Source organism: Cytobacillus sp., from assembly GCF_032154635.1.
GTDB lineage: Bacteria > Bacillota > Bacilli > Bacillales > Cytobacillaceae > Cytobacillus.
Genome location: NZ_JALDXW010000029.1, coordinates 1 through 57,671, shown reverse-complemented (window position 1 = coordinate 57,671; position 57,671 = coordinate 1). Strand labels below are relative to the sequence as shown.

60 protein-coding genes (1 of these 60 running past the window's edge) are annotated in these 57,671 nt (G+C 37.9%); 51 read left to right on the top strand and 9 right to left on the bottom strand.

All coding sequences use genetic code 11. From position 1 onward, the window contains the following. The 12 genes from RUH74_RS17925 to RUH74_RS17870 form a co-directional block, all read left to right on the top strand. Window positions 1-945, top strand: the 3' portion of a protein-coding gene (locus RUH74_RS17925; protein WP_313802449.1) for a glycosyltransferase family 4 protein. 180 nt of this gene lie to the left of the window's left edge; only the last 945 of its 1,125 coding nucleotides appear in the window; its start codon lies beyond the left edge, outside the window; its stop codon occupies window positions 943-945. Between the two features lie 155 nt (window positions 946-1,100). Further along, window positions 1,101-2,135, top strand: coding sequence for a mannose-1-phosphate guanylyltransferase (locus RUH74_RS17920; RefSeq protein ID WP_313802447.1), 1,035 nt, complete (start codon window positions 1,101-1,103; stop codon window positions 2,133-2,135). Window positions 2,136-2,192: 57 nt separating this feature from the next. Next, the gene (gene gmd / locus RUH74_RS17915; RefSeq protein WP_313802445.1) at window positions 2,193-3,158 is read left to right on the top strand and encodes a GDP-mannose 4,6-dehydratase; all 966 of its coding nucleotides are present in this window, start codon (window positions 2,193-2,195) and stop codon (window positions 3,156-3,158) included. A gap of 168 nt (window positions 3,159-3,326) precedes the next feature. After that, a complete protein-coding gene (locus tag RUH74_RS17910) occupies window positions 3,327-3,833 on the top strand; it encodes a CmcI family methyltransferase (RefSeq protein WP_313802443.1) in 507 nt (168 codons plus the stop codon). A gap of 186 nt (window positions 3,834-4,019) precedes the next feature. Further along, a complete protein-coding gene (locus tag RUH74_RS17905) occupies window positions 4,020-4,643 on the top strand; it encodes a LamG-like jellyroll fold domain-containing protein (RefSeq protein ID WP_313802441.1) in 624 nt (207 codons plus the stop codon). A 124-nt stretch (window positions 4,644-4,767) separates the two neighbouring features. Then, the gene (locus tag RUH74_RS17900) at window positions 4,768-5,424 is read left to right on the top strand and encodes a glycosyltransferase family 2 protein (protein WP_313802439.1); all 657 of its coding nucleotides are present in this window, start codon (window positions 4,768-4,770) and stop codon (window positions 5,422-5,424) included. A gap of 135 nt (window positions 5,425-5,559) precedes the next feature. Next, window positions 5,560-6,561, top strand: a complete 1,002-nt coding sequence (locus RUH74_RS17895) for a glycosyltransferase (RefSeq protein ID WP_313802437.1) — start codon at window positions 5,560-5,562, stop codon at window positions 6,559-6,561. A gap of 74 nt (window positions 6,562-6,635) precedes the next feature. After that, window positions 6,636-7,778 carry a glycosyltransferase family 4 protein gene (locus RUH74_RS17890; RefSeq protein WP_313802435.1) on the top strand — a complete coding sequence of 381 codons (1,143 nt, stop codon included), beginning with the start codon at window positions 6,636-6,638 and terminating at the stop codon, window positions 7,776-7,778. 988 nt (window positions 7,779-8,766) lie between these two features. After that, on the top strand, window positions 8,767-9,885 hold the full coding sequence (locus tag RUH74_RS17885; protein WP_313802433.1) for a glycosyltransferase family 4 protein: 1,119 nt from the start codon (window positions 8,767-8,769) through the stop codon (window positions 9,883-9,885). Window positions 9,886-9,914: 29 nt separating this feature from the next. Then, on the top strand, window positions 9,915-11,504 hold the full coding sequence (locus tag RUH74_RS17880; protein WP_313802431.1) for a DUF4214 domain-containing protein: 1,590 nt from the start codon (window positions 9,915-9,917) through the stop codon (window positions 11,502-11,504). A 90-nt stretch (window positions 11,505-11,594) separates the two neighbouring features. Further along, on the top strand, window positions 11,595-12,812 hold the full coding sequence (locus RUH74_RS17875) for a glycosyltransferase (protein ID WP_313802429.1): 1,218 nt from the start codon (window positions 11,595-11,597) through the stop codon (window positions 12,810-12,812). 13 nt (window positions 12,813-12,825) lie between these two features. Further along, window positions 12,826-13,821 (top strand): glycosyltransferase family 4 protein, encoded by a 996-nt coding sequence (locus tag RUH74_RS17870; protein ID WP_313802427.1) that lies wholly within the window; start codon window positions 12,826-12,828, stop codon window positions 13,819-13,821. A gap of 10 nt (window positions 13,822-13,831) precedes the next feature. Here RUH74_RS17870 and RUH74_RS17865 read toward each other — a convergent pair whose 3' ends face one another. Continuing rightward, window positions 13,832-14,752 (bottom strand): glycosyltransferase family 2 protein, encoded by a 921-nt coding sequence (locus RUH74_RS17865; protein WP_313802457.1) that lies wholly within the window; start codon window positions 14,750-14,752, stop codon window positions 13,832-13,834. A gap of 132 nt (window positions 14,753-14,884) precedes the next feature. Between RUH74_RS17865 and RUH74_RS17860 the strand changes: the two genes are divergently transcribed. Both RUH74_RS17860 and RUH74_RS17855 read left to right on the top strand, forming a co-directional pair. Further along, complete coding sequence (locus tag RUH74_RS17860; protein ID WP_313802425.1) at window positions 14,885-15,550, top strand: glycosyltransferase family protein; 666 nt, start codon at window positions 14,885-14,887, stop codon at window positions 15,548-15,550. 102 nt (window positions 15,551-15,652) lie between these two features. After that, window positions 15,653-15,796 (top strand): hypothetical protein, encoded by a 144-nt coding sequence (locus RUH74_RS17855; protein WP_313802423.1) that lies wholly within the window; start codon window positions 15,653-15,655, stop codon window positions 15,794-15,796. Window positions 15,797-15,873: 77 nt separating this feature from the next. On the opposite strand, the gene RUH74_RS17850 is transcribed toward RUH74_RS17855, so the two are convergent. The 3 genes from RUH74_RS17850 to RUH74_RS17840 all read right to left on the bottom strand — a co-directional run bounded on the left by RUH74_RS17850 (window position 15,874) and on the right by RUH74_RS17840 (window position 18,247). After that, complete coding sequence (locus tag RUH74_RS17850) at window positions 15,874-16,845, bottom strand: CgeB family protein (RefSeq protein WP_313802421.1); 972 nt, start codon at window positions 16,843-16,845, stop codon at window positions 15,874-15,876. Window positions 16,846-16,854: 9 nt separating this feature from the next. After that, the gene (locus tag RUH74_RS17845) at window positions 16,855-17,349 is read right to left on the bottom strand and encodes a hypothetical protein (protein WP_313802419.1); all 495 of its coding nucleotides are present in this window, start codon (window positions 17,347-17,349) and stop codon (window positions 16,855-16,857) included. A gap of 139 nt (window positions 17,350-17,488) precedes the next feature. Beyond that, the gene (locus tag RUH74_RS17840; protein ID WP_313802417.1) at window positions 17,489-18,247 is read right to left on the bottom strand and encodes a BMQ_0737 family morphogenetic spore coat protein; all 759 of its coding nucleotides are present in this window, start codon (window positions 18,245-18,247) and stop codon (window positions 17,489-17,491) included. Between the two features lie 351 nt (window positions 18,248-18,598). Here RUH74_RS17840 and RUH74_RS17835 point away from each other — a divergent pair, with 351 nt between their 5' ends. The 7 genes from RUH74_RS17835 (at window position 18,599) to RUH74_RS17805 (ending at window position 24,477) form a co-directional block, all read left to right on the top strand. Continuing rightward, window positions 18,599-20,689: a hypothetical protein gene (locus RUH74_RS17835; RefSeq protein WP_313802415.1), complete on the top strand. Its 2,091-nt coding sequence runs from the start codon at window positions 18,599-18,601 to the stop codon at window positions 20,687-20,689. After that, window positions 20,610-21,119, top strand: coding sequence for a M67 family metallopeptidase (locus RUH74_RS17830; RefSeq protein WP_313802413.1), 510 nt, complete (start codon window positions 20,610-20,612; stop codon window positions 21,117-21,119). Before RUH74_RS17835 ends, RUH74_RS17830 begins: the two co-directional genes overlap by 80 nt. A gap of 154 nt (window positions 21,120-21,273) precedes the next feature. Continuing rightward, window positions 21,274-21,456 (top strand): hypothetical protein, encoded by a 183-nt coding sequence (locus RUH74_RS17825; protein WP_313802411.1) that lies wholly within the window; start codon window positions 21,274-21,276, stop codon window positions 21,454-21,456. A gap of 283 nt (window positions 21,457-21,739) precedes the next feature. Continuing rightward, window positions 21,740-21,973, top strand: coding sequence for a hypothetical protein (locus tag RUH74_RS17820; RefSeq protein ID WP_313802409.1), 234 nt, complete (start codon window positions 21,740-21,742; stop codon window positions 21,971-21,973). Window positions 21,974-22,244: 271 nt separating this feature from the next. Next, the gene (gene fmdA, locus RUH74_RS17815; protein WP_313802407.1) at window positions 22,245-23,423 is read left to right on the top strand and encodes a formamidase; all 1,179 of its coding nucleotides are present in this window, start codon (window positions 22,245-22,247) and stop codon (window positions 23,421-23,423) included. Between the two features lie 21 nt (window positions 23,424-23,444). Then, on the top strand, window positions 23,445-23,717 hold the full coding sequence (locus RUH74_RS17810; RefSeq protein WP_313802405.1) for a zinc ribbon domain-containing protein: 273 nt from the start codon (window positions 23,445-23,447) through the stop codon (window positions 23,715-23,717). A gap of 232 nt (window positions 23,718-23,949) precedes the next feature. Next, window positions 23,950-24,477 carry an undecaprenyl-diphosphatase gene (locus RUH74_RS17805; protein ID WP_313802403.1) on the top strand — a complete coding sequence of 176 codons (528 nt, stop codon included), beginning with the start codon at window positions 23,950-23,952 and terminating at the stop codon, window positions 24,475-24,477. A gap of 250 nt (window positions 24,478-24,727) precedes the next feature. Here the strand turns inward: RUH74_RS17805 and RUH74_RS17800 are convergent, their stop codons facing one another. From RUH74_RS17800 to RUH74_RS17790, 3 genes are all read right to left on the bottom strand, one after another. Continuing rightward, window positions 24,728-25,081, bottom strand: a complete 354-nt coding sequence (locus RUH74_RS17800; RefSeq protein ID WP_313802401.1) for a DoxX family protein — start codon at window positions 25,079-25,081, stop codon at window positions 24,728-24,730. 20 nt (window positions 25,082-25,101) lie between these two features. Then, complete coding sequence (locus tag RUH74_RS17795) at window positions 25,102-25,689, bottom strand: TetR/AcrR family transcriptional regulator (RefSeq protein WP_313802400.1); 588 nt, start codon at window positions 25,687-25,689, stop codon at window positions 25,102-25,104. Between the two features lie 434 nt (window positions 25,690-26,123). After that, window positions 26,124-26,279 carry a hypothetical protein gene (locus RUH74_RS17790; RefSeq protein WP_313802398.1) on the bottom strand — a complete coding sequence of 52 codons (156 nt, stop codon included), beginning with the start codon at window positions 26,277-26,279 and terminating at the stop codon, window positions 26,124-26,126. A gap of 351 nt (window positions 26,280-26,630) precedes the next feature. Here RUH74_RS17790 and RUH74_RS17785 point away from each other — a divergent pair, with 351 nt between their 5' ends. The 30 genes from RUH74_RS17785 to RUH74_RS17640 all read left to right on the top strand — a co-directional run bounded on the left by RUH74_RS17785 (window position 26,631) and on the right by RUH74_RS17640 (window position 54,531). Next, window positions 26,631-27,314, top strand: a complete 684-nt coding sequence (locus RUH74_RS17785; protein ID WP_313802396.1) for a helix-turn-helix transcriptional regulator — start codon at window positions 26,631-26,633, stop codon at window positions 27,312-27,314. A 38-nt stretch (window positions 27,315-27,352) separates the two neighbouring features. Continuing rightward, window positions 27,353-28,015 carry an L-serine ammonia-lyase, iron-sulfur-dependent subunit beta gene (sdaAB, locus tag RUH74_RS17780; RefSeq protein WP_313802394.1) on the top strand — a complete coding sequence of 221 codons (663 nt, stop codon included), beginning with the start codon at window positions 27,353-27,355 and terminating at the stop codon, window positions 28,013-28,015. Between the two features lie 146 nt (window positions 28,016-28,161). Beyond that, window positions 28,162-29,040: an L-serine ammonia-lyase, iron-sulfur-dependent, subunit alpha gene (gene sdaAA, locus RUH74_RS17775; RefSeq protein WP_313802392.1), complete on the top strand. Its 879-nt coding sequence runs from the start codon at window positions 28,162-28,164 to the stop codon at window positions 29,038-29,040. 171 nt (window positions 29,041-29,211) lie between these two features. Next, window positions 29,212-29,709 (top strand): hypothetical protein, encoded by a 498-nt coding sequence (locus RUH74_RS17770; protein WP_313802390.1) that lies wholly within the window; start codon window positions 29,212-29,214, stop codon window positions 29,707-29,709. A 279-nt stretch (window positions 29,710-29,988) separates the two neighbouring features. Then, window positions 29,989-30,360 carry a hypothetical protein gene (locus RUH74_RS17765; protein ID WP_313802388.1) on the top strand — a complete coding sequence of 124 codons (372 nt, stop codon included), beginning with the start codon at window positions 29,989-29,991 and terminating at the stop codon, window positions 30,358-30,360. A 252-nt stretch (window positions 30,361-30,612) separates the two neighbouring features. Then, window positions 30,613-31,572, top strand: a complete 960-nt coding sequence (gene paaA, locus RUH74_RS17760; protein WP_313802386.1) for a 1,2-phenylacetyl-CoA epoxidase subunit PaaA — start codon at window positions 30,613-30,615, stop codon at window positions 31,570-31,572. A 26-nt stretch (window positions 31,573-31,598) separates the two neighbouring features. After that, complete coding sequence (gene paaB / locus RUH74_RS17755) at window positions 31,599-31,955, top strand: 1,2-phenylacetyl-CoA epoxidase subunit PaaB (RefSeq protein WP_313802384.1); 357 nt, start codon at window positions 31,599-31,601, stop codon at window positions 31,953-31,955. Continuing rightward, window positions 31,948-32,757, top strand: coding sequence for a 1,2-phenylacetyl-CoA epoxidase subunit PaaC (gene paaC / locus RUH74_RS17750; protein WP_313802455.1), 810 nt, complete (start codon window positions 31,948-31,950; stop codon window positions 32,755-32,757). Before paaB ends, paaC begins: the two co-directional genes overlap by 8 nt. Before the next feature lie 51 nt (window positions 32,758-32,808). Next, on the top strand, window positions 32,809-33,300 hold the full coding sequence (paaD, locus tag RUH74_RS17745; RefSeq protein WP_313802382.1) for a 1,2-phenylacetyl-CoA epoxidase subunit PaaD: 492 nt from the start codon (window positions 32,809-32,811) through the stop codon (window positions 33,298-33,300). Window positions 33,301-33,446: 146 nt separating this feature from the next. Further along, entirely contained in the window at window positions 33,447-33,755 is a 309-nt protein-coding gene (locus RUH74_RS17740) for an EthD family reductase (RefSeq protein ID WP_313802380.1), read from the top strand. Then, window positions 33,748-34,527: an enoyl-CoA hydratase-related protein gene (locus RUH74_RS17735; RefSeq protein WP_313802378.1), complete on the top strand. Its 780-nt coding sequence runs from the start codon at window positions 33,748-33,750 to the stop codon at window positions 34,525-34,527. The genes RUH74_RS17740 and RUH74_RS17735 overlap by 8 nt, the downstream gene beginning before the upstream one ends. Before the next feature lie 20 nt (window positions 34,528-34,547). Next, window positions 34,548-35,321: an enoyl-CoA hydratase-related protein gene (locus tag RUH74_RS17730; protein WP_313802376.1), complete on the top strand. Its 774-nt coding sequence runs from the start codon at window positions 34,548-34,550 to the stop codon at window positions 35,319-35,321. Between the two features lie 256 nt (window positions 35,322-35,577). Next, complete coding sequence (locus RUH74_RS17725) at window positions 35,578-36,402, top strand: 3-hydroxyacyl-CoA dehydrogenase (protein ID WP_396230095.1); 825 nt, start codon at window positions 35,578-35,580, stop codon at window positions 36,400-36,402. A gap of 2 nt (window positions 36,403-36,404) precedes the next feature. Further along, on the top strand, window positions 36,405-37,607 hold the full coding sequence (locus RUH74_RS17720) for an acetyl-CoA C-acyltransferase (protein WP_313802374.1): 1,203 nt from the start codon (window positions 36,405-36,407) through the stop codon (window positions 37,605-37,607). Between the two features lie 147 nt (window positions 37,608-37,754). Beyond that, the gene (paaX, locus tag RUH74_RS17715) at window positions 37,755-38,630 is read left to right on the top strand and encodes a phenylacetic acid degradation operon negative regulatory protein PaaX (protein ID WP_313802372.1); all 876 of its coding nucleotides are present in this window, start codon (window positions 37,755-37,757) and stop codon (window positions 38,628-38,630) included. Between the two features lie 93 nt (window positions 38,631-38,723). Then, the gene (locus RUH74_RS17710) at window positions 38,724-39,674 is read left to right on the top strand and encodes an NAD(P)H-dependent flavin oxidoreductase (protein WP_313802370.1); all 951 of its coding nucleotides are present in this window, start codon (window positions 38,724-38,726) and stop codon (window positions 39,672-39,674) included. 278 nt (window positions 39,675-39,952) lie between these two features. Continuing rightward, entirely contained in the window at window positions 39,953-40,978 is a 1,026-nt protein-coding gene (locus RUH74_RS17705; RefSeq protein ID WP_313802368.1) for an ABC transporter substrate-binding protein, read from the top strand. An 18-nt stretch (window positions 40,979-40,996) separates the two neighbouring features. Further along, window positions 40,997-42,010 (top strand): ABC transporter permease, encoded by a 1,014-nt coding sequence (locus tag RUH74_RS17700; protein WP_313802366.1) that lies wholly within the window; start codon window positions 40,997-40,999, stop codon window positions 42,008-42,010. Further along, a complete protein-coding gene (locus tag RUH74_RS17695; RefSeq protein WP_313802364.1) occupies window positions 42,003-42,797 on the top strand; it encodes an ABC transporter ATP-binding protein in 795 nt (264 codons plus the stop codon). The genes RUH74_RS17700 and RUH74_RS17695 overlap by 8 nt, the downstream gene beginning before the upstream one ends. A gap of 216 nt (window positions 42,798-43,013) precedes the next feature. Then, the gene (locus RUH74_RS17690; RefSeq protein WP_313802362.1) at window positions 43,014-43,400 is read left to right on the top strand and encodes a thioesterase family protein; all 387 of its coding nucleotides are present in this window, start codon (window positions 43,014-43,016) and stop codon (window positions 43,398-43,400) included. A gap of 79 nt (window positions 43,401-43,479) precedes the next feature. Continuing rightward, entirely contained in the window at window positions 43,480-44,586 is a 1,107-nt protein-coding gene (locus RUH74_RS17685; protein WP_313802360.1) for a Leu/Phe/Val dehydrogenase, read from the top strand. A gap of 78 nt (window positions 44,587-44,664) precedes the next feature. Further along, window positions 44,665-45,735 (top strand): pyruvate dehydrogenase (acetyl-transferring) E1 component subunit alpha, encoded by a 1,071-nt coding sequence (pdhA, locus tag RUH74_RS17680; protein WP_313802358.1) that lies wholly within the window; start codon window positions 44,665-44,667, stop codon window positions 45,733-45,735. 23 nt (window positions 45,736-45,758) lie between these two features. Next, a complete protein-coding gene (locus RUH74_RS17675) occupies window positions 45,759-46,727 on the top strand; it encodes an alpha-ketoacid dehydrogenase subunit beta (RefSeq protein ID WP_396230094.1) in 969 nt (322 codons plus the stop codon). A 12-nt stretch (window positions 46,728-46,739) separates the two neighbouring features. Then, window positions 46,740-47,951 carry a dihydrolipoamide acetyltransferase family protein gene (locus RUH74_RS17670; RefSeq protein WP_313802354.1) on the top strand — a complete coding sequence of 404 codons (1,212 nt, stop codon included), beginning with the start codon at window positions 46,740-46,742 and terminating at the stop codon, window positions 47,949-47,951. Further along, window positions 47,952-49,364, top strand: coding sequence for a dihydrolipoyl dehydrogenase (lpdA, locus tag RUH74_RS17665; RefSeq protein WP_313802352.1), 1,413 nt, complete (start codon window positions 47,952-47,954; stop codon window positions 49,362-49,364). It abuts the gene before it with no gap. Between the two features lie 141 nt (window positions 49,365-49,505). Then, window positions 49,506-50,621, top strand: a complete 1,116-nt coding sequence (hppD, locus tag RUH74_RS17660; protein WP_396230090.1) for a 4-hydroxyphenylpyruvate dioxygenase — start codon at window positions 49,506-49,508, stop codon at window positions 50,619-50,621. 98 nt (window positions 50,622-50,719) lie between these two features. Continuing rightward, a complete protein-coding gene (gene hisC, locus RUH74_RS17655; RefSeq protein ID WP_313802348.1) occupies window positions 50,720-51,817 on the top strand; it encodes a histidinol-phosphate transaminase in 1,098 nt (365 codons plus the stop codon). Between the two features lie 4 nt (window positions 51,818-51,821). Further along, window positions 51,822-52,442, top strand: a complete 621-nt coding sequence (locus tag RUH74_RS17650) for a flavin reductase family protein (protein ID WP_313802346.1) — start codon at window positions 51,822-51,824, stop codon at window positions 52,440-52,442. A 4-nt stretch (window positions 52,443-52,446) separates the two neighbouring features. Further along, window positions 52,447-53,370 carry a fumarylacetoacetate hydrolase family protein gene (locus RUH74_RS17645; protein WP_313802344.1) on the top strand — a complete coding sequence of 308 codons (924 nt, stop codon included), beginning with the start codon at window positions 52,447-52,449 and terminating at the stop codon, window positions 53,368-53,370. A 9-nt stretch (window positions 53,371-53,379) separates the two neighbouring features. Next, window positions 53,380-54,531: a homogentisate 1,2-dioxygenase gene (locus RUH74_RS17640; protein WP_313802342.1), complete on the top strand. Its 1,152-nt coding sequence runs from the start codon at window positions 53,380-53,382 to the stop codon at window positions 54,529-54,531. A gap of 153 nt (window positions 54,532-54,684) precedes the next feature. On the opposite strand, the gene RUH74_RS17635 is transcribed toward RUH74_RS17640, so the two are convergent. Next, window positions 54,685-55,536 (bottom strand): DegV family protein, encoded by an 852-nt coding sequence (locus RUH74_RS17635; protein WP_313802340.1) that lies wholly within the window; start codon window positions 55,534-55,536, stop codon window positions 54,685-54,687. A gap of 226 nt (window positions 55,537-55,762) precedes the next feature. Further along, window positions 55,763-57,319: an ABC-F family ATP-binding cassette domain-containing protein gene (locus tag RUH74_RS17630; protein WP_313802338.1), complete on the bottom strand. Its 1,557-nt coding sequence runs from the start codon at window positions 57,317-57,319 to the stop codon at window positions 55,763-55,765. Between the last annotated feature and the right edge of the window lie 352 nt (window positions 57,320-57,671).

Here is a 57,671-nt window from a genome sequence, read left to right as displayed (position 1 = left end):
GAAGTAAAAGTACCGATATATAATACAAATATTTTTTTTATTAATGCTGACCAAATGCTTTACCATTACAATCATAAAACCTTAAAAAGATCTTGGTTTCATAATCGATATAATATTGGCTATTGGCATTGGGAGCTGCCTAATTTCCCCGTTTACTGGAATGGAAGCTTTAACTTAGTAAATGAAATTTGGGTTCCATCTCATTTTACCTTTCATTCAATCTCTAAAAACACCTCAAAACCTGTTGTTATAATGCCACACGGAGTCTCAGTAGAATTTCCTGCCAACTTGAATCGAAAGTACTTTGGAATACCAGAAAATCGTTTTTTATTCTTAACCATGTATGATACACACAGTACATCAGCAAGAAAAAATCCGGAAGGGGTAATCAAGGCGTTCAAAGAAGCTTTTAAGAAGAATGATAGTCAAGTAGGATTGATTCTTAAGATTAATAATTCTAACCATTATCTAAAGGAATTAGCTCAGCTTAAACAAGTAATTGCAGATTATGAAAATATTAGTATTATGAATAAAGTTTTAAACCGACAAGAGTTGAATGGATTGATGAATGAAATGAACAGTTATGTTTCCCTTCACCGTGCTGAGGGGTTTGGTTTGCCAATTGCAGAGGCAATGTCTCTAGGGAAGCCGGTCATTGCGACGAATTGGTCAGGGAATATTGATTTTATGAATGAGAATAATGCATGTCCAGTTGATTTCACCTTGGAAAAAATACGGGATAATTTTGGCCCGTATCATGTAAATCACGAATGGGCCGAGCCTAATATTTTTCAGGCAGCTAATTATATGAGAATGCTTGTCCAAGATAGAAGTTATGCTTATACAATTGGATTAAATGCTCAAAAAAAGATGTTTTCAGACTTTTCGCCAACAAGCATTGGCTTAAAATACACATCCCGACTTACTGAATTGGGATTAATCTAACTAGCCTAAGTGATAAATCGAGTAAAAATGGATATATACCAAGTTCCCCACTACCTAGTTGATTCATATAATGAGGATTAATGTGTTCGTCAAGAAAACGATGATGCATTCAAAAACCTTCAGAAAATTAAAATATTAAAAAGGTGTGGAAAAATATGAAAGCAATTATTTTGGCAGGAGGGCAGGGAACTCGGTTTTGGCCATTAAGTTCTGAAGAAAAACCTAAACAGTTTCTGAACCTAATTTCTAATTATTCAATGCTCCAAGAGACTTATCAGCGATTTAGGAATTGGCTTCCTGCCGAAAAAGTGTTTATCGTTACATCTGAAAAGTATATGACTCTAGTGTTGAATCAATTGCCCGAACTGAAAATGGCCCAAATTATTTTGGAGCCTGATCAACGTGATACTGCACCGTGTATTGCCTTAACCGCATTACATTTTCTTAATCAAAAGGATGATGAAGTTCTCGTCATGGCTCCATCTGATCAATATATAGCGAATAGCCTTGCCTTCCAACATGCGCTTACACATGCAGAAACAGTAGCCGAAAGAGATGATTCAATCGTTACTCTCGGTATCCGCCCAACAGGACCTGAGACTGGATACGGTTATATTAAAACGAATAAACATACACTCGTTCCTTCATCGGTGTTTCAAGTAGAAGAATTTATTGAAAAGCCTGATTTAAAAAAAGCAGAAGAATTAATTTTGAATGAAAATGTATTTTGGAATAGTGGTATCTTCATCTGGAAGCCTTCTACAATAGCCTATAATTTTTACAAGCATCAGTCCGAAATGTGGAAACTCATCAATGACAATCAAACTAAATTACAAGACGTCTATTCCTTATTACCGAAGGTGTCAATTGATTATGCGATTTTGGAGAAGGCGGAGAATGTATTCACTGTCCCAGTATATTTTGAATGGGATGATATAGGAACATGGACTTCCTTGGGACGAATTCAATCCTCCGATCATAAAAACAATTATCTAAACGGTGATGTTATTACTTCTTCTTCAACAAATTGCATCGTATATTCCGATCGAAAAACCATTCTTATCGGTGTAGAGGATCTTATTGTTGCTTCCACAGAAGAAGGGATCTTGGTATGTCACAAATCTGAAGAACAGGCGATCAAAAAATTGCTTAATAATGAAATGAATAAGAAAAATTTTGCGGACAAATGATCGAAAAAAGATTTCCTTCATATTATATAACATTGCTTAAATAGGGAGGACTGAAAATTGAAAAAAGCGCTGATAACAGGAATTACAGGCCAAGATGGTTCGTACCTTGCTGAGTTGCTTTTGGATAAGGGCTATAAAGTCTATGGTTTAAAAAGAAGAACGGCTACACCGAATTTTGAAAATATCAAGCATATACAAAACGAAATTGAGTTATATTCAGGAGATCTTCGTGATATGACATCTTTATCTGAAGCAGTTCAGGCAATCAAGCCAGACGAAGTTTATAATTTGGCAGCGCAATCGTTTGTAGGAGATTCCTGGAGACAGCCTATATATACTGGTGAAGTTACAGGCATTGGTGTAACAAATATGCTTGAAGCCATACGTTTAGCAAAACCGGATGCGCGTTTTTACCAGGCATCAAGCAGTGAGATGTTTGGCAAGGTGATGGAAACCCCCCAAACGGAAAAAACCCCCTTTTATCCTCGCAGTCCTTATGGTGTAGCAAAAGTATATGGTCATTGGATTACGGTAAACTATCGTGAAAGTTATGGCATGTATGCATGTTCTGGAATATTGTTCAATCATGAATCTCCACGCCGAGGAATTGAGTTTGTTACGAGGAAAGTGACGGATGCAGTTGCCAAAATAAAGCTTGGACTCCAAGAAAAACTCCTTTTAGGAAATTTAGACGCCAAAAGAGATTGGGGGTTTGCTGGTGATTATGTAAAAGCTATGTGGTTAATGCTTCAGCAAAAGGATCCGGAAGATTATGTTATTGCTACCGGAGAGACACATACTGTCAAAGAATTAGTTGAAGTGGCCTTTAAACATGTTGGCCTAAATTGGCAGGATTATGTAGTTCAAGATCCGCGATTTATGCGACCTGCTGAGGTAGATATTTTATTAGGTGATCCAACAAAAGCAAAAAAGAAGCTTAATTGGGAACCTCAAATAAGCTTCCGAGAGCTGGTTAGTATGATGGTTGAACAAGATTTAATAATGTACCAAAAAAGGGGGTGATTGATTACGTGATTTCTCTAATAGAAATCATTAAATTTGTTATTTGTACTGCAAGCATTTGTAAATAAACAGGTGCATACTAAAGTTACAAAATCAACTTTAAGAATAGTCTGTTTATAAAATAAAGAAAAACCAATCGCTGTAAAATTATGTTAAGAGGTGATTTTTATGCAAGTTGAGAGTGAACTATCAGCTTTAACAGACATAATCTTTCGGATTAAGCCACGATTTATATTAGAGATTGGAAATTATAGAGGTGAAACTCTGAAAAGACTAGGGGAAGCATCGTCATCAGATGCGGTAATAATTGGAATTGATATTTCTGAGGTACCTTCATTTAAAACAAAAGATAACCAAACATTATATTTAATTCAAGGTGATTCACAATCGCTTGAAACTTTCCATAAAGTACAAGACTTACTTCAGGGAAATCAGCTAGATTTTCTGTTTATAGACGGAGATCATTTTAATGTGGAAAAAGACTTTAATTTATATGCACCTCTAGTGAAGAACGATGGGCTGATTGGGTTTCACGATATTGTACATGGTGCAAAAGAGCTTGTTGGAACTGTTCCTGAGTTTTGGCCAAAAGTTAAGGAGAATAAAAGGCATATGGAAATAGTTGAGAATTGGGAGCAAGGCGGATATGGAATTGGCCTGATTTATAAAGAATAAATATATAATTTGAACAAGCTACAGTTTAAAAAGGAAAGAGGTTACAGAGTTGTTCACTTTATAATAAAATTCGATATATATGATTAGCATAATTATAGAAAAAAACTCTCCATAGGGACTACGATTTTAAATCGCTGGTCCCCTAATTAAATTTGGATAAAAAAGGGAATAAGGTGGGGGATAGATATGTTTTTTAATGGTATAGATCATTTAGTTGTTCAACCTGTATTTAGAAATATCTCCAACTCCTTCACCTATGAATTTTGGGTGAAACCAAAAGTACCCCATAAAATAGTCGAAGAAGCTACAGATGGGGTAAGTGGACATACTGGTCAAAAATATGTAATTGGGCCAGGGCATACTGGAACGGAAGAATGTTCAGGAGTAGGAGTATCTGTAGGAACCAATGGTGTATCCGTTTTTGAACATTCCTCTAATTATCTCCCGGCATTATTAGTATATTCTGCACCCCTAGAAGACTGGACACATGTTGCGATTGTTTATAAGGATAAAACACCTTTCTTGTATATTAATGGTGAACTTAAGAAACAGGGTCTAACCAGTAGGAAAAAAGATGTATATGCCTCTGGTCTTTTAGGCGGCTATGATCCTTACGGTTTTTATATCGGTCACTTAAAGTATATAAATATATGGGATTATTCAAGATCTGGAGATGAAATTAAAAGAGAAATGTATCAAATATTAACCAATCAAAAAAGAGGGTTATTCAAAGCTTGGTGGTTTCACGAAAATATTACGGTCAGTCCTCACAGTCTTTTCAAACAGGTTGGTATAGCTTCTATCTTATGAAAATTGGAAAAAATAATTGAGATCTAATTGAGTAAAGTATTCCAGCAAGTAAGAATTCCCCTATATTAATAAGATAAACCCGATTTTAAAAGTGTAAAACTTTTAAAAGGAAAGGAGCAAGTGTATGAAATATATTGTAGGCATTCCATATGTTAACCGCCTGGATTTATTACAGAAAGCAGTAGAAAGCATTAAACCCTATTGGGAGCACACTGTAATCATTGATAATTCCGACGGTCGAGATTTAAAGGGGCATGAACTGTCTTCAAAGGTTCAAATCTATGAGCCGCCTGTGCCGCTTACGTTTACCCAGTCGATGAATTACATTATCCGCCTAGCTGAAGAAAAGGAATGTGAGGTATGGATGTACATGCATTGTGACGCGGAAGCACATGAAGGGACCCCTGAAGCGTTGCTGACCATTGTTGAAAACACAATAAAAGAAGGGAGGAAATGGGGAGTCATCTTTACCTTATATGATACTTTAGCCGCTTATAGTATGGAAGCTCAAAAGGAAATAGGCTATTTTGACACGATAATTAGAGATTACTTTGCCGATACTGACTATTATCGTAGAATGAATCTCGCTGGATTTGAATTGATTTCTACACCTTTATCTAATAAAATGAACCACGTTGGAAGTGCTTCTATCCACTCTGACAGTAATAGAGCCTTTATTACCACCATTACTTTCCCTCAGTCGGAAGCCTATTATATAGCTAAATGGGGAGGACCCCGTACACAAGAAAAATATAATACACCTTTCAATCATCCCAAATAATATTCCCTAGTTATCAGCATATTTATATTGTCTAAGGCGATTGTGAAACTGAGAAAACAGTTATTTATTTTTTTTGAATTCTATTATTTTGGTGAAAACCTATAATAATGGCACTTTAAGAAAGAAGGGGAGATCATGCGTATTTTATATATATCCGTTCATGAAGTATTAGAATACGATGAATTGAAAATATTTACTGAATTAGGTTATGATTGCTACTCACATGGTGCTTACTGTCGTCCTTATTTAGGCAGTTCACTGCGTCCTCCTATTCCTGAGATGCGTTATGACCAGCATTTTGCGAATTTGGTGGATCGGTCACCCAATAAAGATGATCTTGATCCAGAATTAATTGAAGATAAAGATATTATTATCATTATGCATTCACCGTCAATTGTTGTGAATAATTGGGAAAAGTTCAAGCATAAGCGGGTTATTTGGAGATCCATAGGTCAGTCAGTTTCTGCGGTAGAGCAGGCACTTGAGCCATATCGCAGGCAAGGATTAGAAATTGTCCGCTACTCCCCGAGGGAAAAAATGATCCCTGGTTACATAGGGGACGATGCAATCATCCGCTTTTACAAAGATCCAGCAGAGTATAATGGATGGAATGGAAATAAGAATCAAATCATGGCGTTGAATCAAGCGATGAAACAAAGAGCGATAGATTGCAATTACGATTTCTTTCATCAAGTGTGCAATGGTTTTCCAGTTCAATTGTTTGGCCGAGGAAATGAAGGATTGCCTGAAAGTGCAGGAGAATTGACGTACGAACAATTAAAACAAGAATTAAAGGATAACCGTGTCATTTTCTATACAGGTACTCAAGTAACGAGTTATACTCTAGGTTTTATTGAAGCATTTATGACAGGCATTCCTATAGTATCCATTGGAGAAAAGAGAGGTAACCATCAATTTTATAATCAACAAACCTTTGAAATTCAGGATATTATTGAAAACGGTAAGGATGGATATGTTTCCGATGATATTTCGACATTAAAAATGTATATAAGAGAATTGCTGAATAACCATAATCATGCAAAAGAGATAAGTGAACGGGCTAGAATTAAAGCTATTCAACTGTTTGGAAAAGAAAATATTAAAAAGCAATGGGAAATGTATCTAAAACAAAGTTGATAAAAAGCTTTACAATTGAATGACACATATAATAAATCCATAAATATGAAAGCCTAGATAAGGAGCTTAATAATATGATAGAACCATCAAGTATTTCATGGTTAGGCCCAGTAGGTGATATCGGAGGGTACGGCAATGTTTCTAGAAATTATTTACGAGCATTGAATCTTATAGGACTTCCAATACAAATTATTTATAATGGTCCTATAGATCAGGAGCTTGGAAAAGATGATATTTTACTATTGTCAAACTCTCAAATGCTGCACTGGCCAGTAAAGAGCTTGGACCATACCCCCGTTCTTATCATTCATGGAACTCCTGAGAGTTTTGCAGGAATCAACAAAACAGGATACACAAAAAAAATTGGGATTACTATTTTTGAAACGGATCGTATTCCTGAAAATTGGGTTAATTTATGCAATGATAATGATATGGATGAAATTTGGGTGCCTACACAATTTAATTATCGGACGTTTACTGAATCTGGTGTTAACCCTTCAAAAGTTAAAGTGATCCATTATCCAATTGATTTCACGCAATATGATCAGGAATTTGCTCCATATCCTTTTCCTGAAAAGGTGAAATCATTTAGATTTTTGTATAGTATTGCATTTGATTATCGTAAAGGATTAGATTTACTAATTCCTAGTTATTGTGAGGAGTTTTCAGATAAAGAAGATGTTAGCCTCATAATAAAGATCTATGTCCCTGGTTGGAATAATGATGATAATTTTCTGAAGGAAATATCATCTTATATTCCAGTTAAAGAAAATAATCCTCATATCCATTTTATTATTGAAAAAATGCCTAGAGAAACTCTATTATCGTTATATTCAAGCTGTACATGTTATGTTTCAACCGAAAGGGCATGCGGCTGGGGGATGCCCCAAATGGAAATGATGGCCATGGGTAAACCAGTCATTGCCGTAAATTGGGGAGGGGTTACCGAATTCATGAATCAAAATAATTCTTTTCTAATAGAACGAGAGCAAGAGCTGGAATATGTACATGATAAGCTGCAAATGTCGAGACCAGAATTATATTTAGGACATAAATGGGCGAAGGTAACAAAACAAAATGTAAAAGAAAAGTTACGTGAAGCATTTGAAAGCCATAATAAAAGAGAAGAAGTTGCTTCACAGGCAAGGCAAGATATAAGAAATCATTTCTCATTTCAAAAAATTGCATCTCAAATCAAGGAAAGAATATTTGCTTAATTTATTGGAAGAGGAGGATGAACCCCAATTATTTGTTGGGTTCATCCTCCTTTTACTTTACATTAATTCTTGTCTGTATCCTCAGGTGAATAATCTAAACAGCAAAACGGTAATCAAGATTTGAACATAACAGAATATTTATGCAGGAGGATAAACAGTCGCAGTAAGTCCGTGGTTACGAGCGAAAATATCCTGATAAACTGACAAGCGAATCCTCAGAAACTATAACTTGATAGGTATAGTTACCTATAGGTCTAGGTACGTCGACTCATGTGAAGTTAGGATGCCATTCATATAAATCTGAAAAAACACCAGCTGTTCTCAAGTAACTTACATGTTGAAACGTAATTGTTATTGGTGTGGATGGGACTCGAATTAAATTTATTGACAAACCATATTAAAAGCTTGTTGCAGTTCCATCAGTGTCAACTAGAATAGTCACTGTACTATCTGGTTTAACCCTTTGGTTAGTTTCGGTTGTGATTACTTGAATTTCCATAATAAAAAAATCATCAGCGCCAAGTGAGATACGTACTGTGTTTCATTGTTGCTCAGTAACAAAAAGTGTTGACCCAGTTTCCGGTGACCTCGGAACTCAAGCTGGTCCTTGAATTCCTTGTATCCCTTAAGGTCCAGGTGAACCTGGTTGCCCTTGCGGCCCCGGAGAACCAATTAGCCTAGGTAGCTTTGTGGTGTTGGAATCGTGCTAAGTGGACAGCATCCCTGAAAAGGTTGATTATTGTTAATCATATCAATCACCTCATAAACTTTTTATCTTATAAAATATGTTTCTCATTACGATTGAGATTGGACAACTATTGAATATGTATCATTCTCACTTTTCTCCTTTTTCATTTTTTAATATACATTTTAGGCAGTCTATTTGTTTATTTTAAATAGTGTAAAAAAGGCAATTGCCCTCGTTCCGCTTGTCCTAGGCTTAACATAACATATAAAGAAACAGACAGACTTTAGAAGGTGATTGAGTTTGCAGAACAATTATCAGATAAATATTCATAACTATGGAACTTTCTTTCAACCGACAGGCTATGCAAAATTAAATCGCTCATTAATATTGGAAATGTTAAAACAAGGGGCAAATGTACGGTATACACCTTGTGTAAATGAGAGGGAGCCAATATCACTGGATCCAACTGAAGTGTCTTTGTTAAAGAGTCTTTCCCATCGATCTTTACAGGAAAACCATCTTGTTTTTTATAACTTTATTCCCAGTTATTTAAAAAAGGATCGTAATCACTTTAGCATTGGATTAACAATGTTTGAGTGTAATAGAATTCCAAATGATTGGGCACATGCTTGCAATCAAATGGATGAAATCTGGGTTCCGTCTCTATTTAATTATCATAGCTTTATTCATAGTGGAGTGCTGCCTCACAAGCTTAGAGTAATGCCATTAGGAGTCAACGCGGACATCTACCGCCCAGGCCTTTCCCCTTTAACTATTAATGGGAAACGCAGCTTTTCCTTTTTAATTATGAGTTCATCTGGTTGGGATGCACGCAAGGGATACGATGTATTGCTGCAAGCATTTGTTGAAGAATTTAGGGAAGAAGAGGATGTTAGCTTAATCATCAAAATCCGTGCAAGCAGCCAAGACGAGATTCGTCAGCAGCAGGAAAGGGTAAATCAATTTGTTCACCAAATAGCAGGTAGAAAAAAAGATTCAATTATCTTTCTTTCTACAACTGATGATTGGAGTGAAGAGAGATTAGCACAGTTATATAACAGTGTGAATTGCTATGTTCTGCCCACACGCGGGGAAGGATGGAGCATGACAGTGATGGAAGCGATGGCAACAGCTCTCCCTGTCATTACTACTAATTGGTCAGCTCATCTTGATTTTATAAATCATACGAATGGCTATCTTATCGATGTAAAAGGTTATCAAAAGCTAAATAGCGAACTTTCATGGGCTGAGCCAAATAAAGATCACTTAAGATCGTTAATGAGACATGTCTATATGAATCAAAATGAAGCCGTGTACAAGGGACAGCTTGCAAGAGACGCCGTTTTAAATAACTATACATGGTCTAAAAGTGCAGAGAGAATGATGGACAGATTTAGAGAAATCTCGATTGAATCATAAAGTAAATGAAGGAAAATGGAGGGGTGATCATGCAAATTGTCTGGAAAGGATCAGTTTATGATCATTCAGGTTATAGCAGAGCTGCTAGGGAATATCTTTTAGCTTTACATTCAAATGGAATAGATGTAAAGCTTGATTTAATAAACCATGGTTATCAGTTAAATCTGCCCCCAGATCAAAGCAATCTTTTCAAAGAATTAATTGAAAAGCCAAATGCTTTTGGAAATCAAGTATATATCTTACATCAGCCACCCGATTCATGGAGACGGATGCCCGGAATAACGATTGGCTTCACTTATTGGGAAACATCAAAAATTCCTGATCATTGGATTAACATATGCAATGAAATGGATGCCGTTTTTGTTTCAAGTGAACATAATGTTAAAATCATGCGCCAAGCAGGTCTAACTATTCCGGTTTTTAAAATTAGACCATGTTTATCTCCACAAAGTTTGCATTTTCTTTCTAGTCAAGTTCCATCATACATTCATCAGCTCCCTACATTTCGTTTTTTATCTATATTTAGTTGGATAGAAAGGAAAGGGTACGATTTATTGCTCAAAGCTTATTTCGAGGAATTTTCATCAAATGAAGATGTAGTGCTTATTATTAAAACTGGAGCCCACAATAACCAAAAAATCGAAGAACTGGTCGCAGCTGAAAGCAGAAAATATAAAGATCCTGGAAGATATTACATTGATTTGACCATTAGAAATGAATTTGAAATGGAAGGATTATATAACCATTGCAGTGCTTTCGTTCTTCCGAGCAGAGGGGAAGGAATTGGTTACCCAATGCTGGAAGCTGGCAAACGAGGTCTCCCGGTCATTGCGACAGCATGGGGAGGTCAGCTTGATTTTCTTAATGAACAAAATAGTTATTTAATTCCCTATCACTTCGTACCAGTGATGCCACAATCTCATTATCACGGTTATAGAAGTGATCAGTTATGGGCAGAAGCTTCTATTGAACATTTGAAACAAAGGATGAGGAACATTTATGCAAATTATAATGAAGCAGCTGGTAGAGGCAATAAACTAAAAAGCTCTATTGACAAAATATTTACCTATGACCAGGCTGCTATGGATATATCATTTGCTTTAAATCAATTGACTGGCGGCAGGTTTCAAGATAGTACAAACAAAATACATTCGTATCCCGAAAACAAATTTAGAGTAATGGACAAAATCCACCAGTTATATCGATGCGAGTCCACTGAATTCATTAATGGTTTATATAAGGAATTATTATTACGCTGGCCTAACCCGATAGAAATAGATCATTATCGAAAGTTATTATTCTCTGGCGTTAGTAAAATATCTATTTTAAGTGCCTTTTTGCAAAGTGATGAATGTAGTCAGCAATTCAACCAGCCGCTCAATCCTCTAAATAGATACAATCAAACGATTATTGAAGTTTTAAGAACATTCAACGAATACGGTGATGCGGATTTTGTTAAATGCCTCTACCGAGAATTGCTGTTTCGTGAACCTGATGAAGAAGGAATGCAAGGCTTTATAAATATTCTAAACCAAGGCGGCAGCAGGATTTTTGTCATTGAATCTATTTTAACATCTCCAGAATGCACAGCACTTTTTACTAAAGATAATTCCTTTTGAAAGTAAAAGGCATTTTCTCTTTTTGTTTTCACCATAATTAATTGAAACGTAATGACTATTGTATATTTTTATTTTCCTGGGGTGGTAGAATTGAGAATCATTCAAAGGTTATATGGTATTTACCAAAAAGATGGACCAGAGTTTGTAATTAGTTTATATAAGGAGTTATTACTGCGGGAACCGAATGCCATTGAAATAAAGCATTATCAAAATCTTATCATGTCTGGTCACAGCAAAATCTCTATTATTAACTCAGTCCTGCAAAGTAATGAATGTGTGCAGCATTACAATCACCCACCTGCCATTCTCGCCAGACAAAACCAAACAATCGCTGGAATCTTAAGAACGTTTTTTCAAGCGAATGAAATTTTATTTGTACAGAGCCTTTACAGGGAATTGTTATATCGTGAGCCTGATCATGGAGGGCTGTATGGATTTGTAATAACGCTTAAGAAACAAGGAAATCGGATTACAGTTTTAGGAGATATATTAACTTCAGAGGAATGTATTTCACTTCTAAGTTCACCCCATCCTCCTTGGAAAGTTGATTTTGAAAATATTGTCAGCTGCATCATTCCAAGCTTTAATCAAGTTGATTTGGTCAAACAATGTGCAGCCACTTTAAAAGCGACGACCACGAAAACTTCTTACGAGATTATCGTAGTGGATGATGGAAGTGCCATGCATATTCAACAGCAGCTATTGGAATGGGGATCTAAGGAAAATATTAAAGTCATCCTAAAAACCCAAAATGGAGGTTTTAGCAGTACCGTTAATCAAGGGATTAGACAGGCTAGAGGTAAACATATCGCGCTCGTTAATAACGATATTATTTTTCATCAACCTGAATGGCTAGAAAAAATGATTAGTACCATACAAAGCTCACTCGATATTGGCGTTGTTGGTGCACGTTTGCTTTATCCAAATCAAACGATTCAGCATGGAGGAATGAGCGCAGAGCTTTATCATCGATACGTTGGTTTACACGCAGATTATGCACCTGCCCTTGCCATTGATGACGTTCATGCCGTAACAGGTGCCTTAATACTAATAAAACAGGATGCCATCGCAGATTTAGGTCTTTTCTCTGAAGATTTTTTTACAGGTTTTGAGGATGTAGAATATTGCTTCAGAGCAAGATTAAAAGGATGGAGGGTGGTTTACTGCGGTCCAGCAGCAGCTATTCATTTGGAAGGCCAAACAAGAGGAGGACATAAAAAAATTAAATTTTATCGAATGAAGGATTTTGAAGCGAGGAAACAATTTGATTTGAAATGGAGGGGTTATTATCACATCCTTAAATCATAGAGAGATTGTTTATGTGCTTGAAGCTAATGGTGTATCAGGTGGAGTCAAGAATGTTTTTGAGCATATAAATCATTTACATGATATGGGTTATCGGGTTTATTTGTTTTCATTGGATAATCATCCGCGCTGGTTTCCGTTAAAGATACAGACTATAAAATTTAAAAACTATCAGAAAATGCTGCAGCAGCTTAAAATTATGGATGCAATAAAAGTAGCCACTTGGTGGAATACACTCGACACCGTAATGAACAGCTGTGATCCGCTCCAAAATGGACGAGGCATTCCATTTTACCTTGTACAGGATATTGAAGAGAGTTATTATCCGCATTCACCAGATATGAGAGCAAGAGTTCTTCAAACCTACCAGAAGAATGTTCAATACTTAACGGTAGCTGATTGGACTACTCAACAATTAGCACAGCGTTTTCAAAAGCAGGCCACGAATGTATCAATCGCAATTGATCATGACGTTTTCAGACCGAATAGAACACATGATTATGATCCGCTTCGCATTTTGGCTTGCAGTAGAAAAAGTCAACATTTGAAAGGCTTTCATGTCACAGCTGAAGCCGTACAAAAGGTTTATCAAATGTTAAATAACGTATCTCTAGTTACGTTCGGTCTAGAACCACCAAATATCCCCCACATTCCTACTCTACATTTTTCTGTCCCTGACGACCGAACAGTAGCCTACCTTTACGCGAATTGTGGCGTATTTGTTCAAACCTCCTTCCATGAAGGATTCGGTATGCCTATTCTTGAAGCAATGGCATGCGGTGCACCTGTAGTTACTACGAGAGCGAATGGAAATGAAGAATTTTGTGTAGATGGGTATAATTGTCTAATGGTAAATGGTGGAGATGTCGATGGTGTAGCGAATGCTATTTATAGAGTACTAACAGATCGAGAACTGGCAAATTATCTCTCCGCAAATGCCATACAAACAGCACAGAAATATAACTGGCCAAGAGTAATGAGCAATCTAACTTCAGCGTTTAGCAAATATTAAAGCCTGATTTTTAATGGGAGGTTAATTCTTTATGAACAAGCTCCTGACATTGAAGTAGCCTATTTTTTATTTCAGTATTGTCCTCTCGATAATAAAGAAATCCTTTTTGAATCCAATTTAACGATTCAATTAAAGCTTGTTCCCATTCTTCCCTTTCCTGCAAAAAACCATATTGTTTAGCGGTAACAATTAGATGAGTTAAATCTTCTATACCATCAATTTGTTTCGAGTATGACTGTAATTGTTGATCTCGGTGTAATCGAAAGCAGCTTAAAGGTTCAGAAATATAGGCTATGTTTCCTTTGGATAACAATACTAACCAGGATGCCATATCTACACTGAAATGATATCTTCGACCTTTTAATGTTCCAAAAGGCTCTGTCAAATCATGTTTCCGGAATAATGGAGTGGTCGGTTCACCAATATAATTATGACAATCCATTAAGATTCGGTTTCCTATTTCAATTCCCGAGGCAATGGCATTTGTTTGGCTTATTTTTTGATTCAATTGCCCATCAGGAAGAGGCATTCCATTTTCATTTATCAAGTTTCGATGAGAAGTGACCAGTGAAATTTCTTCCTTGTAATCATTTAAAAAATAAGCCATCATTTTTTCTATTTTCTCAGGATAAAATAGATCATCATCCATTAAGTAATTAATATAGTCCCCATTTGCTTTTTCAAGTAAGCTTACGTTGTTATCCAATGGCCCGAGCGTACGTTGATTGCGTATAAAAGTAATATTCGAATAAGCAGGTAGGTATTTAGTTTGCACAAGGTTTGCTGTGTCTTCATTGGAGCTGTCATCCCCAATTAAAATTTCAATATTGGGATATGTTTGCTCCAAAACGCTCGTTAAAGCTAATTCAAAATAATGAGGGCGGTTATATGTAGGAATTAAAATAGAAACGAGCGGATACCTATCTTTCATGTTTTTGTTCACTTATATCGCCCCTTTTAATTATAATTTCAAATCGTACATACTCTTTCAAAAAATGAATGAAAGTGAATGATAATCTATGAATATATTTAAAAATGATAGGAATGAAGAGGTGGCCGAAAGTTGAATAACAATAAAATTTGCTTTATTACTTGTGTTAATCATGCTGAAACATACAATACAGCGTTACAATATATTCATTCGCTAAAGGTACCAGAAGGCTATGAAATTGAAACGATTTCTATTGAAAATGCTTCAAGTCTAACATCAGGTTACAATCAAGGGATGAAAAAAAGCGATGCCAAATATAAAGTTTATTTACATCAGGACACATATATTTTTAATCATCATTTCATTTACGATATCATTTCGTTATTTAATAAATATCCCAAATTAGGAATGCTTGGAATGGTAGGAGCAAAAACGATCCCTAATGGGATTTGGTGGAATAGTAAGCTCGTATATGGAGCTGTCTATTATACCCCTAAAGGTAAAAAAACAATAGGAACATTAGCAAATCGCCCGGTCATGGAAGACTATGAGAAGGTTAAAGCAATCGATGGGTTAATCATGGTGACCCAGTACGACCTTACATGGAGAGAAGAATTATTTCAAGGATGGCATTTCTATGATGTTTCCCAAAGCATAGAATTTGAAAAAGCAGGATATGATGTAGGGGTTCCAAGGCAAGTACGACCGTGGTGTCTCCATGCAACAGGGACAGTAAATTTAAACGGATATGAGGAAAACCGAATCATTTTCGTTCAAAATTATCAAGGTTATTTTTAATATTTTATTTGTGCAATTCCATTAAATTGGACCTTTCATTACAGAAGTACAAGCAAAAACAAAATTTTTTCATATTTTACTTTAAGAAGGGGAGGTGATCCTATGTGTCTATGCAATAAGATTAATAAAATATATTCAGCTGATGGCAAGTATCATGGAAGGCCTATGCAAATGACAAAAGTAGCTCCATCTCAAGTGATGGTCAAAAAAACGCCTACTGTGACCAAGTATGGAACGAACAGATAAAAGGATTCTGGAAAGCGATTGTCACTTCAATCGCTTCTTTCTGAAATAGTTCTTGCAAGATTCATTAGAATGAAGGATTAGGTGGAGGAATTACTAATAATATGAATGAATTTATCAAGCCTCTTCTCAAACGTATGATCTTTTAATACTCGTTTTCTGGCGTTAGCAGCCATGTTTTCTCGTTCTTTCTCGTTTTGTAAATAATACCCCATCTTTTTAAGAAGCTCATCATTACTTTTAAAAGTAGCAATTTCCACATCTTCATCAAAGTGGTTAGGTAAATCCTCCTTATATTCAATCAATTGAAAGGCAGCACAAGCAGCAACATCAAAGGTTCGATTATTGATGCTCTTACCTTCGATGCCAAGCCGGTTCTGGTTATGCTTTAAGTTAAATGGGCGGTGTGTATTTAAAATTATTTTCGCATGGTTATAAAAATATGCTGCAATCGTTGGTTTGACCCAGCCCTCTTTAATCATTAGTTTTGGGTTATTTTGATAGTAATACAATGGTTTTTTCCAATTTCCTACAACCCTAATAGAGTAAGGTGTGTTTTGTAATAAGAACTGGACATATTGTATCCGATCAGGATAAGGATAACCAACTATGCATATATCACTTTTAGATTGCCCTTCTATCTCGTTAGGCTTAAATATTTCTGGTTCAGTAGCGAGCGGTAATTGGTAAACATGCTTGTGGCCGTTTTTTTTATAAAATTCAAGGGCTGCTAAATCAATTGTAAATACAAAGTCGTAATGATGGGAAAGTTCTGCTGTTTGATCGATGTAATAAGGGTCTTCTGTGAACCATACAGCCGTCTTTATTTTGTTAGCTTTCAGCCATTGGATCATGCTGTTTGGCAGCTTAAAGCCTACCATTGTGATTGCTGTCTCAGGCAAAAATGATTTTGTCAAACTTTGTAAGGTACGAAGTCCGCTTTTGATTTGAAAGAACTTTACCTCATGTTTTTTGTTTAACTCTTGTAATATCCATGCTTCAAAATAGTCATAAATTCCATTATACCCTGAAGAAATAAAGAGTATTTTCATTACATTCTCCTACAGATTGATAGAAATATTGTTTAAAGTTCCGATGCCATTTTTGATCTCTTCACAATAGAAAAAGCCCTCTAACAAAACGAATTTTTCTTTTTTTGTTGTTGGAATTCGCAGCTCGTTTTCAAATGTTAAAATTTCACCGGGTTCTAATTTTTGGAGCCGGTTAGGCTTCAGCCAATGCTCCCCAGTTTTATCTGCCTGTTCCTTCCAGTTTTCATGGAAGTAGTGCCATGCTTCGCTGTTCGTTCCATCTATCATTAGAGCAGTATGTGTGACAGAACCAATTTTCCCGCCAAGTCGAACATCTTCAGGAGGCTTAATACGTATACAAATCATCGGATTATTTAATACAGAATGAGTGCTTGTATTTTTAATTATCATATTTCCAATTACTGTCACTTCTTTTTCATCCTCATCCATATCAGGTAGCATTACAGTATAGCTGAACCAGACAGATGCCTCAGCAGTTTCCTTCGGTTTTTTTTTCCAAAACATATCGATCCCACCTTGAATCTTCTGAAGATATCTTTACATTCTATGCATGAATGGATAATAAATATTTCGAAATATTTATACAATCAAAAAAGAGGAGCGGAACTCCTCAGTTAACAAGCTGTATGAAATCAGATTCTTTTTATATCCCTGTCGGTGTTGGGCCAGGTCCTGGAAACACGGTTGGACATTGAGGCGGGAATGCTAATGGCGGGCAGACAAACGGCATATCAGGGCGTGGCTGACAGAAGTCTGCTGTAATTTCTAATTTGACCATCGCTTCCATTTGAACGTTTTGACATAGATTGATTGAAATATCAAGCTGTTGGAACTCGAATACTCCTGGAGTAATTCCGACTTGGCGGCAAATGATGTTCGCATCGCACTCAAAGTCAGTAATTTCACATTGGAGGAATGTACCTGGAGGTGCACATAGGAAGAACTTCTCAGATACAGCCCAAGGAATTGGATCAGAAGTACAGCTTAGACCAGCAGCATTTGATACACGTACTACGATAAATCCTTTTTTCAACACTTTAACTTTTTGAAGTGTAACAGTAGATCCATCAGGTAGCTGGAATTGTCCACTTGCACGTCCTTCTGGCTGTGGTATTTCCTGGCAAAGAATGGCCCCAGGTGCTAACGGGTCAATTGGATTACCGTCTTCATCAGTAGGGAAGCATTCTACTGTCAGGTTTCCACCAAGAAAGGCACATGGATCACCTGCACCGCCTGGAGTAGGGGTTACGCCGCTTGGGCAATCAAATCCAATTTCAGCAAGAGAATCCGTGCCAGTAAAAGCTATTAGCGGCACATCTGCTTGGCGGGTGACCCAGTCGTAAACTTTATTTACTTTTATACATAAAGTTTCTTGGCCACCGCTAATTGATTTAAAATCCATGAAACAATCATCTCCTCAAATATTATGTTAATGGGGCTGAGCCTACTGTATACTATGCGGTTATCCCCGATCTGTGTTTAGGCAGGAGTGCATTTTTAGGTGTACATGTTAGGCGAATTTATGAAAAGATTTCTACGTACAGTTGACCCATACATAATATATTCCCTTCATTCAGAGGTGTGATTTAAATTATGGATGAAATAAGCCTAATTAAATCTGTTTCGAATGTTTAGTTCTTTAAGCATATAAAGATTTGATGAAAAGTGTTCTCCGTCTATTCAGTTACACTTTTGCCCAGGAAGCATAGAATGAAAAAAAAGAACTGGGCTAATGACTAAGGAGGAGAAACTGATGATAAGACGGAATCAGTTTGAAAAACTGACACATATACAGCTTCAACAGAAGGTGATTCATTTAGAGTCTGAACTATCCTTTTACCGAGCGGATAGTCAGACGAGAGATAGGAGATACCTGGAACAAATAAATATGTTGAAAGACGAGAATGAGCGGTTGAATGTAGAACTCTCCAAAAGAATGAAAGCCGAAGGAACCTCTCATCGAGAAAAAGATGAATTAATAACGGATTATAATGAGCTGTTGATGAAAAATATAGCTTTACAGGAAAAAATCACCATGCTTGAAAAAAAAACGGTCCGAACAGATCTAGATGAAGATCATGCTGTAGAAAATAGCCAGCTGCAGGAATTAAATAAAAAGCTACAGGCGAAAATGGTTGAATACGAGGAACAGATAGAAGCTTATAAAGAAAAGGATCGAACAAGTAAGTTGCATGGGGACAGAATATCCAGTAGTTTGTCCGAAGCGCATGAACAAATCCAGCAATATACACATCTACTCAGGGACAAGGAAGAAGAATTAAAACAAAGAAATGAGGATTATGATCAATTACTTAAGCAATATGAAAAAATGGGCCATGACTTTCAAAGAATCCAGGAAAAACAGGAACAATTACAACAGAAAAACGTATCTTATCAACAAAAGATACCCCAATTGGAATTAGAAAAAAATACTGCGCTTGAGTCTGTTAGTCATCTGCAAACAGAATTATCAGAAGCAAAATTCAAAATAAAAGAATTAGAATCACTGAAATTAGAAATGTTAAACCGTCTGGAGAACCAAGTGAAAGAAATGAGTAAATTAGAAGAAGCAAACAATCGGTATAACGAGGAAAAAATTTCACTCCTTAATAAGATTGAGCATCTTGAAGAGGAAAATGCTTCGATTCATGAAAGCATTTCAAGCATATCTTCACAAAGGGAATCCGATGAGAAAAGACTAGAAAAAATCACTTCCAATTTAAATGAGGTTTTTGCAGAGACAAAGCAGTTAGTACGGATGACATCATCATTAAAACACCAATTGGAAGCAAAGACTATTGAACTTAGACAAATAAAAAAAGAGAAGGAGATGCTCATGCAAGAAGTCATTTTGCTTAAAGAAGAATATGAGAAGTCAGAGGCTAAAAAGAATGAGTTAGAACACCAAATTGAGATCATGAGAAATGAATTGCTGAAAGCACAAAGTTCCTTAACGAAGCTTGAAAAATTCGAAAATGAGAAATTAAAGCTTAAAGAGGATTTAGAGTCAAAAATTGATGAATTTAATATGCTTACTGATCACTATCAGCGTGAGAAAGAATCGTATCTTAAGGTTCTTGAACATGTGCAGGATCAAGTGAATGTATATAAAGAAAAGTCTGAACATTTCGATACCGAAAAAGGATCATGGTCCAAGCAAATTGATGAATTAAAGGCTGAACTAAAAGAAACAAAAGCAACGATTGTGAAAATGGAAGAAATGGAACAGAATAATCTAAAACTTACTGCAGAGCTTCAAGCGAAAGAGATTGAAATCTATAAAGCTAAAAAGGATGGAGAACGTGTACTTGCACAACAGATTGAAAAATTCCAGGCAGAGATCGAACTGTATCGATTAAAAATTAATCAGTACGAAAAAGACAGGCAGACTTGGGAAAAGCAGATGAAGCAAATGAAACTTCAATTTAATGCTTTGGAATCTACATTGGAGGAAAAAGAGAATTTTATTAAGCAATATATTAATCAGCCAATATCACAATCAGCACCTGAACGCACCCATTCATATCAGAATGTAGAGTCAGAGAATCAAATGCACACACAAACTGAACATTCCGTGAGAAATAATAGCCCTGTTCAGCAAAATAATTCCTCACAGCAGTCAGAACAGTTAACCCAACAGCAAGCTCAGCCACAGGGACAACAACAAATTCAATCACAAGGTCAACAACAAGTCGATTGGTTCCAAAGAATGATGCAGCAGCCGCGTGGCTACCAGCCCATTCCCAAAAGTCAGAGTGGGCAGCATGGAACCATGGACTTCTTCACCTTACGCAATAAAACAACCCAGCCCACGGGGATGGGAAACTACGGAAATCAAAGATAATTTGAACAATCTAGATCTTCGTAAACCTTCTTTTGAAATAAAAAAAGCAGTTTATGAAGAAATGATTGTGTATTGTCAACAAGCATTGCCTTATGAAGCATGCGGGTTACTTTCAGGAAAACAATTCAATGGTACAAAACTATGGGAAATAAAAAATGAATCTCTTCATTTAAACCGGTTTATGATGTCTAAGGAGTCAATCGAACGTACTTCAAAGAATGCAAATGGAATGGGTGAAAAAATTACAGGTATATTTCACTCTCATCCAAGCTCATCTGCCTATCCATCTTCGCATGATATTGAAAATAATCCGTATCCCAATTTAGCTTATTTAATTGTTTCTTTTTATAAAGGGAAAGTAGAAGTGGGTTGTTTTCAAATAATTAAGGGAACGGCAGTCCCATTGAAGTTAATTATAATGGATGAGTGAAAAAGACGGCGGGTCAAGCAGAACGCCGCTTCTTTTATTTATTTGAAGAATGATTACTTGAGACTGAAAAAATGGGTTTTAAACGAAACACGTCGTATTTTTACGAGACATATAATTAAATGTATAGCAACCTAAATATCCAGGAGGGAGAATTTTGATAAAAAAACAGGCGATAAAAATTCAAAAGAGATCTTTTGAATCGCAACAATCTCCGGAATCCATACCCTATATGGGGCATAAGATCAAATCCAATACCGTACTAGGAGGAGCCAATCATAGAAAACTGAAATATAAAAACGGTGGCTGCGGCTGCGGAAGAAATCAAAAACAATCTTAAGGGGAACCCAAATTTAAATACTCCTAAGAACAATAGCTGCAGTAAAAATTTTGAATACACAAAAAGCTATTGCTTGTCAAACGAAATAATAAGAAGTGCCACTTCACAAGAGGACATTGCTTGTTACCGCTCGTTAAAAAAGACGACTCTTGAATTCTGAAACCAAATTTAATGGGTCGTCTTTTTTATATTATTCTTACATAAAGAAATAGAATCGATTTTGCTTTGGTGTTTTTTCAAAAGCATAGTAAAATAAAGCAAAACAAACAAGGAGGTAAACTGAATGAGCGAATGCAAATTGGATCATTCCCACGAAGATGTAAAGGCAAAGTACGAGCAACAAAAGGAATTTTTACCAAATGATACAATTCATTTATTTGAGGGTTTTTTTCAAAAGGAACATACTCAAGACATCTTAAATGAAGTCTTCCATCTATTAAAAAAGTTCGATCTGTCATCAAATGACGAAAAGGAAGAACGTGTCAATCGTCTATATTTAATATTAAAAAATGTATAATCGATACTTACACCGCTGTAAGAAAGTCTGCAGCGGTGTTTTTTTGTAAAAATACATTGGTCGGTCTGATACGCTGAGCATGTCTTTATGTACGAGGGACACTTTGTGCAGTGAAATAAAACAAGCTGGGATTTATATGTGGTTGTTTATTGCCTGGATGTACAGGGATAAGTAGAATAAAGCGATTTCTGAAACATATACTTGTACTAGAAAACGCATACATATTTTGCTCCGTTAGCCCATCAATTTTTTATATTGGGAGGAAATAAAAATGCCAAAAACGATGTACAAGCTTGATTTAAGTAAACCAATGGAGGAACAGCTTCATCCTGGACATAATAGATGGCATCCTGATATACCAGCTGCTTTCTCTGTTGATCCCGGAACTGCATTTCGAATGGAATGCCAAGATTGGACAGACGGACAAATCAAAAATAATGATAGTCCCAATGATATTAGGGATGTGAATTTAGCCCGCGTACATGTATTAAGTGGCCCTGTTTATGTAAACGGTGTTGAACCAGGAGATCTTTTAGTTGTTGACATATTGGATATTGGAACGTTTCAAGAATATGAATGGGGCTTTAACGGCATTTTTGCAAAAGAGAATGGGGGGAGCTTTTTAACAGATCATTATCCCGAAGCTGCAAAATCGATTTGGGATATTGAAGGGATTTACACAACATCAAGACATGTGCCAGGTGTGAAATTTGCTGGAGTGATGCATCCTGGATTAATTGGTGTGGCACCTTCACTTGAGCTTTTACAAAAATGGAATGAACGAGAAAATGAATTGAAGATGACAGATCCAGACCGAGTACCTGCCCTTGCAAATACTCCTAACCCGGAAGCAGCTGTACTTGGCACTCTTAAAGGGGCCGATTTTGACCGAGTTGCAAAAGAGGGAGCCAGGACCGTTCCTCCAAGGGAAAATGGAGGAAACTGCGATATTAAAAATCTATCAAAAGGTTCAAGAATTTATTTCCCTGTTTTCGTAAAAGGGGCAAAATTGTCTGTAGGTGATCTTCATTTTTCACAAGGTGACGGGGAAATTACTTTTTGTGGCGGAATCGAAATGGCTGGCTGGATTGACCTTAAAGTGGATGTTATTAAAGGTGGGATGGATAAATATAAAATAACGGATAATCCGGTGTTCAAACCAGGTCCAGTTGACCCTCTTTATTCGGAGTTCCTCGTTTTTGAAGGGATATCAGTAGATGAGAAGGATGGTAAGCAGCATTACCTAGATGCGAATATTGCTTATAAAAGAGCATGTTTAAATGCAATTGAATATTTAAAAACATTGGGATATACAGGGGAGCAGGCATATATGCTATTAAGTACTGCTCCAGTTGAAGGGCGAATAAACGGGATAGTTGATATTCCGAATGCATGTTGTACAGTAGCAATACCGACACAAATATTTGAAAAGGATATTTTGCCGAAATAAGCTGTTGGGAGGAGAATTCTTGTGCCCAGTTATACATTTTGCTGCCAAAATTGTGGCGATTTTACATTGTTTTTTACATCAATGACAGGAAAAAAAGATCGTGCAGCATGTCCAGACTGTTTGGAAGAATCTTCACGCGTGTTTTTCCCGCCTAATCTTTTTTCTTATTCGAATGAACTCCGAACGAGAATGGAAAGAGGAATGGAGCCACGTAAAATGAAACGGGAAGAATTAGGACCAAAGCAGAAGAAAAGAAACAAATCAGTTAGTCGTCCGTGGCAAGTTGGCAATTGAAATAATTGAAAACGGCTGTTTATATAGCCGTTTTTTTATGTATTCTTTAAGAAGTTTGTACAAAGTAATTTCCTTTATATAAGTGGTTTATTCATGCAGTGTTTCCTAAAGATAGGTAAGGAATCCAACTTCTTCCTATTGCAATCCAAATCTGTTTGGAAGCTTCGTTTTATACATATTTCGTTAATAGTTGGGAATTTTATTTGTATCTATATAGTTAGGAGTTTTTTTTATGGACAATAAAGTATTCATGTTTATCAATCAATTTTCTGGAAGAGGTTCAGCAATGGATTGGCTGATGATCTTGATATCAAATAGGATTCGTTATGTATTTATATTCGTTTTGGTCTTCATGTGGTTTAGAAACGATTCCTACAAAAAAGTGTCTTTTAATGCGGTAATGTCTATAGGGATTACACTGTTTATTCATACGTTCATTAAATTGTTTTATTTTAAACCACGTCCTTTTGTGACAAATCGTGTCGGCATACTTATTCCTTCAAAAAAAGATTCTACATTTCCAAGTAAACATACGTTGCTTGTTTTCGCTATTTCCTCTTCTATCTTTCTTTATGACCGTTTTCTTGGTTCAATCATGTGGGTATTATCATTATTGACGGGCATCTCTCGTATTTGGGTAGGGCATCATTATCCATCAGATATAATCGGCAGTGCTTTTATCGCCACCCTAACCAGTATCATCACTGATAAAATCTCTTTTTTAAAAAAATCAATAGCCGTCAATAGCAACTGGCAATAAACCCCACTGGATAAATCGAAAAAATCCAGTAGGGTTCCCGGAGAAACCGTTCCATTGAAAGAATCTCGGCCTAATCACCTTCAGTATTTCGGAATACCAGACCAGCTTTATAATCGAGTACACAATTGGTATTTTTATTATTTCAAATTCAAAAAACTATTCTTCAAAGGTTGACTTTTTTCATCTACATCATTGGATTTCATTCAAGCAACCTTGTCTAAAATGATGACAGCGGTTGCTAAGGCAGTAATTAAGATCTTAATTTAATTTCCGAAATAACGATAATTATTGAAATAATTAAGCAAGTTAAGGCGGGGATAGTCATTAATATTGATTGGTGAGCCCTATAAAGATGTGCGTGTATCGCCCCGGCCATGAGAATAACAAATAGTATACTTGAACCAATTGCCAAATATCGATTCCATATCCCAGCTACTAGACCTAACCCTCCTAAGATTTCAAGTAGTCCAGTAATGGTTAAAAACCATAAAGGGTATTGATAATTCAACCAATGCTCAACTTGAAAAGGTATACGGAAAACCTTAATAATCCCTCCTATTAACATAAAAACTGCCAAGACTACTTTTAATATAATTGTTATCAATTGTTCTCCCTCAATTCTGATTAATCATTTTCGTTTAACATCCCCTGTAAAAAGAGATCCACTAACTGAAGAGACAAGCTTTTTGTATCTTTAATTCCCGGGATGACATATATGAAGCTTAGGTGCAAAATTACAGCACTTATACATTTAGCGACAATCTCCATATCTATTTCTGGACGGAAATAACCAAACTGCTGTTCTGTGGTTAGATTATTCTTCAGTATAATGGTTAGATCTGCTATAAGATCATCAGCTTTTGGATTGAGACTAAACCCAATACGCGTTAAATTTGGATCTTTTTTTAAAAATAAAAACACGTTTTCTACTATTTCTGCTAAACGATTAGATAGATCCATATGTTCTAAATTGTCTTCTAAACGTTTCGATTCAATAAGCTTTTTTAAATTTGAATGAAACTCGCTTATTAATTCTTCAAATATGGCTTCTTTACTAGAAAAGTAAATATAGAACGATGGTTGTGTCAATCCCACTTTTTTAACGATTGTACTAATTTTCGTTTCATGGAATCCATTCCTTGCAAATTCAGCCGCTGCTGCTTCAAGCAATCGCATACGACTTTCCAGCCCTTTAAGACCTCTTTCATTCATAAATATGATTCACCTCAAATAAGATACTCACAAGTAATATTACTCGTGAGTATCTTTTCACAAATCCATTTACTTGTCAAGGAATTTAATTTTTATGAATTTTCAATGGCTTCAAGAATTAAAATCAAGGGAACGGATCAGGTGGGGGGTTATAGCTTATAAGAATTTTTGAGTGGAGGGACTAGACACCCAGAAAGATTGATGGGAAACAGTGTATCACTTTTTAAAGGGTCATAATGCTAAATAAAAGGACCGCACATATGATATAAATCAAATTTGTGCGGTCCTTTGCGGCTTTGAACGGATATTCTATCATTTTTTTAAAAGTATGAATGTTTCTATAAATAACAGGAAGTATGCCAATCACTATCCAGAGAAAATCCAAAATAATTCAATCTTTTTTTTAGGGGATCCTTTTTTTTACTTAATTAAAATTATTCATTTGCTTTCTCATCATTGTCTTCCTTTTTATCAACTTTATAGATATTGATACCAGGCTTTGCATCCTTATCTATCTTTACAGAGCAACCAGAGATGAGGAGCAGCGATAAAAGGATAGAACAAATGGGTATAAGTTTCTGTTTGAACATCCTATCCACCTTCTTTCTAATTGTATTAGTAAACTAGTTGTATAGTACACTAATACAAATGTCTTTGTCAATGACTTCCAATTGATTGTTTAATAATTTGTAAAATTCTTGTACTTCCCTAACTGATTTAGATCCGCATTTTCTTGATTTCTTCAATCAATTAGAACCATTGAATATTATCAGGCTGAGTGGAAGGGGATACCCTTCCATTCGGTGCTTTTTTGGTGGATTTTTATTGGTATTACAATTTTTTTGTAGCTATTAAAATATTATTTTAACTATCTCTTTTTTGTGGTATGATGAATTCATAAAATGGGATTACTATAGAAAATTGACATACATGTAAGGGAAGTGTCTGAATTGAAGGAATCTCACCAGCCGATTTTTGATTTAGCAATTCGTACAGCCGATATGCTTGTGAAAATGTTCGGCTCCCGTTGTGAGGTAGCTGTTCATGATTTTGCTGATCTAAAAAAATCACTCATTCATCTTGCAGGGAATGTGACAGGGAGAGAAATCGGATCTCCAATAACAGACCTTGTTCTAAATGAATTAGCAAAACAGAAAAAAGATATTGAAGATATTCCTAATTATAAAACGCAATCGAAGAAAGGGAATATCATGAAATCGGCTACTATTTTCCTGCGTGATCATAAAGGCAAAGTAATTGGGGCGTTATGTTTGAATTACGATATTAGCCTCCTTATGCAATTCGGCGGAGAAATTGAAGAATTTATCAACTTTGATGAGCAACAGGAAAAAACGGAAAGCTTTTTCACTTCTGTTCAGGATGTGACACATGAAATGGTTGAACAAGTACTCCATGGCTTTAAAAAAGCACCTTCATTAATGAGTTTAGATGAGAAGGTGGAATGTGTTCGTCAGCTTGAAGAGAAAGGGACCTTTCTTATAAAGGGAGCGACTGAATATGTCGCATCCGTACTAGGTGTGTCCAAGTTTACCGTATACAATTATTTGCAAAAAATTAGGACGATGAATGAGTTCCAGACAGAAGATCTGGCTGAGCATAAGTAATCATCATCCATTGAAAAATCAATAAAGGAGCTTATGAAATGAAATATAGATCAGCTTTTGATATCATTGGGCCTGTTATGATCGGTCCTTCTAGCTCACATACAGCAGGTGCAGCAAGGATTGGCCGTGTTGCCAGAACACTGTTTAATCGTTTGCCAAAGAAAGCAGTGGTTTCTTTATATGGTTCTTTTGCAAAAACGTATAAAGGACATGGAACAGATGTAGCAATTGTTGGTGGGTTATTGGACTTTGATACCTTTGATGACCGTATCCCAACCTCACTTCAGCTTGCAGAGGAAGCAGGAATGGAAGTGGTTTTCCAGGTGGAAGAAAAAGTGACAGATCATCCGAATACAGTTCGGATTAATTTATATGATGATAAAGGCGATTTAGAGCTTGTTGGAATATCGATAGGCGGAGGAACAATTGAAATAACAGAGCTTAATTCCTTTGAATTGAAATTGTCTGGTGAGCACCCTGCTATACTAGTTGTTCATAATGATCAATTTGGCGTGATTTCTGCTGTTACGCAAATATTAGCTAATCATGAAATTAATATTGGTCATATGGAAGTTTCCCGTAAAGAAAAAGGAAAAATGGCCTTAATGGTTATAGAAGTGGATCAAAAAATCGACCAAGAGATTATGAAAGAGATCGAAAACCTGCCAAATGTAACGCAGACAATTAGAATGGTTGACTAAAAAAGCGCAAGCGCCTTGATCATCTCTGTACAAACGCTGGAGCTAGACAATTGTCTAACTTCAAAGTTATACATTTTTATCTTTTAAAAAAGTACGTTGTTTTTTTAAAACCAGAATAAAAACAGCCAAGAATTAGGGGTGAAATCATGTTATTCAGAAACGTAGCTGAGCTAGTTGAACTTGCAGAAAGGAAACAAGTGAAAATAGCAGAAATTATGATTCAGCAGGAAATTGAAGTGACAGGTCTTTCTAGAGAAGAAATCATAGCAAAAATGGATCGCAATTTAACTGTGATGGAACAAGCAGTTGAAAGAGGATTAAACGGTGTTACCTCTGTTTCCGGTTTAACGGGAGGAGATGCAGTCCTTCTACAGAAATATATTCAAAGTGGAAAAGCTTTATCAGGGAATATCTTGTTGGATGCAGTAAGCAAAGCGGTTGCAACGAACGAAGTGAATGCAGCCATGGGTACAATCTGCGCAACACCAACTGCAGGTTCTGCTGGTGTTGTTCCTGGTACATTATTTGCAGTGAAAGAAGTATTAAACCCAACAAGAATGGAAATGATTGAATTTTTATTTACGTCAGCTGCCTTTGGTTTCGTAGTAGCAAATAATGCATCGATTTCAGGTGCTGCTGGTGGATGCCAAGCTGAAGTGGGATCGGCAAGTGGAATGGCTGCTGCTTCGATCGTTGAGCTTGCTGGCGGAACACCGCGCCAAGCAGCCGAAGCAATGGCGATTACATTGAAGAATATGCTTGGACTTGTATGTGATCCTGTTGCGGGATTAGTGGAAGTTCCTTGTGTAAAGAGAAACGCCATGGGGGCTTCTAATGCGATGACTGCTGCCGATATGGCTTTAGCTGGGATTACAAGCCGTATTCCATGTGATGAAGTCATACATGCGATGTTCCTAATTGGGCAATCGATGCCTTCAGCATTAAGGGAGACAGCAGAAGGTGGACTTGCTGCCACACCTACCGGTAGAAGGCTGGAAGCTGAAATTTTCGGGAAGAATAATTAGTAGTATGTTTAATGCCTAGATCCTGATTTTAAGGGGATTTAGGCTTTTTTAATAAAAAGCTAGGTTAATAAATGACAATGTTTTCTTAACAGTTAGTTCTCAGCAAAGGGAACCTATGATAAACTAGGATTATCAAAATTTTCCATTTCTAAAATGAATGGGGGGGATCTATTGAAAAAAATGATTGTCGTTTGTAGTAGTTTAATTGTATTACTGTTTGCTGGAAGTTTTTCTTACTTACAAATATCTCCCCCTTTAGTAGCTATTCCTTCAGCATACGAAACAGGGAAAAAGGTATTATTAATTGAAGTAGGAAATAAAAACCCTTTCGGAAAGATAAAAATTCAAGATGTATTGGTGAACAATTATGATCCGCCATCTAAGGTGAAAGTGCAGGTAAGCAACCATACTAAAGGGTTCATTATTTCTGATCATTTTAATAGTGATGAATCAAGAAAGTACACATTCAAAGATTTAAAAAGTGTGAAACTGGAACCAAACACAGATCCTAAAGAACAACTAAAAAAAATGAATGATGGTACTATTACAGATGATGATTTGATTTATGCAATCACAATCGGGCATCAAAATAGGATAGAGAACGTATTGGTTAAATATCAATATTTAGGCGTATCTTTTGAGAAAGTTGTCAAAACGAATGAAATATAGTTTCCCGCTCACTTGATTTAGTTATCCATATAGGGAGCTTCTCCAATTTTAAAGGTTCCCCATATATTTATATAAAAACCAACAGTATTAATTAACATGGAATAAAAAAATATGTGAGCGTGAGGTTAGTTTCTTCTAGGATGGAAATAGCTTGTGATAATGATTTGTTTTTTTTCATAAATTTCATTGAAGATTAAAAAAAGTGTAAATAAATATACACAGACTCCTTATAGGAACAATGATAATATAAAATTACCAAAAAAATAGGGAGCGATTTTTATGGAGGAGATACTAAAGCAAATTTTAGCTGGCATGAATGAAATGAAGCAAGAAATAGCTGATATCGGAAAAAACATTAAAACAGTTGAACATAGGCTGGACCGTTTGGAAAAAATGGACAGCATTGAACATAGAGTAGAAGTCAATCAAATTGACTTAACTGATATTAAAGAGATTTTGGAGAAAATGGATTCATTCCAAACGGATGTTCTTAAGGATTTTTTCCAAATCTTTAAAGGCAACTCATTTAATAAAATTCTTCATGAAGAATTAAATTTGATTAATCAGCGCTTAGATGCGCAATTAACGAAAATTGCAAAAAATGAAGAAGCGATCTTAATGATTGAAGGAAAGCATAATAAAGTAAGCTGAAAACCATATGATGAGGCGTTTTATAGAAGTTTATCTCAAAAATGAAAGAACAGAAGTAGAGAGAACACCTGCTGATTTTTAATCGAATCAGCAGGTCTTTTTTATGTTGAAAATAAATTATTTAATTTTCTGAAAACTAATTGACTTTTACCTGTTTACACGGTATCTTTGTGTTAAATATATATGACATATAAAAGATATAACGTCTGATAAACGTTATATAAAATAAATAGTTTTTAGGAGGTGAAGGCATTGTCGGATGTAGTATTTTCAAATCAATTAACGGAAAAGGAAAAATATGATCATTTTTTGCAGAGGATTGAAGCAGGGGAAAAAATTGAAGCAGACGATTGGATGCCAGATGAATATCGCTTCACGCTGATCAAACTAATCTCCATGCACGGTATTAGTGAAATTATGGGGGCGCTCCCTGAAAAAGAGTGGGTGCCAAAAGCGCCTTCATTAAAGAGAAAACTGGGGATTATGGCTAAAGTTCAGGATGAAATGGGGCATGGCCAGTTATTGCTTCGTGTAGCGGAGGACTTAATGAAGCCTTTAGGTAAAACACGTGAAGATATAATGGAAGATTTATTTAACGGCAGGCTGAAATTTCATAATGTGTTTCATATGGAGGCGCCAACATGGGGAGATGCGGGGTTAATTGGATGGCTTGTCGACGGGGCTGCAATTATTTCGCAAACGAATATGCTGAATGCTTCCTACGGTCCTTATGCTCGTGCTTTAAAAAGAATTTGTGCTGAAGAAGTTTTCCATGCACAGCATGGAGAGGCCATTATCATGGCCTTGGCAGAGGGCACAAGGGAACAGAGGTTCATGGTTCAAGAGGCAATCAATCGCTGGTGGGAAGCGCTTCTCATGTTTTTCGGACCGGCAGATTCATCGACAACAGGATCATCCAAGCAGGACATTACAATTAAATACCGGATCCGGACGAAAACAAATGAAGAGCTTAGGCAGGACTTTTTTTCAAAATATATTCCAAGGGTGCTATCGCTCGGGCTGACCTTGCCAGACGAAACAATGCATTTTGATCAGGAGCAAGCACTTTGGATATACAAACAGCCGGATTGGAATCGTTTTAAAGAGATTATAAAAAATAATGGACCGAAATCCAAGGATCGTTTGGACCTTCGCAAGACGGCTTATATTGAAAATCAGTGGGTACGTGAGGCTTTGAATATAGCAAAATAAAGGGAATATAGAAAGGAGTGAAGCGGTTGGGCAGTGAAGGGTTTTATCAGGAATATGAGGTCTTCAGCAAACGAACGGATACCTCTCCTCTTCAATATCAATTTTCTTTGCTGGCACCGAACAGTGAGATAGCTTTGATTTTAGCACAGGAAAATTTTATGAGGAGAGAGCCGGTAGCCGATATTTGGGTCGTAAAGCGTTCTGATATCCGCAAATTGAATTGGGAGGAAAAGCAATCATTGCAACGGCTTGATAACAAGGATTACCGCAATACAAAAGGGTACGGCTATTTAAAGAAAAAATGGCGGCAATATGAACAAGGGATGCTTGATGAGAAAGAAATTCTTTCATGGGGAGAGGAGAAGAAACGTGAAAATGGTTGATGGAAAGCCAATGGATATAACATATCAATCAGCATTACTTTCACTCCTGTACCAGCTGGCTGATGATGATTTCATCCTGGCTTATAGGGGCTCGGAATGGCTAGGTCTTGCCCCTCATATTGAAGAGGATGTTGCTTTCTCATCTATTAGCCAAGATACAATGGGTCATGCAGCCATGTTCTATCAGCTTCTTAGTGATCTTGGTGAAGGAGACGTGAATCATCTTGCACATGCACGTCCTGCTTCGGTACGGAAGAATGCTATTTTGCTAGAAATGGTGAATGGTCCCGGTCACTATTTGTCTAAACCGCGCTATGATTGGGCATTTGCTGTAGTCAGGAATTACTTTTATGTCCAAGCGAAAAAGGTTCGGATGGAATCCTTGAAAAACTCTTCCTATGTGCCGCTGGCAAATACAGCGCTAAAGGTGAATATGGAGCTTTATTATCATCTTTTGCATTGGAAAACATGGTTTGTGCAATTGATGCAGGCTGGGGAAGAGGCAAGAAAAAGGATGGAGGCTGCGATTATACGAGTACATGCTGATTTTGAAGGGGTGCTGTCACTAGGTCCTTGGAGTAAAGAATTAGCCACATTTAAAATAATTGAAACAGAGGATATTCTAAAGAGTAAGTGGATACTGTCTATGAAGCCTGTCTTCGATACTGTAAATCTTTCAATGCCAGACCAGTTTGGGATGAAGAGCGGAGACGGGCGAAAGGGAGAGCATTCAAAGGATTTGGCTGATGCCTTAATAACCCTTAGTGAAGTATATCAGGTCGATCCCGCCGCAAGCTGGTAAGAAAAAAAGAGGAGGAAAAGTCTAGTAATAATTACAAAGGATTGATGCAGGATGCTTCAAGAAAATGTAAGTAATGTTATGGAAGCGCTTCAACAAGTGAAAGATCCAGAAATTGATTCAATATCAATCATCGATTTAGGAATGGTTGAAAAAGTGGAAGTGATAGGAAATTCTGTTTTAATTGAACTGCTGCCAACATTTATGGGCTGTCCCGCTCTAGATATTATCCATAAGAATGTCATCGATTCGGTAGCTAAATTAAATTGCTTTAAAGAAATTAATGTTCAATTTATTTATTATCCCCCTTGGACATCGGAACGGGTTTCAGATGAAGGAAGATTGAGATTAAAGGAATTTGGAATTGCCCCACCGCCAAAACGAATAACAGAAACTGGTGAATGGCACGTCGATTGCCCATACTGTAACTCTACTTATACGACCATAGAAAATATATTTGGTCCGACTGCCTGCCGCAGTATTCTATATTGTAAATCATGTAAAAATCCATTTGAAGCGATGAAGCCTGTCTCAACGCTGATGTAGAACTGTATATTGCAAAATTAGGACATTCGCAAAAATAAAGATTAATTGCAAGAAAGTAAAGGACATATGCAAAAAAATAAGAAGAAACTGCAATAGTGAATGATTATTTACTAAAAATCTTAATAATTCGAAAGGAAGTTGTCCAAATGGTAAAACTAATCGCGCTTTACAAGCATCCTGAAAATAAAGAGGCTTTTGACAAGCATTATTTTGAAACCCATGGTCCGTTAACAGCAAAGATTCCGGGTCTAAGAAAAATGAAGGTTACTAGAATTGTAGGCAGTCCAATGGGAGGCGAAGGCAAATATTATTTAATGTGTGAAATGTTTTACGACAGTCATGAAGCATTGCAAGCAGCGATGAGAACCGATGAAGGGAAAGCGTCTGGAAAAGATGCAATGAAATTTGCAGGAGATCTCATCACGCTAATGATTGGTGAAGAAGTGAATGAATAATAGTTATGAGTGTATTGAAGTTTCCATAGATGGAAAGCTCGGCTGCATTACTTTAAATCGTACTAAGGTGCTAAATGCTATTAACCGTCAGATGGTATCTGAAATTCTTTCTGCCATGGAAGGCTTCGAGGAAAATGAACATATACGTGTGATCGTGTTAAGCGGCAACGGAAGGGCATTTGCTGCAGGTGCAGATATTGATGAAATGGCAACTGATGAAGCAATTGATTTCGAGGTCCGCAATCAATTCAAGGATTGGGATCGCCTTGCGATGATAAAGAAGCCAATTATTGGGGCAGTACAAGGGTATGCACTTGGCGGTGGCTTTGAGCTTGCCCTTTGCTGTGATCTGCTTTTTGCAGCTGATGATGCGGAGTTTGGTTTCCCTGAAGTGAATCTTGGCGTCATGCCAGGTGCGGGAGGTACGCAGCGGTTAACAAAGCTTGTTGGAAAAACAAAAGCAATGGAATGGCTTTTTACCGGCAGAAGAATTAGTGCACGCGAAGCCCTCCATTTTGGCATTATTAATCGTCTTGTCTCAAAAGAAGTTCTCATGGAAGAAACGTTGAAGTTTGCAGCAGAAATTGCCAATCAAGCGCCATTATCCATTCGGCTTATTAAGGAATCTGTTCTTAAAGCAGTGGATGTTTCCTTAGATGTAGGAATGCATTTTGAACGCAAAAATTTCTATCTATTATTCTCAACGGAGGATCAAAAAGAAGGAATGAGAGCTTTCCAAGAGAAAAGAAAGCCTAATTTTAAAGGAAAATAGAGGGGGTGTACATACAAACAATGTTTGAAACGGTTAAATACGAAGTCATTAATCAAGTTGCCTGGATTAGGTTAAACAGACCTGAGAAATTGAATGCTTTCACAGAGCAATTGAATAATGACATTCAACATGCAGTGAAACAGGTAAGCAGAGATTCAGCAATTCGCTGTCTAGTAATTACTGGAGAGGGGCGGGCATTTTGTTCGGGTGAGGATCTCGGCGGAGTAAAGGATGACATGGATCACGGGGAAGTCTTAAGAAGCCGATACAATCCGATGGTAATGGAACTTCACAAATGTGAGAAGCCAATTGTAGCTGCAGTAAATGGCGCTGCGGCTGGTGCAGGGGTGAGTTTAGCCTTAGCTTGTGATTTCCGACTTTTATCAGAAAAAGCCAATTTTATCGAAGCATTTATACATGTCGGTCTCGTACCTGATGCTGGGAATTTATACTATTTGCCTAAGTTAATTGGTCACGCGAAAGCTTTAGAATTAGCTGTTTTAGGTGAAAAAATCTCCGCACAAACGGCTGTGGATTTGGGGCTAGCGACAAAGGTTATTCCGCTTGAGCGATGGACTGCTGAGGTCACAGCATTTGCAGAAAGGCTGGCAGCTATGCCGACAAAAGCCATTGGATTGATTAAGGGAAATTTGAAGGCTAGCTGGGATCATTCTCTTGAAGAAAGTCTGGAAAAGGATGCGCAGGCACAGCGAATCGCTGGACTCACGGTGGATCATAGAGAAGGTGTGCAAGCTTTTATCGAAAAAAGAAAGCCTGTATTTATTGGTAAATAATTTGCATGGAACGAGCACAATGGGATTTAGTGCTCGTCTCTTTAATTAATACAAAATGTTTAACTTTTGAGTTAGAGAATTGTCTAGCGCAAGCGGACTACCCCCTAGAGGTCACAAGCCAATCCTCTCAAAAAGGGAAAGCAGCCCTTTCCGTGAGTCATGACTTGTGCTTGTCGGGGGTGATCAAGGTGCTTTCGCAATTCTAATGTTAGGGGGGATCTCATTGAAAAATGTAGTTGTGATCGGTTCAGGTGTCATGGGAAGAGGGATTGCCTATGTAAGTGCTGTAGGCGGGTTTTTAACGACATTAATTGATATTAATGAACAGCAGCTAAAGCATGCAGAAAAAGAGATCAATGCCATTTTTGAAAAAGGCGTGTTCCGAAAGAAGCTTACACATGAAACAATAGAGGAATCGAAAAGGAGGCTAAATTACTCGATTAGCTTATCGCAAAATGTAATGGGAGCGGACTTAGTGATTGAAGCAGTTCCAGAAGTAATGGAAATTAAAAAAAATATTTTTGAGGTCATCGATCAGCATGCTGAAGCCCATTGTATTTTAGCAACAAACACCTCAACGATGAGTCCAACCGAAATAGGCTCTTTTACTAAAAGGCCAGATAAGGTCATTGCGATGCATTTTTTTAACCCTGTGCATAAAATGCCTCTTGTTGAGATTGTTAAAGGGTTGGAGACGAGTGAGGAAACTGTGTCCATCATAAAGCAAGCTGCAACACAAATGGGCAAAGAGACAGTCGTAATGAAAGAATTTCCTGGATTTGTCACAAGTCGTATTAGTGCGCTCGTAGGGAATGAGGCCTTCTATATGCTCCAGGAAGGCGTGGGCACACCAGAGGAGATTGATAAAGCAATTAAGCTTGGGTTGAATTATCCAATGGGACCATTTGAGCTTGGAGACCTCGTTGGTCTTGATACAAGATTGAATAATTTAAACTATCTCCATGCAAAATTAGGGGAGAAATATCGTCCGGCACCACTTCTTGAGCAATATGTTAAAGCTGGCAGGCTTGGTAGGAAAACTGGCAGAGGTGTATATGATTATCGGAGCAAGGAGGATTGAAGATGGCAGAAGAGGTTGTCATTGTTGATGCTGTAAGGACACCATTTGGACGGTATAATGGTTTGTTAAAAAGTGTGCGTCCAGATGATTTAGGTGCGATTGTTATTAAAGCCTTGTTAGAAAGGAATCCAGAAATCAAGCCCGCTGAGATTGAAGAAGTAATTCTTGGAAATGCCAATCAAGCAGGTGAGGATAACCGCAATGTTGCCCGCATGTCAGCACTTCTTGCCGGTCTACCGGTAGAAGTTGGCGGTTCGACCGTCAATCGGCTTTGCGGCTCAGGTTTAGATGCGGTTAATTACGCCGCTAGGGCAATCCTTGCTGGAGAAGGAGAGATGTTTATTGCTGGCGGTACAGAGAGTATGACACGTGCACCGCTTGTGATGGCTAAGCCAGAAATGCCGTATCCGAGAGGAAGTATGGAGTTATATGACACGACGATCGGCTGGCGTTTTACAAATGAAAGCTTGCGTGTAATCTATGGGGCAGAAAGTATGCCAGAGACTGCTGAAAATGTGGCAAAAGTGTATGGGATTTCTCGAGAGGAACAGGATAGCTTTGCTTTAGAAAGCCAATTGAAAGCAAGCGTGACTATTCAAAATGGCTTTTTAAAAGAAGAAATTGTTCCTGTAACATATACGGATCATAAGGGAAATGAATTCGCAGCTGAGAAGGATGAACATCCTCGGCCGGAAACAACTTTTGAAAAGCTGTCACAGCTTAAGCCAATTTTTCCGAATGGTACCATAACTGCTGGGAATTCTTCTGGAGTGAATGACGGAGCATCCGCTTTATTACTGATGACTTCAAAAAAAGCCGAACAGCTTGGTTTAAAGCCATTAGCGAAATATATTGTTTCTGCAACAGCCGGTGTTCATCCGTCTGTCATGGGGATAGGTCCAGTTTATTCAACAAGAAAGGCACTGGAGCGTGCCGGGCTAACCATAAATGATATCGATTTAATTGAATTGAATGAAGCTTTTGCGGCTCAATCGATTGCATGTATGAAGCTTCTTCAAATGAAACCAGATAAAGTAAATGTGAATGGCGGGGCCATTGCATTTGGTCATCCGTTAGGAGCAAGCGGTGCGAGAATTTTGACAACCTTATTATACGAAATGAAACGAAGAAATGTGAAATATGGACTTGCCACAATGTGTGTAGGTGTTGGACAAGGAATATCAACAATTGTGGAAAGTGTATAACCTGGCTTACCTGAAAAGGGACATATCTCTTTAAATATTGTTATTTCGGAAAAATATTTTTGGAAAATATAGAATTCTTTTAGTAGAATAGAGATATAACGTATTTTTTCCGAACAAGTTTGGAAATGAAATGAGGATGTGTGCAGGTTGAATACAAGGTCAATGATTTTTACATTATATGGAGATTATATTTCTCATTATGGGAGCAAAATTTGGATAGGCAGCTTAATTAGGTTATTAAGCGAATTTGGCCATAATGATCAATCAGTCAGAGCGGCTATTTCGAGAATGAATAAGCAGGGATGGGTTCAGTCTGAGAAAATTGGCAATAAAAGTTATTATTCTTTGACTGATCGCGGCCAAAGAAGAATTGATGAGGCGGGGAAACGGATTTTTAAATTAATGCCTGAAAAATGGGATGGAAAGTGGAGAATATTTATGTATAACATTCCCGAGGAAATTAGGAATGTCAGGGATGAACTAAGAAAGGAGCTTGTTTGGAGCGGGTTTGGTACACTCTCAAACAGCTGCTGGATTTCTGCGAATGACTTAGAAAAACAAGTTTTTGATCTGATTGAGAAATATGAAATTGATGACTATGTAGACTTTTTTATTTCTAAATATGCCGGACCGCATGATAACAAACGTTTGGTAGAAAAAAGCTGGAATTTGGAAGAAATTAATGCGAAATATCAAGAATTCATTTCTGAATACAGCCAAAAATACATCATTGATAAAAATAAAATCCAAAAAGGCAATAAAACGGATGCAGAATGCTTTGTTGAACGAACAAAGCTTGTTCATGAATACCGGAAATTCCTCTTCGTTGATCCAGGTCTTCCAGAAGAGCTGCTTCCGGAGAAATGGTTAGGCAGCCATGCAGCGGCTTTATTCAGCGATTATTACAAAGAATTGGCTGAACCAGCCTCTCGTTTTTTCGAAAGTGTTTTTCAAGAAGGAAATGAACTGAAGAATAAAGATCAAGAATACAATGTCCTAACACACCCCTTCATCGTAGACTAAAGCGGTGCCCACAAGCGGTGCCTGGCACCGCTTGTGGACAAAATGGCATAGAGTGTGTGTCTGGAGAGGACAAATTTTAGGGGGGGCATTGGGGTGAATGCTTTAACAAACTTATTAAAAATTAGGTATCCCATCATTCAAGGCGGAATGGGGAATATTAGCAATGCAATTTTAACTGCAGCAGTATCGGAAGCTGGAGGTCTGGGGACAATTGGTTCTGGAACGATGACACCAGATGAAGTGGAAGAGATTGTTAAGGAAACATTGAGAAGGACTGACAAGCCGTTTGCACTTAATGTAGCTCTTACAGTTTCACCGTATGTTCGTGATATTCTTTCCCTCATAAAAAAATATAATATACCCATTGTCTCTCTTTCTGCTGGAAACCCCGCCCCATTTATTCCAAAGCTGCACGATCAAGGTGCAAAAGTAATAACGGTTTGTGCTTCTGTTAAACAAGCAAAGAAAGCGGAAGCTGCTGGCTCCGATGTGATCGTTGCTGAAGGATATGAGGCTGCTGGTATCAATTCTGCACTTGAAACGACGACACTTGTATTAATTCCGCAGATTATTAACGCGGTTAACATTCCCGTCGTTGCAGCGGGCGGAATTGGAGATGGAAAAGGGCTTGCCTCAATGCTCGCACTAGGTGCAAGCGGAGTCCAGATGGGAACGAGATTCATTGCTACGAAGGAAGCTCCTTTTCACGAAAAATATAAACAAAGAATCATTGATGCTTCTGATCATGGTACGGTAATAGTAGGGAGGACTGTCGGGAAAATCCGGCGTGTTTTAGCCACTGATTATGCCAGAAAACTATTGAAATATGAGGAAAAAGGTATTTCTTTAGATGATTTTAATAGATTAACCTCTGAAGAATTCCACCGAACGGGTGCACTGGAAGGGAAGGAAGAAGAAGGTTTTATGAACGGTGGGCAAATTGCCGGATTAATTATAGATATTCCTACTGTCCAGGAGCTGATTGACAAAATAATCATTGATGCTAAGGGGCAGCTTGAAAAGGCCTATTTACTATTTAAATAAATATCAATTGAAAGCATACAGATTAGTTTTCTGTATGCTTTTCTTCTTGCTATCATATATTAACCTATAGTAATCTAAAAATATAAAATTTTTAGAATATTATTGACCTTTACTTCTTGTAGGTGTTAATATAACGTTATAAATACGTTATCCATAGTATTTATCATATAAATTCGATGTATATTACCTCATTCAACATGTGCCCATCTACATAAGGAATTCACACTATCAACATTTGGTAGTGTTTTATTTTAAAAAATATAAGGGGGTTACTAAGAGTGAAAAAATCTTTAAAGGCATTCTCTTTAATACTAGCAGCAGGGTTGCTTGTATTAAGCGGCTGTGGGAAAGAAGCTGCAAACGAGCCGGAGAAAAAACCGGCAGCAAAACAAGAAGAAACTAAAACATTTAAAGTAGGAATTACTCAATTTGTTGAACATCCTTCTTTAGATGCAGCAACAGAAGGGTTTAAAAAGGCGATGGAAGAGTCTGGATTTAAAGAGGGAGAAAATGTCGAATATGACTTCCAAAATGCTCAAGCAGATATGAATAACACTCAAACAATTGCCAATAACTTTGCTGGAGATAAGGTAGACCTTATTTTTGCAAATGCGACTCCAAGTGCTGTCAGTGCTTTAAATGCTACGAAGGATATTCCTATCGTATTTACGTCTGTTACCGATCCAATTGGGGCAGGACTTGTGGAGGCACTTGATAAGCCTGGAGATAACATTACAGGCACGACAGATAACCATCCGGATGGAACGGAGAAAACGATTAAATTTATTGTTGAGGAAGCAGGAGCTAAGACAATTGGGGTTATTTATAATGCTGGTGAGCAAAATTCTGAAGTTCAGGTTGCTCAAGTAAAGGAACTGGCAGCTAAATTCGGTGCAAAAGTGGAAGAAGCATCTATTTCAACGTCAGCAGAAGTAAAACAAGGGGCGGAGTCACTAGTTGGGCGTGTCGATGCTATTTACGTTCCGACAGATAATACTGTTGTATCTGCACTAGAATCTGTTATTGCTGTTGCAAATAATGAGAAGATTCCTTTGTTTGTTGGTGAACTTGATTCTATGGCACGTGGAGCTATTGCTGCAAGCGGGTTTGATTATTTTGATTTAGGTTATCAGACGGGAAAAATGGCTGCTGACATTTTAAAAGGAAAAAAGAAACCTTCAGAAATTCCTGTTGAGCTGCCAAGCAGTCTAACATTGATGATAAATAAGAAAGCTGCTGAAGCACAGGGGCTTGAAGTAAAGCAGGAGTGGGAAAAAATTGCTGAATTCTATGAAAGCGAATAATAAAGGGTGTGAGACATAATGCCAACTGCTGTATTTGGTGCATTTGAATCTGGCATTATTTATGCAATTATGGCTCTTGGTGTGTATTTATCCTTTCGTGTGCTTGATTTTCCAGATTTAACGGTCGATGGCAGTTTTGTTACTGGAGCCGCTGTTTCTGCGACGATGATTGTCAGTGGTGTTAATCCATTTATTGCAACATTGGTCGCGTTATTTGCTGGCTTCATAGCTGGCTGTATAACTGGAGTCCTTCACACGTTCGGAAAAATAAATGCACTTCTTTCAGGTATTTTAATGATGATTGCCTTGTATTCTATTAATCTCCGGATAATGGGAAAATCGAATGTTCCTTTATTGAATACAGATACAGCAATGACGAGCATGAGTGATGTATCAAATAAAATCGGGATGGATTCTTTCTTTAACGGAATATTTTCCGCTATTGGTCTCGGTGATAGTTTGCCAAGGACATGGGGAATTTTAATTTTTATGATTCTAGTCACGTTTGCTATTAAGTTTCTAACAGATAAGTTTTTGCAAACCGAGATTGGGCTTGCAATAAGGGCAACAGGTGACAATAAAAGAATGATTCGCAGTCTATCAGCTAACACAAATTTAACGGTTATTCTCGGTCTCGGTCTCTCAAATGCAATGGTTGCATTTTCAGGCTCTCTCATTGCTCAGCAGGGAGGATTTGCTGATGTAGGAATGGGAATTGGGATGATCATTATTGGTTTGGCTTCAGTAATTATCGGAGAAGCGCTTTTCGGTACAAAAACGATTGCAAGAACAACGTTAGCAGTAATAGGAGGAGCAATCATTTACCGGATTGTTGTTACTTTAGCCCTTAGAGTAGACTTTCTTGAACCTGGCGATATGAAGCTTATTACTGCTACGATTGTTATTCTGGCGCTTATTATGCCAAAGTTCATTGATGCTTCAAAAGAGAAAAAACGAAAAGCAAAAAGAAAGGCAGAACATATGGTGCTAAGCCAAATCCCTTCAGAAAGAAAGGGGGAGGCAGATGCTTGAATTAAAGCAGATCCATAAAGTATTTAATGAGGGGACACCAGATGAGAAAATTGCCCTGGACCGGATCAATTTAACGTTAAATGCAGGTGATTTTGTTACAGTCATAGGGAGTAATGGTGCTGGAAAGTCGACATTAATGAATATGATCTCCGGCGTCATGACCCCGGATGTCGGTACTGTTTCAATTGATGGGCAGAATGTAACCTCTATATCTGAATACAAACGGGCTAAACTTATTGGCCGTGTGTTTCAAGACCCAATGGCAGGTACGGCCCCTAGCATGACTATTGAAGAGAATTTAGCAATGGCTTATTCAAGAAATAAGTCGCGCAGTTTAAGAAAAGGGGTGACGAAGAAGAGAAAGGAGTATTTTCAAGAGGTACTCTCAAGCCTTCATCTAGGCTTGGAAAATCGTTTGACTGCAAAGGTTGGTTTATTATCAGGAGGGGAGAGGCAGGCTCTTTCATTACTAATGGCAACCTTTACTGAGCCATCTATTCTCTTATTGGATGAGCATACAGCTGCCCTTGATCCAGCACGTGCAGAGCTAATCACGAATTTAACAAAGGAAATAGTTAAAAAATTCAATTTAACTACTTTGATGGTTACGCATAATATGCAGCAGGCATTAGATCTTGGCAATCGATTAATTATGATGGATAAGGGACAAATCATCCTTGAGGTAGATGAATATCAAAAAGGATACTTGACGATCGAACAGCTATTATTCGAGTTTCAAAGAATTAGAGGCGCAAAAATGGCAAATGATCGCGCACTCCTATCTTAAAATTCAAAGGGATTAATTAGGCACTTTAAGCTAGTTAATCCTTTTTATTATGGAGTTTGCATAAATAAAATGAATTTTTAAAGTTTTTACAATTTATTGACTATTTATTAAACGAAATGATATTATATCGTTAATAATACGTCATACATATATAGTGATACTCCTTTAATGGCTATTAAAATCATGCGGGATGATTTTGACTTGGGGGGAATGAACATGAAGCAACACCTGAGGATTGGAGATACAGCAATTGTGGAAGTAATGGTTACGCCAGATATGTTCGCGCAGTTTGAAGGGGAAATAGTTCACCCCGTATACTCAACTGTAGCAATGGTCTATCATATGGAGTGGGCGTCAAGAAAAATTATTCTCCCCTTTTTAGAGGAGCATGAGGAAGGAATGGGCGGAGCTGTATCTGTAAAGCATCTTGCTCCATCAATTGAAGGATCACAATTAATCATTACTGCAACGGTTTCTGCTTTAGAGGAAAATACTGTGATGACAAAGGTTTCTGTAAAACATGGAGAAAGACTGATAGGGATGGGAGAAGTGAAGCAAGTCATCCTTTCAAAAAGCAAGATTGCCAGTTTACTTGCTAAATAAGAAGGATGCTGATTAGCTGGCAACATCTTTATTGTTACATTATGTAAGCGTTATCAAAAACTTGGGAGGCGCAAATGATATGAATATGTTTTCAAAAATTAGAGGGCATGAACAAGTTGTTTTTTGTAATGATGAATCAACTGGATTAAAAGCAATTATAGCTATTCATAGTACAAGACTTGGCCCAGCTCTTGGAGGCTGCAGAATGCTTCCTTATGAAAGCGAGGATGAAGCACTAGAGGATGTTCTTCGCCTATCAAAAGGAATGACCTATAAATGTGCGGCGGCTGATGTTGATTTTGGCGGGGGAAAGGCAGTTATCATTGGAGACCCAAAGAAGGATAAAACACCTGAACTATTTCGGGCTTTTGGGCAATTTGTGGAATCCTTGAATGGCCGGTTTTACACAGGTACAGATATGGGCACTTCCCCAGAAGATTTTGTCCATGCATTAAGGGAAACAAACTGCATTGTTGGTGTGGACGAAGTGTATGGAGGAAGCGGAGATTCATCGGTTCCAACTGCTCAGGGTGTTATTTATGGATTGCAGGCAACAAATAAAGCGCTGACAGGTTCAGATGATTTAACTGGGAAAAGCTATTCTATCCAAGGCCTTGGCAAGGTTGGATTAAAAGTAGCAGAGAGGCTGATAGAAGAGGGGGCAGATCTTTATGTCACAGATATTAATCAGCAGGCAATTGATAAGCTGCTGACAAAAGCGAAAACATTAGGTGCTGGTGTAAAAGTAGTCATTAAAGACGAAATTTACCAAGCGAATGCGGATATTTTTATTCCGTGTGCTATGGGAGGAATTATAAATAGTGAAACGATTGAACAATTGAGGGTGAAGGCAGTAGTTGGCTCGGCAAACAACCAGCTTTTGGAGCTCCACCATGGGCAATCACTGAAAGAAAAAGGGATATTATTTGCACCTGATTATATTGTAAATGCCGGAGGTCTGATACAGGTAGCTGATGAGCTTTATACCCCTAACAAGGAAAGAGTTCTCCAGAAAACAAAAGCCATCTATAATTCTCTCCTAAATATTTATGAGTATGCGGAAAGCAAGGGAATAACAACAATCGAAGCAGCTAATCAATTCTGTGAAAATCGAATAGATGCCCGATCAAGAAGAAATAGCTTCTTTTCTCATATGAAGCGACCGAAATGGGCAGTAAGAACATAATTTTTTCTAATAAAAAACAATATTACAACAATAGTAAACTGTTAATCGCAGAAAATGATAAAAGAGAAGGGTGAGAAAATGGATAATCAGTTTCCGGTCCAGCAAATCATGGATCCAAACGGAATAATTGTTTCACCTGAATATAGAGAAAAAGTTACTGCAGAACTGGCAAAAAGCTTTTACCAGCAGCTTGTAAGAATCCGAATGTTTGACCGAAAGGCAATTAGTTTACAGCGGCAGGGGAGGATTGGCACATACGCACCATTTGAAGGCCAAGAGGCATCTCAAGTAGGGAGTGCTCTTGCATTGCAATCATCCGATTGGATGTTTCCAACATACCGAGAACATGGAGCTGCTTTTGTATTTGGCCATTCGCTGCGAAATATTCTTCTTTTTTGGAACGGCAGAAATGAGGGGTGTATCCCACCGGCTGGAAAAAAAATCTTTCCTCCTGGTATTCCGATTGCGACGCAAATTCCTCATGCAGCTGGGGCTGCATTAGCGGAAAAGATGAAAGGTACAAAAAATGCCGCAATTGCTTACTTTGGAGATGGGGCAACATCCGAGGGAGATTTTCATGAGGGACTAAATTTTGCCAGTGTATGTAAAGCACCAGTTGTCTTTTTCAATCAAAATAATCAATATGCCATTTCAGTTCCAATTGAAAAGCAGATGAACTCAAAGACGATTGCTCAAAAAGCAATAGCCTATGATATCCCAGGAATTAGAATCGATGGAAACGATGTATTTATCGTTTATTTTGAAACATTAAAAGCTTTGGATCGTGCAAGACGCGGTGAGGGACCGACATTGATTGAAGCAGTGACATGGCGATACGGGGCGCATACGACAGCAGATGATCCAGCAAAATATCGGGATCAAGAGGCGAGTAAGATCCGGAGAATGGAAACAGATCCAATCTTGCGACTAGAAAGATGGCTGAAAAATGAAGGGCTTTATAATGAAGCATGGGTTCGTCATATTGAGGCAGATGCTGCAAAGGAAATAGAAGAAGCAATCATTGAAATGGAGGCCTTTCCTCCTGCTGATCCAGCAAATATATTTGATCATGTTTTTGCTGAGCCGACTTGGCAAATACATGAGCAAAAAGAGGATTATCTCAGATTGATTGGGGGTGTAAGCACTTGAGTACAGCAGTTAGAACGAAGACGATGACGCTGATACAAGCTATTAACGATGGACTTGACACCGTGCTTGCCGAACGAAGAGAAGTTATATTGATGGGGGAAGATATCGGTAAAAATGGCGGTGTTTTTCGAGCAACTGACGGGCTTCAGGAAAAATATGGAGAGGAACGGGTGATGGATACGCCCTTAAGTGAGGCTGGTTTTGTCGGAGCAGGAATTGGCATGGCGGTTAATGGTTTCCTGCCAGTTATTGAAATTCAATTTTTAGGTTTTATTTATCCTGCCTATGAACAGATCATGACACATGCTACACGATTAAGAATGCGTACAATGGGACATTACACCGTTCCGATCGTCATTCGAGCTCCATACGGTGCAGGAGTGAGGGCACCTGAAATTCATTGTGACAGCACCGAAGCCATCTTCACACATATGCCTGGCATCAAAGTGGTTTGCCCCTCAAGTCCTTACGATGCAAAGGGACTGCTGATAGCAGCGATCGAAGATCCAGATCCTGTTTTATATTTAGAACCGATGCGCTCTTATCGATCAGGTAGAGAGGAAGTGCCAGAAGGAAAATACACCGTTGAAATTGGCAAAGGAAAAAAACTGTTAGAAGGTGATGATGTCACAGTTATATCTTGGGGGGCCATGATGCCAATTACATTAAGGGCAGCGGAAGAGATGAAGGCGGAGGGAGTCAAATGTGAAGTCATAGATTTGCGGACACTCTTTCCAATAGACAGAGATATCATCGCTGAATCTGTTAAAAAAACCGGCCGTACTGTCATCGTACATGAAGCACATGCGACGGGTGGAATTGGGAATGATGTGCTAGCCATTATTAATGATACCTCCTTTTTTTACCAGAAAGCCCCGACAGAACGGGTGACAGGTTTTGATGCTCCGGTTCCTTATTTTGGCTTTGAAGATCATTATTTGCCGAATGAAAAAAGAATTAAGCATGCGATTAGAAAAGTAATGATGTTTTAGAGGAGGGAAGAAATGGAAGTAAAGCTACATGACATTGGTGAAGGGATGACAGAGGCAGAGATTAATTGTTTTCTAGTGAAGCCTGGAGATATCGTTCAAGCTGATGATCCGCTTCTTGAAGTACAAACAGATAAAATGACCGCTGAAATCCCTTCCCCAAGAGCGGGGATTATTCGAGAATTTAAAGTGGAACCAGGTCAAACGGTACCTATTGGAACGACACTTTTACTATTGAATGAAATGGATGAGGAAATGAACAGGAATAATCAAAAACAGACGAGTCACTCCACTAAAGGAGAAAGAGATCCGTTTGCTTTTGCTGAAAAAAAGTCATCATCCAAACGTGTGTTAGCTTCACCTTTTACGAGAAAAATTGCTCGTGAAAATGGCATAAATATTGAAAAGGTAGTAGGATCAGGTCCCAGTGGACGAATTACTGACGAAGATATTTATCAGCTTATTTCTGCCCTGCAGGAAACAGCGGTTGCTCCGACTATAAATTCAACAGTTGCCCCAACTAATACCTCTAAAAATGAGACCATCCCATTTAGGGGCAGACGAAAGCAAATTGCAAAAAAAATGGTCAATTCCGTGTATACGATCCCACATTGCACTCATTTTGAAGAGGTAGATGTGACCAGCCTACTACAATTTTGCAGCGAGCTAAAGAAACGTAATCAAAACATTTCAATCACTGCTTTTTTTATAAAAGCACTATCCATTTGTTTAAAGGAATACCCAATATTTAATGCTATTCTTGAAGAGGAAAATGAAGTGATCAGGGTTCTGCATGAGCATCACATTGGTATTGCAATAGATGCGGAGGACGGATTAATGGTTCCTGTAATACAGAATGTGGAAAAAAAATCCATCCAAAGCATTCATGCAGAAGTGAAACAGCTAACCGAGAAGGCTTTGGAAAATAAATTAGCAATAAAGGATATTTCAGGCGGGACTTTTACAATCAGCAATGTCGGCCCACTAGGTGGAAGCTTCGGTGCAACTCCGATTATACAGCATCCAGAGGTTGCTTTAGTTTCCTTTCATAAAACGAAAAAAATGCCCGTTGTTACAGAGGATGATCAAATTGTCATACGATCGATCATGAATCTTTCGATGTCTTTTGATCATAGAGTGGCTGACGGAGCAACGGCAGTCCGGTTTACAAACCGCTTCGCTGCACTTATTCAAGAGCCAAAAATGCTTTTGCTGGAGATGATATAAATGGTTGTCGGCGAACTTGCTCATGAACGAGATCTCATCATTATTGGAGGCGGTCCAGGCGGCTATCATGCTGCGATACGATCTGCACAGCTCGGACAATCAGTCACGCTCATTGAAAGAGAAAGACTTGGCGGTGTTTGTTTAAATAAAGGCTGCATTCCTTCGAAAGTTTTTACTATGGGGGCGACTAGGTTAGCCTCTCATAGAAAGGCTGACCAGTATGGTATCGAAAGTGAATCCATCCAATTTAACCTGAATAAACTTCAGGCACATAAGGAAAAAACGATTCATCAGCTTCGTGAAGGCATTGCCTCCTTGTGTAAAGCAAATAAAGTAGAGCTGATAAGCGGTGCGGCCTTCTTTCTTTCCGAAGACAGAATTGGAGTAGCGACCGATGATCATTATGAAGTGTATCGATTTAAGCATGCAATTATTGCAACAGGCAGTTCTCCTACTGTACCTGCAGGAGTAGAAATTGATCATAAACGGATATTAAATATATGGTCAATTACAACAATAGAAACGATACCTGAAGAGCTTGTTATTTACGGAAGTGATTATATCGCTCTTGAGATGGCGATGGCATTTAAGATTTTTGGCTCTCGCGTTACGCTGATAATTGAGAAGAATGACTTTTCCTTTGACTATGCAATCAATCGTGAGCTAAAGAGAGTGTTCAAGAAGAACGGAATTAAAATAATCAAAAATGCTGTAATTTCTGCAGTGTTTGCTGACGAGAATAGCGTCACTATCAATCTAGAAAAGGAAGAACTCACTTGCTCGCATTTATTCGTTTCCTCAGGACAAAAGCCAAACACTGAAAACTTAGGTATTAACCGGATTGGCATTCAAATGACAGATAGCGGGTTCATTGAAATAAATAAACAATGTCAGACATCTATCTCAACAATATTTGCAATTGGTGATGTGACAGAGGGTCCAGTATTAGCTGCAAAAGCAATTCGGCAAGGCAAAGCAGCAGCAGAAGCCATTGCAGGTATCTCCTCTGAGGTAGACTTTAGCTTTTTACCTACAGTTGCTCATACATTACCACCAATTGGGAGCGTGGGACTAACGGAACAGGAGGCGTGCGAGCAAGGATATCAGATCAGTGTTGGTCAATTTCCACTATCATCGAGCGGGTTTGCTGCACTTACTGGAGAAAGAGATGGGTTCATTAAAGTAATAACGGACAAAGAGAGTCAGCTTTTTCTTGGTATGCATATGATGGGATATGGAGCGGTAGAGCTAATTACAAGCGGAGTATTTTCTTTGGAAGTGGCTGCACGTGAGGAAGACTGGCTGTTTCCTGCATACCCCCATCCGAGTATTAACGAGGGGATGCTAGAAGCTGTTGAAGCGATAAAAAAACAGGCCATTCATTTTCCACCTGTAAAAGATGGTAAAAGATAGAAAGTTTAATATAACGATAATTTCACTTTAACGCAGATAAGCATCATAGCTTTAACTGAAACTCTTGAGAACGTTTCCAAAGTTCATATATGATTATAATAGTTCAGAATATTACTAATTTTAAAAATAGGAGGAATGAAAATGCAAGAAAAAGTAGTTACTAAACAACAAAAGGTAGAGGAATTCTTTCCTGTAAAAGAGGTGGATTACTTAGAAATTTATTCTGGGAATGCTAGGCAGTCTTGTCATTTCTATTGCTCTGCCTTTGGCTTTAAGCCTGTTGCTTATTCAGGTCTGGAAACAGGGAATAGAGAGACCGTTTCTTATGTCCTCCAACAAAGGAAAATCCGCCTAGTCATTACCGGTACATTAAATGAAAGCAGTCGAGTAGCATCGTTTGTAAAGAAGCATGGCGACGGAGTAAAGGATATTGCGTTAACAGTTGATAATGTAGAAAAAGCTTATCAAGAAGCAGTTTCAAGAGGTGCCATTGAAATCCAGCCGCCATTTGAATTAAAGGATGAGCATGGAACGGTTAAAAAAGCGGTCATCGGTACATATGGTGACACGATTCATACATTAGTTGAGAGAAATAATTATCAAGGTGTTTTCATGCCCGGCTATGAACCATTAGAAATGAATGTGCCGTTTGAAGATGCAGGTTTTATCGGCATTGATCATGTTGTCGGCAATGTAGAAAGAATGGAAGAATGGGTTAATTATTACGCTAATGTAATGGGTTTTAAGGAAATGAAACACTTCACGGACAAGGACATTACGACTGAATACTCTGCACTCATGTCTAAGGTCATGCATAATGGCGGTAGAATAAAGTTCCCGATTAATGAACCTGCTGAAGGAAAGCGGAAATCTCAAATCGAGGAATATCTAGAATATTATAATGGCCCTGGAGTTCAGCATCTAGCTATTCTAACAGAGGATATTGTAAAAACGGTTAGCATCCTTCGAAAAAATGGCGTTGAATTTTTGAACACTCCATCTACGTATTATGATGCATTAGCAGAGCGAGTTGGAAAAATAGACGAGGAAATAGATAAAATCAAAGAGTTAAGTATTTTAGTAGATCGTGATGATGAAGGCTATTTGCTGCAAATCTTCACGAAGCCAATAGTCGACCGTCCAACATTATTTATTGAAATCATTCAGCGTAAAGGAGCAAGAGGCTTCGGAGAAGGAAACTTCAAAGCTTTATTTGAGTCTATTGAACGTGAGCAAGAAAGAAGAGGAAATTTATAAAAATAGTAGACTCCCTTTATTAAAAAGGGAGTTTTGCAAGAATGTGGCCAGCTTTGCAAAAAAATCTGTACTTTGTTCAATAAATTGAGGTGTTTTACATGGCAAACATACAAACGAGACGTGCAGTAGAAGGAATTGTCTCCTATCCGCTAGGCGACTCACCAGAAGAAATAAAAGAAAAATTTCATCTTCGGACAGTAAGGAAAATGTCTGACAATGAAAATGTGTATGGCTGCTCAAATCGAGTCAAGGGAGCGATCGCCCAAAATTTGAACCAGCTATCTTTATATCCTGATGGAACGACAGGAAGGCTAATTAAAAAACTGTCTTCATTTTACCAGCTGGAGCAAGAACAATTTCTGATCGGGAATGGGTCAGAAGAGATCATTCGCCTTCTAGCAAGAGCATATATAAATCCAGGTGATGAAGCGATCATGGCTTCAATGACATTTCCCCGTTATGAGACGAATGTCGTTATTGAAGGTGGTACTGTCAGCACCGTCCCAATGGTAAATGGGACTCATGATTTAGCCAATATGTATGACATGATTACTGAGAAAACAAAGATGATCTTTATCTGTAATCCAAATAATCCGACAGGAACTATCGTTGGAAAAGAGGAACTTTTACGATTTATAAAAAACATTCCGCCGCATATTCTGATTATATTAGATGAAGCTTACTACGAATATGTAAGCTCGAATGATTATCTTGAATCTATTCCGCTCCTTAGTAATTACTCAAATCTAGTAATACTAAGAACTTTCTCAAAAATTTACGGTTTAGCCAGCCTTCGTATCGGCTACGGGATTATGCACCCGTCGATTGCAAAGGAACTGTACAAGGTGAAGGAGGTTTTTAATGTAAATCAGCTAGCACAAGTGGCTGCTGAAATAGCTCTTGAGGATCAGGAATTCATCAAAGGATGTGCGGAGAAAAATGAGATGGAAAGAACGCTTGTTTGTGAGCAATTACAAGAGTTAGGGCTTGGATATTTTCCTTCTGAAACGAATTTTGTTTATGTCTACACACAGCAGCCTGTTTCCGCCAAGTTAATCACAAACGGCATAGTTGTCCGGAAAATGAATCTAACAGGATACGCTGATGCTTTTCGGATTACACTCGGAACAAGAGAAGATAATAAGTTTTTCATAGAAACGCTTAAAGAAGAAATAGGTAGAGAGAAGGCGGTGTGAATTTTTGGAAATCAAACCAGGGAATCTGGAGTGGAAAGATGCGTACAAATTATTAGTAGGATCAATTTTACCTCGACCTATTGCATTCGTGACAACGATCGATGCTAGCGGAGTAGTAAATGCTGCGCCCTTTAGTTTTTTTACCGCGATTTGCGCAGACCCGATGCTCATTTGCTTTTCACCCATGAGAAGAGGAACAGATGGAAAGAAAAAAGACACGCTTGCCAATATTGAATTAACAAAGGAATTTGTAGTAAACATTGTCAGCGAAGAGTGGATTGAAAAGATGAATATTTGTGCGACAGAATACCCTGCTGAATTGGATGAACTTGATATCTCTGGTTTGCAGAAGGAAAACAGTCAGATGGTAAGTCCGCCCCGGGTGAAAGAATCAAAAGTGCATCTGGAATGTTCCCTCTATCAAGTACATCACTTTGGGGAAAATGCAGGTGCAGGTAGTCTTGTTATTGGAAAAGTAGAGCATGTCCATGTTGCAGAAGAGCTATATGAACATGGCAGAATAAATACCAAAAAACTAAAGCCGGTCGGACGTATGGCTGGACAAATGTATACAAAGCCATTGGGTGAGGTTTTTGAATTAGTCCGAAAAACAAATCCGAGGTGAGGCTATGAAATTTGTAACCTTTCAAAAGAAGGATGGATCGATAAGAGCTGGTTGGATCGAAAATGATCGCTTTGTCGTTGATATGCATGAAGCCTCAAACGGTGTATTGCCGAAAGATATGCTTTCTTTTCTAGAAAACCATTCTTTTTTCATGAAGTATATATCAAGTGAACAGAAGACATGGTCTCCGGATAAAGGTGTTTACTTACTAAAAGAGATTGATTTAAAAGCTCCGTTGCCAAATCCGAAAAGTTTTCGGGACTTTTATGCTTTTGAGGAACATGTGAAAACTGCAAGAATCAACCGTGGACTCGATATGATCCCTGAATGGTATGATATTCCCGTATTTTATTTCTCTAATCACTTAGCAATTAAAGGTCCAAGCGAACGGATCACTCGCCCAAATAATTGTGAATGGCTTGATTATGAATTGGAAATGGCATGTGTAATCGGAAAAGAGGGAAGGGATATAAAAGCAGAGCATGCGGATGAACATATTTTTGGCTATTGCATCCTAAATGACTGGAGTGCAAGAGATTTCCAAAGGAAGGAAATGAAGGTGGGCCTCGGACCAGCAAAAGGGAAGGATTTTGCAACCTCTATAGGACCGTATATAGTAACGAAGGATGAATTAGAAGAATATCGGGTTGATAATGGCTATGATTTAACCATGAGAGCAACGGTTAACGGTGTCTTGTTATCAGAAGGAAATATGAAGGATATCTACTATTCCTTTGGAGAAATGATCGAGCGGGCTTCAAAAGGGGTTACCTTGTATCCAGGTGAAATGATTGGATCTGGAACAGTAGGGAGCGGCTGTATTTTAGAGCTTGGAACGGATGTCCATCCCTGGTTAGTGCCGGGAGATGAAGTTGAATTAGAAATTACTTCTTTAGGAAAATTGACTAATAAAATCATTAGTGAGTGAGGTGGAGAGATGTTTTATCGCCAAATGGGAAGAATTCCGCATAAACGTCATACGACGTTTAGAAAAAATGACGGAAGCCTATTCAGAGAACAGGTGATGGGAACGAAAGGATTCTCGGGAACACAATCGATTCTTTACCATCACCATATGCCAACGGAAGTAGTAAAAACATCATTAATAGGAAAGTATGTACCGGAATATGAAGAGCCAGGTCCACTTATGCACAGGCATTTGATGACAAATAATATTACGAAGAATGGTGATGCGCTTAATGCGAGACAGTATCTATTAGGAAATGAAGATTTGCTAATAGGGACAGGAAATATAACCGAGCCAATGAATAGCTATTATCGTAACGGTGACGGAGATGAAATGATCTTTATTCATTATGGCAGCGGAAAAATAGAAACCATATTTGGAACGATCACTTATCGGCCAGGAGATTATATAATAATCCCAATTGGAACGATCTATCGTTTCATTCCAAATAATAGTGAAAAGACGAAAGCATTATTTATTGAATCATTTAGTCAAATAACAACACCAAGGAGGTATCGGAATGAGTATGGGCAATTGCTCGAGCATAGCCCATTCTGTGAAAGGGATATTCGTGGTCCGGAAATACTGGAAACATTTGACGAAAAAGGTGAATTTGAAGTCATCACAAAAACGAGAGGATATCTTCACTCCCACATACTCAATCATCATCCTCTTGATGTAGAAGGGTGGGACGGATATTTATATCCATGGGTTTTTAATATTGAGGATTTTGAACCAATAACAGGAAGAGTTCACCAGCCGCCACCGGTTCATCAAACATTTGAAGGGCATAATTTTGTTGTTTGTTCATTTGTGCCAAGATTGTTTGATTACCATCCTGATGCAATCCCAGCACCATACACACATAGCAACGTGAACAGTGATGAACTTCTTTACTATGTTGAAGGGAACTTTATGAGCAGAAAAGGAGTAAATATCGAATCTATTACCCTGCACCCAAGCGGAATCCCCCATGGACCGCATCCTGGAACAACGGAAGCGAGCATCGGAAAGAAAGAAACACTGGAGCTTGCGGTCATGATTGACACATTCAGACCGTTAAAGGTTGTTAAGCAGGCAAAAGCGATTGAGGATGAGAAGTATATGTTTACATGGGTTTAATTAACAAAAAAAGCCTGTAGGATAGCATTTAGAATGTGTATCCACAGGCAATGTTGTTTTCAAAGAGATAAATAATGAGAACTATTTAGCTCCAGCGCCTATTGGACTTCTCTCCCTCCTACAATAAGCCAGTACAAAGGCGCTTTTCGCTTTTTATTCGTTATGCCACAATGTAGCAAGCGTGCCCTCACCAGAATGAGCAGCAATGGTGGAGCTTATTTCACCGATAAAAATATCGAGTTTAGGGAATAGAGCTTTGATTTCATTTCCAAGCTCTTTCGCTTTTTCATGAACGTTCCCATGTAGTATTTGAACTTGTGAAATGGAGTGTTTTTTATAGGCATCACCAAGTAATTCAAGCATCCGTTTGACTGCTTTCTTCTCTGAACGGACCTTTTCGAAAAGTTCGAATTCTCCGTGATTGTTAATTCTGATAATTGGCTTTATATTTAAAAGGCTGCCTAATAAATAGGCGGTGCCTGACATTCTTCCACCCTTGTAAAATTGATCAAGGCTTCCTAGTAAAAAATAATTTTCTGATTTAGTTGCATCCTTTTGGAGGAAGTCTGCAATTTCTTTACTGGACATTCCCTTTTTTGAAAGATCCATCCCTTTATTTATTAAGGTCGTAATTGCATAAGACATGGACTTGGAATCGACAGCTTCAACTGGGAAATCTGCGAGCGCAGCTCCAGAAAGACAGCTATTAATGGTTCCGCTTAGCTTACTAGAAATATGAACGGCGATAGCAGAATCATAGTTATTCTTTAATCGTTCAAACAGCTCAGCGAATCGTCCTGCAGAAGGCTGGGAAGTCTTTGGGATTTCTTTTGCTGAAACAATTCTTTTATATAATTGATCTGTACTTAAATCGATTCCATCTTCAAAAGTATCATCTCCGAATGTAATGGATAATGGAATAACATACACATCAGGATGTTTTTTCAAATCATCTGTAATATAGGCAGTACTGTCAGTAATCCAGGCAATCTTTTTTACAGTCATAAATTAGTTAGTCCTTTATAAATATTTACCCGCTTAAAGGTTAGCCAAGAAGAGATATATTACTATTTTCTCATAGTTATAATTAATAATTTTATCAATTTACGGGCTTTTCTTATTATACACTATTGTAATCGGTTGCACGAGTTTTATTAAAATTTCAAAGATTGGTCACAAATGCCAGCATATAAATAAAAGCCCCTGCTAAGCAGAGGGCTTTTGTTTACGGTTATTTAGATAGCTGCTGGGACCATTCTTCGACATTCCAAATCTTCGTTACCCAATCTTCATAAAAGTCAGGTTCGTGGCAGACTAAGACAACCGTTCCTTTATATGCTTTTAACGCACGCTTCAATTCTTCCTTTGCAACAACATCAAGGTGATTGGTAGGCTCATCGAAAAGAAGCCAGTTGCTTTCGTTCATAAGAAGCTTACATAGTCTTACTTTTGCTTGTTCTCCACCGCTTAACTGGTTTAGTGGACGTGAGATATGTTCATTTTTAAGACCGCATTTTGCTAAAGCTGCACGGACTTGATGCTGATCCATAGATGGAAACTCATTCCAGACATCCTCAATTGGTGTGATATTTCCGGCTTTTACCTCTTGTTCAAAATAGGAAGGATAGAGGAAATCCCCACGTTCAACCTTTCCGCTTATCGGATTGATTTTTCCGAGCATTGTCTTGAGAAGTGTTGATTTGCCGACCCCATTGCAGCCAACAATGGCGATTTTTTCTCCACGTTCAATCGTTATCGACATCTTAGGCAGTAACGCGTGAGTATAACCAATTTCAAAATCCGTTCCTTCAAACACATATCGGCTGCTACCGCGTGACTCTTTAAATTCAAAGGTAGGCTTCATCGCAGTTTCAGGACGATCGATTCTTTCCATGCGATCAAGCTGCTTTTGACGGCTTTTTGCCCGTCCAGTCGTTGAGTAGCGAGCCTTATTTTTGGCGATAAAATCTTCTTGTTTTTTAATGAATTCCTGCTGTTTTTCGTATGCGTTGATATGCTGATTTTTATTAATCTCTGCTAATTCGAGGAACTTGTCATAACTTGCTGTATACCGTGTCAGCTTCGAAAATTCCAAATGAAAGATTGTGTTTGAAACCTGATTCATAAATTCTGTATCATGAGAAATAAGCATGAATGCATAGGGATATTCTTTTAAGTAGTTTGCAAGCCAGCGAATATGCTCGACATCTAAATAGTTTGTCGGCTCATCAAGTAATAGAACTTGCGGCTGTTCGAGGAGCAGCTTTGCAAGCAATACTTTTGTACGCTGTCCACCGCTTAATGCGGAAACATCGCGGTCTAATCCAATGGCATCTAAACCAAGCCCACGTGCAGCTTCTTCAATCTTTATATCAAGAGAATAAAAACCGCCAGCATCCAAGCGATCTTGGATTTTTCCCATTTCGTCGAGCAATTCCTCTAACTCTTCTGGCGTTGCATCACCCATTTTGGATGTAACCTCATTAAGTGCTTTTTCCTGTTCAAAAAGAGGAAGAAAAGCATCCTTAAGCACATCCCGCATTGTTTTCCCAGGTGTTAATACGGTATGCTGATCCAAGTAGCCATAATGCACATTAGGAGTCCATTCAACACGTCCAGAATCATGTATCAGCTGACCGGTAATTATATTCATTAAAGTTGATTTTCCAACTCCATTGGCACCAACAAGCCCTACATGATCTTCTGCTAAAAGGCGGAAGGAAACATCTTTAAATAAAGTGCGATCACCAAATGTATGGCTCAAATTTTCCACATTTAATAAACTCATTTTTATATCCTCAACTTTCAAAAGTAATCCATTTTTACATCATACAAGATTTTTATAAATTCGACTAGACTTTCAGCTGCATGGCTGCGGAAAAAGTGATGGAAAAAGAGGTGGAGGGTGAAATAGCGGGGCAGCTTGTCGAAGAATTAATTAAGAAAAAAAGGAGCATTCGAAAAAGAATATATGAACCGGATAATTCCGGAAAATGGAAATGTTGGGTTCTAAAAAGAGTATATGAACCTAATCCTTCCAAAAAACGGAAATATTGGTCACTAAAAAGAATATACGAACCTGATTCTTCCAAAAAGTAGAAATATTGGACCCTAAAAAGAATTTATGAACCCGACAATTC

What these genes read in the sequence shown, in the direction of transcription:
- RUH74_RS17865 (WP_313802457.1), bottom strand. Translation starts at nt 14,752, where the DNA reads ATGAAAGATAGGTATCCGCTCGTTTCTATTTTAATTCCTACATATAAC.
- RUH74_RS17645 (WP_313802344.1), top strand. Translation starts at nt 52,447, where the DNA reads ATGAAATTTGTAACCTTTCAAAAGAAGGATGGATCGATAAGAGCTGGT.
- RUH74_RS17640 (WP_313802342.1), top strand. Translation starts at nt 53,380, where the DNA reads ATGTTTTATCGCCAAATGGGAAGAATTCCGCATAAACGTCATACGACG.
- fmdA (WP_313802407.1), top strand. Translation starts at nt 22,245, where the DNA reads ATGCCAAAAACGATGTACAAGCTTGATTTAAGTAAACCAATGGAGGAA.
- RUH74_RS17765 (WP_313802388.1), top strand. Translation starts at nt 29,989, where the DNA reads ATGGAGGAGATACTAAAGCAAATTTTAGCTGGCATGAATGAAATGAAG.
- RUH74_RS17830 (WP_313802413.1), top strand. Translation starts at nt 20,610, where the DNA reads ATGGAACCATGGACTTCTTCACCTTACGCAATAAAACAACCCAGCCCA.
- RUH74_RS17795 (WP_313802400.1), bottom strand. Translation starts at nt 25,689, where the DNA reads ATGAATGAAAGAGGTCTTAAAGGGCTGGAAAGTCGTATGCGATTGCTT.
- RUH74_RS17820 (WP_313802409.1), top strand. Translation starts at nt 21,740, where the DNA reads ATGAGCGAATGCAAATTGGATCATTCCCACGAAGATGTAAAGGCAAAG.
- hppD (WP_396230090.1), top strand. Translation starts at nt 49,506, where the DNA reads ATGCAAGAAAAAGTAGTTACTAAACAACAAAAGGTAGAGGAATTCTTT.
- RUH74_RS17735 (WP_313802378.1), top strand. Translation starts at nt 33,748, where the DNA reads ATGAATAATAGTTATGAGTGTATTGAAGTTTCCATAGATGGAAAGCTC.
- RUH74_RS17920 (WP_313802447.1), top strand. Translation starts at nt 1,101, where the DNA reads ATGAAAGCAATTATTTTGGCAGGAGGGCAGGGAACTCGGTTTTGGCCA.
- RUH74_RS17695 (WP_313802364.1), top strand. Translation starts at nt 42,003, where the DNA reads ATGCTTGAATTAAAGCAGATCCATAAAGTATTTAATGAGGGGACACCA.
- RUH74_RS17895 (WP_313802437.1), top strand. Translation starts at nt 5,560, where the DNA reads ATGCGTATTTTATATATATCCGTTCATGAAGTATTAGAATACGATGAA.
- RUH74_RS17720 (WP_313802374.1), top strand. Translation starts at nt 36,405, where the DNA reads ATGGCAGAAGAGGTTGTCATTGTTGATGCTGTAAGGACACCATTTGGA.
- RUH74_RS17730 (WP_313802376.1), top strand. Translation starts at nt 34,548, where the DNA reads ATGTTTGAAACGGTTAAATACGAAGTCATTAATCAAGTTGCCTGGATT.
- RUH74_RS17910 (WP_313802443.1), top strand. Translation starts at nt 3,327, where the DNA reads ATGCAAGTTGAGAGTGAACTATCAGCTTTAACAGACATAATCTTTCGG.
- sdaAB (WP_313802394.1), top strand. Translation starts at nt 27,353, where the DNA reads ATGAAATATAGATCAGCTTTTGATATCATTGGGCCTGTTATGATCGGT.
- RUH74_RS17890 (WP_313802435.1), top strand. Translation starts at nt 6,636, where the DNA reads ATGATAGAACCATCAAGTATTTCATGGTTAGGCCCAGTAGGTGATATC.
- RUH74_RS17900 (WP_313802439.1), top strand. Translation starts at nt 4,768, where the DNA reads ATGAAATATATTGTAGGCATTCCATATGTTAACCGCCTGGATTTATTA.
- RUH74_RS17725 (WP_396230095.1), top strand. Translation starts at nt 35,578, where the DNA reads ATGGGAAGAGGGATTGCCTATGTAAGTGCTGTAGGCGGGTTTTTAACG.
- RUH74_RS17635 (WP_313802340.1), bottom strand. Translation starts at nt 55,536, where the DNA reads ATGACTGTAAAAAAGATTGCCTGGATTACTGACAGTACTGCCTATATT.
- RUH74_RS17845 (WP_313802419.1), bottom strand. Translation starts at nt 17,349, where the DNA reads ATGTTTTGGAAAAAAAAACCGAAGGAAACTGCTGAGGCATCTGTCTGG.
- RUH74_RS17740 (WP_313802380.1), top strand. Translation starts at nt 33,447, where the DNA reads ATGGTAAAACTAATCGCGCTTTACAAGCATCCTGAAAATAAAGAGGCT.
- RUH74_RS17905 (WP_313802441.1), top strand. Translation starts at nt 4,020, where the DNA reads ATGTTTTTTAATGGTATAGATCATTTAGTTGTTCAACCTGTATTTAGA.
- hisC (WP_313802348.1), top strand. Translation starts at nt 50,720, where the DNA reads ATGGCAAACATACAAACGAGACGTGCAGTAGAAGGAATTGTCTCCTAT.
- RUH74_RS17880 (WP_313802431.1), top strand. Translation starts at nt 9,915, where the DNA reads ATGCAAATTGTCTGGAAAGGATCAGTTTATGATCATTCAGGTTATAGC.
- RUH74_RS17690 (WP_313802362.1), top strand. Translation starts at nt 43,014, where the DNA reads ATGAAGCAACACCTGAGGATTGGAGATACAGCAATTGTGGAAGTAATG.
- RUH74_RS17855 (WP_313802423.1), top strand. Translation starts at nt 15,653, where the DNA reads ATGTGTCTATGCAATAAGATTAATAAAATATATTCAGCTGATGGCAAG.
- RUH74_RS17805 (WP_313802403.1), top strand. Translation starts at nt 23,950, where the DNA reads ATGGACAATAAAGTATTCATGTTTATCAATCAATTTTCTGGAAGAGGT.
- sdaAA (WP_313802392.1), top strand. Translation starts at nt 28,162, where the DNA reads ATGTTATTCAGAAACGTAGCTGAGCTAGTTGAACTTGCAGAAAGGAAA.
- paaD (WP_313802382.1), top strand. Translation starts at nt 32,809, where the DNA reads ATGCTTCAAGAAAATGTAAGTAATGTTATGGAAGCGCTTCAACAAGTG.
- paaC (WP_313802455.1), top strand. Translation starts at nt 31,948, where the DNA reads ATGGTTGATGGAAAGCCAATGGATATAACATATCAATCAGCATTACTT.
- RUH74_RS17675 (WP_396230094.1), top strand. Translation starts at nt 45,759, where the DNA reads ATGACGCTGATACAAGCTATTAACGATGGACTTGACACCGTGCTTGCC.
- RUH74_RS17700 (WP_313802366.1), top strand. Translation starts at nt 40,997, where the DNA reads ATGCCAACTGCTGTATTTGGTGCATTTGAATCTGGCATTATTTATGCA.
- RUH74_RS17670 (WP_313802354.1), top strand. Translation starts at nt 46,740, where the DNA reads ATGGAAGTAAAGCTACATGACATTGGTGAAGGGATGACAGAGGCAGAG.
- RUH74_RS17790 (WP_313802398.1), bottom strand. Translation starts at nt 26,279, where the DNA reads ATGTTCAAACAGAAACTTATACCCATTTGTTCTATCCTTTTATCGCTG.
- lpdA (WP_313802352.1), top strand. Translation starts at nt 47,952, where the DNA reads ATGGTTGTCGGCGAACTTGCTCATGAACGAGATCTCATCATTATTGGA.
- RUH74_RS17835 (WP_313802415.1), top strand. Translation starts at nt 18,599, where the DNA reads ATGATAAGACGGAATCAGTTTGAAAAACTGACACATATACAGCTTCAA.
- RUH74_RS17850 (WP_313802421.1), bottom strand. Translation starts at nt 16,845, where the DNA reads ATGAAAATACTCTTTATTTCTTCAGGGTATAATGGAATTTATGACTAT.
- RUH74_RS17840 (WP_313802417.1), bottom strand. Translation starts at nt 18,247, where the DNA reads ATGGATTTTAAATCAATTAGCGGTGGCCAAGAAACTTTATGTATAAAA.
- RUH74_RS17630 (WP_313802338.1), bottom strand. Translation starts at nt 57,319, where the DNA reads ATGAGTTTATTAAATGTGGAAAATTTGAGCCATACATTTGGTGATCGC.
- pdhA (WP_313802358.1), top strand. Translation starts at nt 44,665, where the DNA reads ATGGATAATCAGTTTCCGGTCCAGCAAATCATGGATCCAAACGGAATA.
- RUH74_RS17685 (WP_313802360.1), top strand. Translation starts at nt 43,480, where the DNA reads ATGAATATGTTTTCAAAAATTAGAGGGCATGAACAAGTTGTTTTTTGT.